The sequence below is a fragment of the Pseudomonas sp. PDM01 genome (assembly GCF_014852325.1).
GTDB lineage: Bacteria > Pseudomonadota > Gammaproteobacteria > Pseudomonadales > Pseudomonadaceae > Aquipseudomonas > Aquipseudomonas migulae.
This window is the reverse complement of record NZ_JACVBK010000001.1, coordinates 399291-456455: the sequence shown is the minus strand read 5'-3', so window position 1 is coordinate 456455 and position 57165 is coordinate 399291. Positions and strand designations below refer to the sequence as shown.

Genomic DNA, 57165 nt, shown 5'->3' with positions numbered 1-57165 from the left:
CAGCATTGAAAAGCAGATCGGTGAAACCCTGCTGCTGCACAAGGGCCTGACCGGCAAAGCTGCGCAGGAGCGGATTCTGGAGCTGCTGCACCTCGTGGGCATCCAGAAGCCCAAAGAGCGGCTCAAGGCGTATCCGCATCAACTCTCGGGCGGCCAGCGGCAACGGGTGATGATCGCCATGGCACTGGCCTGCGAACCGGAGTTGCTGATCGCCGACGAGCCCACCACCGCGCTCGACGTCACGGTGCAGCGCAAGATCCTGATCCTGCTCAAGTCCCTGCAACAGCGGCTCGGCATGTCATTGCTGCTGATCAGCCATGACCTCAATCTGGTGCGCAGCATCGCTCAGCGTGTGTGCGTGATGAAGGCCGGGGAAATCGTCGAACAGGCACCGTGCGAAACGCTGTTCACCGAGCCGAAACATCCCTACAGCTGCGTACTGCTGAACGCCGAACCGGAAGGCCAGGCGCTGCCCCGTGACGAGCGCGAGAACGTTCTGGAAGTGGACAATCTTTGCGTGCGCTTCCCCCTCGGTGGCGGGCTGTTTCAGCGCAAAACGTACTTGCATGCCGTGGACGGCATCAGCCTGAATGTCCAGCGCGGCAAGACATTGGGCATTGTCGGTGAGTCCGGCTCGGGCAAGTCGACACTGGGTCAGGCGATCCTGCGCCTGCTCGACTCCGAAGGCAGCATTCGCTTTCAGGGCGCGGCTCTGGACGGTCTGACGCAAAAGCAACTGCGGCCATGGCGCAAGAAAATGCAGGTGGTGTTCCAGGACCCTTTCGGCAGCCTCAGCCCACGGATGTCCGTGGCACAAATCATCAGTGAAGGCCTGGAAGTGCATAGCCAGTTGACGGCGGACGAATGCAAGGCCGAAGTGATTCGGGCCCTGCAGGAAGTCGGCCTCGACCCGCAAAGCCGTCATCGCTACCCCCACGAGTTTTCCGGAGGCCAACGCCAACGCATCGCCATCGCCAGGGCGCTGGTGCTGAAACCGGCGCTGATCCTGCTGGACGAACCGACCTCGGCGCTGGACCGCACCGTGCAGAAACAAGTGGTCGCACTGCTGCGCCAGCTTCAGGAAAAACACGGCCTGACGTATCTGTTTATCAGCCACGACCTGGCGGTGGTTCGCGCCCTCGCCCACGACATGATCGTGATCAAGGACGGCAAAGTGGTGGAAAGCGGCGCCAGCCACGACGTGTTTGATTCACCGCAGCATCCGTACACCAAAGAGCTGTTGGCGGCGGCGCATCTGCAACAGGCATAAAATCGCGTCGCTGCCTTCGCGGGCAAGCCTCGCTCCTACAGGTGAACGCGATCCCCTGTAGGAGCGAGGCTTGCCCGCGAAGAGGCCGGACCAAGCAATACACAATCAGGATCTGCACTATGAACACCACCGAAAGCCTCAAGGATTACCAGCGCGTTCGTCTGTTGGCGATCCGTTCGCTGTTCGAGATCATCGAGCAGTCCAGTGAAGGCACGGTGATTGTCGATCGCGACGCGAACATCGTCTGGATGAACGAACGTTATGCCCGACGCTTCGGTCTGGATTCGGCGCAAGTGGCCATCGGCAAGGCCTGCGAAAGTGTGATCCCCGGCAGCCTGCTGCGGGAAGTGGTGCGCACCGGCCGACCGATTCTGCTCGACATGCAGGACACCCCCAAGGAACCGTTGGTGGTGATGCGCCTGCCGATCCATGACGACGCCGGCGTGGTGATCGGCGCCATCGGTTTCGCGTTGTTCGATGAGTTGCGCAGCCTGTCACCGATGCTCAAACGCTACATGAGCATGCAGGAAGAACTGGCCTCCACCCGCTCGCTGCTGCGGGCGCGGCAGACCAAGTACAACTTCGCACATTTTATCGGCACCAGCGCGGCCAGCCTCGAAGTCAAACGCCGCGCCCGACGCAGTGCCAGTGCTGATTCCCCGGTTTTGCTGCTCGGCGAAACCGGCACCGGCAAAGAACTGCTGGCGCAGGCGATTCATGGCGCATCACCCCGTGCGCACAAAGCTTTCGTCAGCATCAACAGCGCTGCGATTCCCGAGGCGCTGCTCGAGGCCGAATTCTTCGGCACTGCCCCCGGCGCGTTTACCGGCGCCGATCGCAAGGGTCGCGTCGGCAAGTTGCAGATTGCGCAGGGCGGCACATTGTTTCTCGATGAAATCGGCGACATGCCACTGCCGCTGCAAAGCAAGCTGCTGCGGGTGCTGCAGGAAAAGGAATTCGAACCGGTCGGGTCCAACGAAGTGATTCAGAGCGATGTGCGGGTGATCGCCGCGACCTCCACCGACCTTGAAGCGGCGATCAAACGCGGCGAGTTTCGCGCCGATTTGTATTACCGCCTCAATGTGCTGCCGATCCAGGTGCCGCCGCTGCGTGATCGTCTTGATGATTTGCCGGCACTCAGTGAAGCCATCCTTGAGGAGTTGCGCAGTCAGCACGAGCTGAACCACGAGGCGCTGGAGTTGCTGGCCCGACACGCCTGGCCAGGGAACATTCGCGAGTTGCGCAACGTGCTGGAACGGGCGGCATTGCTCAGTGATGACCTGATGCTGAACGCGACCGATATCCGTGCGGCGATTGGTACGTTTACGCCGGTGGAGCGTGTGGCGCCTTTAAAGGTTGAGTCGGTGGCACACGAGACGTTCAGTGAGGCGCGTGAACGGTTTGACCGGCAGTTGATTGAATCAGCCCTCGCGCAATGCGGTGGAAAAGTGATTGAGGCGGCGGCGCGGCTGGGGCTTGGGCGGTCGACGTTGTACAAGAAGATGGTGGCGTTGGGGATTGCAGAGTCTCTATAACGAGACACAGATCTCTATTTACAGACATATTTTTGGAGCGCTTTGCGCTCATCGCCAGCAAGCCGGCTCCTACAGGGTTTTCGGTGTTGATGCGATCTTCTGTAGGAGCCGGCTTGCTGGCGATGATGGCCTCCAAACCACAAAAAATCTCAAAACAGAGACAAATACGCTAATTCGCCTCTGAAAAAACAATAAATATCCTTATATTTCAACATGTTGCCACCTTGGCACAATTCTCGCTAAAGCCCTCCCTCACACCGTTTCACCCCACAAAAATAACAATCCAGGAGACACACCATGAGTGTGATCATTGCCTTGGCAGCCCTCGCGCTGCTGATGCTCGCGGCCTACCGTGGCTACAGCGTTATCCTTTTTGCCCCGATTGCCGCCCTCGGCGCCGTCCTGCTCACCGACCCTTCCGCCGTCGCCCCTGCTTTCACCGGGGTGTTCATGGAGAAAATGGTCGGCTTCATCAAACTGTATTTCCCGGTGTTCCTGCTTGGCGCCGTGTTCGGCAAGCTGATCGAGTTGTCGGGTTTTTCGCGCTCCATCGTTGCGGCGGCGATTCGCCTGCTCGGCACCCGTCAGGCGATGCTGGTGATCGTGCTGGTTTGCGCCCTGCTCACTTACGGCGGCGTGTCGCTGTTTGTGGTGGTGTTTGCGGTCTACCCGTTCGCGGCCGAGATGTTCCGCCAGAGCAATATTCCCAAGCGCCTGATCCCGGCGACCATCGCCCTCGGCGCCTTCTCGTTCACCATGGACGCCCTGCCCGGCACCCCGCAAATCCAGAACATCATCCCCAGCACCTTCTTCAACACCACCGCGTGGGCGGCGCCGTGGCTGGGTTTGATCGGCGCAATCTTCGTGGTCTGCGCCGGCATGGCGTTTCTGCAGCGCCAGCGCAACAAGGCTCAGATTTCGGGCGAAGGCTACGGCACCGACCTGCGCAACGAACCGGAAACCGCCGCCGACATCAAACTGCCGAATCCGTGGATCGCGCTGTCGCCGCTGTTGGCCGTCGGCATCATGAACCTGTTGTTTACCCAGTGGATTCCCCAGTGGTACGGCAAGACCCACAGCCTCGCTCTGCCAGGCATGGCCGCACCGGTAACCACCGATGTCGCCAAACTCACGGCGATCTGGGCCGTTCAGGCTGCCTTGCTGGTCGGCATCATCATGGTGCTGGTGTTCGGCTTCCAGGCGATTCGCGGCAAGTTGGCTGAAGGCAGCAGAAGTGCAGTCAGCGGTTCATTGCTGGCAGCAATGAACACGGCGTCCGAATACGGTTTTGGTGCGGTAATCGCGTCCTTGCCAGGCTTTCTGGTGCTGGCCGACTGGCTCAAAAGCATTCCCAACCCGCTGGTCAACGAAGCGATCACCGTGACCCTGCTGGCCGGCATCACCGGCTCCGCATCGGGAGGCATGAGCATTGCGCTGGCGGCCATGGCCAATGACTTCATCGCTGCGGCCCATGCGGCCAACATTCCCCTGGAAGTGCTGCACCGCGTCGCCGCGATGGCCAGTGGCGGCATGGACACCCTGCCGCACAACGGCGCGGTCATCACCTTGCTGGCGGTGACCGGCCTGACCCACCGCGAAGCCTACAAAGACATTTTCTGTATTACGCTGATCAAGACCCTGGCGGTTTTTGTGGTGATCGGTACTTTCTACGCCACTGGCATTGTGTGAGGTATTCATGACGACTCTTTCAGGCAAGACCGCACTGGTCACCGGCTCCACCAGCGGCATCGGCCTGGGCATCGCCCTCAGCCTGGCCAAGGCTGGCGCCAACCTGATTCTCAACGGTTTCGGCGATGCCTCCACAGTGATTGCCGAGGTTGAACAGTTCGGCGGCAAGGTCGGTCATCACCCCGCCGATGTCAGCGACCCGGCGCAGATTGCCGACATGATCGCCTACGCCGAGCGCGAGTTCGGCGGCGTGGACATTCTGGTCAACAACGCCGGCATTCAGCACGTGGCGTCGGTGGAAGATTTTCCCGTGGAGCGTTGGGATTCGATCATTGCGATCAACCTGTCGTCGGTGTTTCACAGCACCCGTTTGAGCTTGCCGGGCATGCGCACCAAGGGTTGGGGACGGGTTATCAATATCGCTTCGGTGCATGGCCAGGTCGGTTCGGTGGGCAAGGCGGCTTACGTCGCGGCCAAGCATGGGGTGATCGGTTTGACCAAGGTGGTCGGCCTGGAAACCGCCACGACCAACGTCACCTGCAACGCAATCTGCCCAGGCTGGGTGTTGACGCCGTTGGTGCAGAAGCAGATTGACGACCGCATCGCCAAAGGGGTTGATCCGCAGCAGGCGCAGCACGATTTGCTGGCCGAGAAGCAGCCGTCGCTGGAGTTCGTTACGCCGCCTCAGCTGGGTGAACTGGTGCTGTTTTTGTGCAGTGAGGCCGGTAGCCAAGTGCGGGGCGCGGCGTGGAATATAGATGGTGGGTGGTTGGCGCAGTGATTGGGCGATAGACCGCGTTATCGTTCTTCGCGGGCAAGCCTCGCTCCTACAGGTCGTGCGTCGCTCATGAAAACACCGATAACCTGTAGGAGCCGGCTTGCCGGCGATTGGATCTCGAAATAGAAAAAGAAGAGGCAAAAAATGTCCGACATCCTCTGGCAACCTGACGCCAAACGCATCGCCAAGACCCGCATGGACGCCTTCCGGCGCTCCATCAATCAACGCCACCACCTCGACATTGCCGACTACGCCGCCCTGCACCAATGGTCCATCGATCAACGGGTCGATTTCTGGCAAGCCATCGTCGATTTCTTCGACATCCGTTTCCATACGCAACCGGACGCCGTGCTGATCGAAGGCGATCACATGCCCAGCGCCCAGTGGTTTCCCGGCGCCACCCTGAACTTTGCTGAACACTTGCTGCGCCGTCGTGACGATGCCGTCGCCGTGATAGCGATCGGTGAAAACGGCCAGCGCGAACAACTGACCTGGGCCGAACTGGCCGAGCATGTCGCCGGTTTTCAAAACAGCTTGATCGCCGTCGGTGTCGGTCTTGGCGACCGCGTCGCCGCGTGCATGCCGAACACCTGGCAAACCCTGGTAGCCATGCTCGCCACCACCAGCCTCGGGGCGATCTGGTCCTGTTCGTCGCCGGACTTCGGCACCCAGGGCGTCATCGACCGCTTCGGCCAGATCGAACCGAAAGTGCTGATCACCTGCGCCGGTTACCGTTATGCCGGCAAAGACATCGACCAAAGCGCCAAGGTCAACGAAATCCTTGAACGCCTGCCGTCGCTGCAACAGCTGATCGTGGTGCCTTACGCACGACCCCAGGCGCACATCAAAGACTTCCGCACCCACGCAGGCGTGACGCTTTGGGATGCGTTCTACGAACCGGGCGGCGAGCCGGATTTTGTTGCCGTGCCTTTTGCCCATCCGCTGTACATCCTCTATTCCAGCGGCACCACCGGCGTGCCCAAATGCATCATCCACAGCACCGGCGGCGTGCTGTTGCAGCATGTCAAGGAACACGGCCTGCATTGCGACCTCGGGCCCGGCGACCGTTTGTTTTACTACACCACTTGCGGCTGGATGATGTGGAACTGGCTGGTGTCGGCCCTGGCCGTCGGCAGTGCCGTGGTGCTGTACGACGGCTCGCCATTTCATCCCGGCCCGGAACGCTTGATCGACCTGATCGACGACGAGCGCATCAGCGTGTTCGGCACCAGTCCCAAGTACCTTGCGACCCTGGAAAGCAACGGCGTGAAGCCTCGGCAAAGCCATGATCTCGGCACGCTGAAAACCTTGTTGTGCACCGGTTCTGCGCTATCGCCGCAAAGCTACGACTACGTCTACCGTGACCTCAAGGCCGACCTGTGCCTGGCGTCGATGTCCGGCGGCACCGACATCGTTTCGTGCTTCGTGAACGGCAATCCGCTGCTGGCGGTGCGTCGCGGCGAAATCCAGGGCAAGAGCCTGGGGATGGCGGTCGAAGTCTGGAACGATGCCGGCCGCGCGGTCATTGGCGAAAAAGGTGAACTGGTCTGCACCCGACACTTTCCGGCCATGCCCGTCGGCCTGTGGAACGACCCGACCGGGGAAAAACTGCGCGCGTCTTATTTCAGCCTGTTCCCCGGCGTCTGGGCCCAGGGCGACTACGCCGAACAATTGGCTCACGGCGCGATGATGATTCATGGGCGCTCGGACGCGGTGCTCAACCCCGGCGGCGTGCGCATCGGCACGGCGGAAATTTACCGTCAGGTGGAGAAAGTCCCGCAAGTCACCGACAGCGTGGCCATCGGTCAGCAATGGCAAGACGACGTGCGGGTGGTGCTGTTCGTGCGGCTGGTCGAGGGGGTCGAACTGGACGAGGCGCTGCAGCAGCAGATTCGCCAGGTCATCCGCGCCAACACCACGCCACGTCACGTACCGGCGAAGATTGTCGCGGTGACGGACATTCCGCGCACCATCAGCGGCAAAGTGGTCGAGTTGGCGGTGAGGAACGTGGTGCATGGCCAGCCGGTGAAAAACACCGATGCGCTGGCCAATCCCGAAGCGCTGGAGCAATTTCGGGATCGTCCCGAACTCAACACTTGAAACACACCCCTTTGTAGGAGCCGGCTTGCTGGCGATGGGGCCCTGACAGTTGATGCGAAGCTCCAGGCCGCCATCGCCAGCAAGCCGGCTCCTACAGAGGGGATGTGGGTCAGTCCATCAGACCCCATTCGCCGGGTTGTGCGTTGGGTCCCGGTGATGCGTCGGCATGCAGCTTGAGCCGCAGGCGCAAATTGTTCAGCGAGTCCGCATGCTTCAAGGCCTCTTCTTCGCCGATAGCGCCTTCGATCACCAATGCGTACAGCGCGCAATCGAACGTCTGCATGCCCTGTTCGGTCGACTTCTCCATGATCCCTTTGAGCTCGTCGAATTCATTGCGCCGTATCAGGTCGCCTACGGTCGGCGTGCCCAGCATCACTTCTACCGCCGCCCTGCGCTGACCGTCACGAGTGCGCACCAGGCGCTGGGAAACGAACGCTTTAAGATTGTTGCCCAGGTCATGCAGCAGTTGCATCCGCCGTTCTTGCGGGAAGAAATTGATAATGCGATCCAGCGCCTGATGGGCGTTGTGAGCATGCAAGGTGGAAATCACCAAATGCCCGGTGTCGGCAAACGCCAGCGCATGCTCCATGGTCTCGCGGTCGCGGATCTCACCGATCAGCACCACATCGGGTGCCTGGCGCAGAGTATTTTTCAGCGCGGTATGAAAACTGCGGGTATCGACGCCGACCTCGCGCTGATTGATGATCGATTTTTTGTGCCGGTGGATGTACTCGATAGGGTCTTCGATGGTGACGATATGCCCGCTGCTATGGCGATTGCGGTAATCGACCAACGCCGCCAGCGAGGTCGACTTGCCTGAGTCGGTGGCGCCGACGAACAGCATCAGCCCTTGTTTGAGCATCACCGTTTCCAGCAGCACAGGTGGCAACTTGAGATCTTCGTAACGCGGAATGTCGAGCTTGATGTTGCGCACCACGATCGACACATCGTTGCGTTGCTTGAAAATATTGACCCGAAAGCGCCCGACACCCGCCAACGAGATCGCCAGGTTCATCTCCAGCTCCCGATCGAACTCCAGTCGCTGTTCGGCATCCATAATGGACGCGGCAATCGCGGCGATTTCCCCCGGTTTGAACGGCTGCTCGGCCAAGGGTTTGAGTACACCGTCAAACCGGGCGCAGGGTGGCGCACCGGTGGACAGGTACAAATCGGAACCCTCCTGGCTGGACAGGGTCTTTAACAGCGCATCGATTTCCATGGCAAAAAACACCCGCGAAGCATTCAATGAACAGAAATGACCCGAAAAATCGGTCATTCAGCGTCTACCGCCCTAGGATAGTAGACGCCGTCACCCCGACCGACGTGCAGGACACCTTGATGAACGCAGTACCCACCGGCAGCGATGCCCAGGCCTTGATTGCCAGACTGGACTGGACGTGCACCCCGCTCGGCGCCGCCAGTGACTGGCCGCAGAGCCTGCGCACAGCGGTGGACATCGTGATTCACTCACCGATGCCGATGCTGTTGCTGTGGGGGCCGCAGCTTACGCAGATCTATAACGACGGCTTCGCGCTGCTGGCCGGCAGCAAGCATCCGCACGCTTTCGGACAACCGACGCACCAGATCTGGCCAGAACTCAAAGACTTTACCGACCCGATTTACAGCGCCGTCCTACAAGGCCAGGTGCGGACTTACAGCGAACAACGCTTCACCCTGCAACGCGACGGGAATGATTCCGACTTCTGGCTGGATTTGACCTACAGCCCGATCCGCGATGAACACGCCGACGTCGCCGGGATTCTGGTCACAGCCATCGAAACCAACGAACGCCGACGCATCGCCCTCGAACTGGAGCAGCGCTCGGCCGCCAGTCTGAAGGCACAGCGCGAGACCGAGGAACGCCTGCAACTGGCGCTGGCCGCCACTGACGCCGTCGGCACCTGGGACTGGGACATCGGCGAAGACCGCTTCATTGCCGACGCGCACTTCGCCCAATTGCACGGCATCGACCCGCTACTCGCCAGTCAGTTGCCCATTAGTGATTATCTCGAAGCGGTGCATCCGGAAGACCGCTCGATGGTCACCCGCGGCATCAAGCAGTGCATCACCCAGGGCAGCGAATACGCCGAGGAATATCGCCTGTTGCAACCCGACGGCCAGTTGCGCTGGGTGTTTGCAAGGGGCCGTTGTTACAAGGACCACCATGGCCGGCCGATCCGTTTCCTCGGCGCCGCGCTGGACCTGACCGAACGAAAACACACCGAACAGGCCTTGCGCCAGAGTCAGACCGAGCTGCAACTGATCATCAACGCCATGCCGATCCTGATCAGTTACGTCGACAGCGAGGAACGCTTTCGCCTGAACAACTCGGCGTACCTCGACTGGTACGGCCTGACGCCCCAGGAGCTTTACGGTCGGACTATTCGTGAGGTGCTGGGTGAAGAAGCCTACGCCTTGCGTGCCGAATACATCGCCGAAGCATTGGCGGGCAGGACCTGCTGTTTCAGCATCAGCACGCCGCATCGTGATGGCAGCACCCGACAAGCCTTGATGAATTACCTGCCCCGCCACGGGCCGGATGGCGCGGTGAACGGTTTCTACATTTTCGTGATCGACGAAACCGAGCGCAAACAGACCGAAGAAGCCTTGCGCAACCTCAACGAAACCCTTGAGGAACGTGTCGCCGCCCGTACCCAGCAATTGGCCGAAGCGAACCAGCGCCTGCAAAACGAAATGTTCGAGCGCGAACGTGCCGAAGATGCCCTGCGCCATGCGCAGAAAATGGAAGCGGTCGGCCAGCTCACCGGCGGTATCGCCCATGACTTCAACAACATGCTCACCGGGATCATCGGCAGCCTCGACCTGATGCAGCGCTACATCGCCGATGGGCGTACCGCCGAGATCGGCCGTTTCACCGAAGCGGCGGTGTCGTCAGCCAACCGCGCAGCCGCCCTGACCCACCGCCTGCTCGCTTTCTCCCGGCGCCAGTCGCTGGACCGCAAGCCGCTGAACGCCAACGAACTGATTCATTCTCTGGAAGATTTGCTCAGCCGCACCAAGGGCGACCACATCGAGCTGAAACTGCAACTGGCCGATGAAGCCTGGCCAGTCAGCACCGACGTCAGCCAACTGGAAAACGCCCTGCTCAACCTGGTCATCAATGCGCGGGATGCCATGCCCGATGGCGGCGAGTTGCGTATCGAAACCGCCAATGTCTATCTGGACAGCAGTGACATCAACATTCTGGAACCCGTCAAGGCCGGGGATTACCTGATGATCGCCGTCAGTGACAACGGCACCGGCATGACCCCGAAAGTGTTGGCCAAGGCGTTCGATCCATTCTTCACCACCAAGCCTATCGGCCAGGGCACGGGGCTGGGTTTGTCGATGATCTACGGTTTTGCCCAGCAGTCGGGCGGCCACGTGAGCCTGTTCAGCCTGCCGGGCCAGGGCACCAGCGTGCGCCTGTTCTTGCCGCGCTTGCACGAGATGGAGCCGCAAGATGTGCTGACGCCGGTCATCGGCGAGGCCCCCTCGGCGATAGCCGGGGAAACCGTGGTGTTGGTGGAAGATGATCCGGCGGTGCGCATGCTGGTGTTCGATCTGCTCAAGGAGCTGGGTTATCACGCCCATGAGGCCGAAGATGCGAAGACCGCCCTGCCCCTGCTCGAATCGGGTCTGCGGGTCGATCTGCTGGTGACCGATGTCGGGCTGCCGGGCATGAACGGTCGGCAATTGGCAGAAATCGCCCGTCAGCACCGTCCGGAGCTCAAAGTGCTGTTCATGACCGGTTACGCGGAAATGGCCGCCGAGCGTCAGAGCTTCCTTGAGGAAGGCATGGACATGGTGGCCAAACCGTTTTCGGTTGACCTGCTGGCCAACAAGATTCGCACGATGATCGGCCAACCCGAGTGAGTTGAGGCATAATCGCGCGCCCCGATCCACCCACATAGCCACTACCGTTGCAAGGTACTCGCCCCATGAAAGCTCAAGCCCGCCATATTCTGGTGAAAACCTCGGAAGAAGCCGAGCAGCTCAAACAACGCATCGCCAAGGGCGAAGCCTTCGATGTGCTGGCCAAGAAGTATTCCACCTGCCCGTCCGGCAAGCGCGGCGGTGATCTTGGTGAAGTACGGCCTGGGCAGATGGTCGGTGTGATTGATGCGGTGATTTTCAAGAAGCCGTTGCGGGTGGTGCATGGCCCGATCAAGAGCAAGTTTGGCTATCACCTGGTGCAGGTGTTTTATCGGGATTGATGGGTTGGTTTGAGGGCCCCATCGTCGGAACGCCGCCCGGAGCCGGCTCGCTCCCACATTGGATTTGCGGCGTACACAGATCCATTGTGGGAGCGAGCCTGCTCGCGATCCGACTGCGCAGCAGCCGGCCATTCACCACCTACCGCGGAATCAACGCCCCCGGCACCTGAATCACCCGACTCGCCAACCGATGCCCGGCCTCGGCCGCCTCCACCGGGCTCCCCCCCTTGAGCCGACTGGCCAGGTACGCCGCACTGAACGAATCCCCCGCCGCCGTCGTGTCCACCACGCGTTCGACCTTCTGCGCCTGCACCTCGAACGACTCACCCTCACAGCGAATCAGGCACGCTTCGGCACCACGCTTGAGCACCACTTCCGGCGTACCCACCTGCTCGTAAGCGGCGAACACCGCCTCGCAATCGGAAAAATGAAACAACGCCTGTTCGTCGTCGACAGTCAGCAACGCCAGATCGACATACGGCAACACGCTGCGATACGCCGCCCGAGCGTCCTCGATCGACGCCCACAAACGTGGCCGGTAGTTGTTGTCGAACACAATCCGCGCATCCCGCTGCCGTGCTTCGATCAGGGTTTCCAGCAATTTCTCCCGACCTTGCACACCGAGCACCGCCAGGGTGATGCCGCTGAAATACAGCACGTCGTAATCCGGCAGCGCCGCGAGGATCGGCGCGGCGGCTGGCGTGGTAAAGCAATCGCGGACGGCGGCTTCGTTACGCCAGTACAAAAAGCGACGTTCGCCGGCGGCGTCGGTCTGGATGCAGTACAAACCGGGCAAGCGACCGGGCAGGCGCTGGACCATGTCCAGGCCGATGTTTTCGGCGGCCCAGCTTTGGCACATGGCATCGCTGAAACTGTCATCGCCCAGGGCGGTGACGTAATCAACGCTGCCGCCTTCGCCCAGTTCGCGGGACAGATAGACCGCCGTGTTCAAGGTATCGCCGCCGAAGCTCTGTTGCAGACTGCCGTCGGCGCGGTGTTGCAACTCGATCATGCATTCGCCGATCAAGGCGATGCGCGGGATGTTGGGGCCGAGTGTGTTGATGGTGTTCATTGTTGTGGTGTCTCTGGTGGTTCGGTGGTGTCTCGGCGGGCGCCATCGCCGGCAAGCCGGCTCCTACAGGGGGAACGCATTCCATTGTAGGAGCCGGCTTGCTGGCGATGGCCGCGCCTCGGTCTGGAACCCTAGAAACAGGTTTCCATGGTTTCGATGACATTCAACTGCTCATCCACCAGACACCCCGTGCGCCACTTGTCGAACGTCAGGCACGGGTGCGAAGTGCCGAACGAAATGATATCGCCCACCCGCAGCTCAATCCCCGGCGCCACCGTCATGAACGCGTGCTGATCCATCACCGCCGTCACCTTGCAGGCGCTGACGTCGTCGCCCGTTGCCGGCACCACACCGGCCTTGTAACGCAGCAACGGCACCGGCAGCCCGGCGTCGTAGGCCACGTCGCGCTTGCCCAGGGCGATCACTGCAAAACCCGGTTCCGGCAACGACTGCACATGGGCCCAGACTTCCAGCGCCGGGCGCAGGCCTTCGTGCAGATCGCTACGACGGTCGAGCACGCAGCATTGCGCTTCTTTATAGATGCCATGGTCGTGGGCCACGTAGCTGCCAGGGCGCAATACGCTGAGGAAACGCCCGCCAGCGTTCTGCGCTTCGAAGGATTCGGCGATCAAGTCGTACCATGCCGAACCCGACGCGGTGATGATCGGCTTGGCAATGGCGAACGCGCCGCTGTCCTGCAACTGCACCGCCAGACGCACCAGCGACGCGGCGAACGCACGAATGCCGGTGACCGCATGATCACCGTGAATCACGCCTTCATAACCTTCGATACCGGTCAGTGCCAACGCGGGTTGTGCGCTGATGGCCTTGGCCAGCGCGATCACTTCCTCCTCGGTCCGGCAACCGCAACGGCCACCCACCACGCCGTACTCGATCATCACGTTCAGGCGCACACCGCGCGAGGCGAAATACGCACCGAGGTCAGCGACGTTGTCCGGGTGATCGACCATGCAATGGAAATCGAACGTCGGGTCCGCCAGCAGATCGGCGATCAGCGCCATGTTCGGCGTCCCCACCAGTTGGTTGGCCATCAGCACCCGACGCACACCGTGCGCGTACGCCGCGCGGGTTTGCGTAGCGCTGGCCAGGGTGATGGCCCAGGCGCCGGCGTCCAGTTGGCGGCGAAACAAGGCCGGGGTCATGCTGGTTTTGCCGTGAGGCGCGAGTTCGGCGCCGCTGTTGCTGACGAACGCCTGCATCCAGCGAATGTTGTGTTCCAGCGCCTCGCGATGCAGCACCAGCGCCGGCAGGCTGACGTCGCGCACCAGATGGGCACCGGTCTGGGCAAAGCCCTTTTCCACGGCAGCAGTATTTTGGGCAGAAGACATGGTCGAACTCCTCACATTTTCGCGGCCGCGAACAGCCGCTGTTATTCGTTAATGCGACGGGCCAGGCGGTTGGCGTTGTCGATCAACACCCGGCGATAGTCGTTGTAATGCGTCTTGGCATCGGCCCGAGGGGCAACGATGCACAGGGTCGCAATAGCCACGCCGTTCGGGTCTTTGACCGGGGCGGCGAAGCAATGGGTAAAGGTGTCGGCGACACTGTCGAAGGAGAAAAAACCGTCGATGCCGGCCTGACGGATTTCGCCGAGAAACTGCTCCAGCGGCAGGCGTTCACCGTTAGGCAGGATGAAGTCGTTGTGATCGATCAGGTCGATGATTTCCTGGTCGCTCAGGTGCGCCAGCAACAGGCGCCCGGACGCGGTCCAGGGGATCGGCGCGTTTTCGCCGATGTCCGAGGAAATGCGGAAATGCCGCTCTCCCTCTTTCATCAATGCCACCGTGTATTTGCGCCCGTTGAGCAGGCACATCTGCGCGGTTTCATGGGTCTGGCTGACGATCTCCTGCAAGGCGTGATCGGCCTCGCGGGTCAGGTCGAAATGACGCAAATGCGCCTGCCCGAGGAAGTACAGCTGACGGCCGAGGTAAACGTGACCGTCCTTGCCCACGGGTTCCAGAATCCGCCGTTCGAGCAAGGACGCCACCAGTTCGTAGACCGTGGATTTCGGGCTGCCGATGCCACTGGCAATTTCATTCGGACGCAGGGGCTGGCCGATTTCCTTGAGGAAATCGAGGATATCGAACGCCCGGTCCAGACCGCGAGCCCGGCGCTTGATGGTGTCTTCGGTCATGTTTCAAATTCCCATTCAAAGTGCCGGGAGTTTACCTAGAGTGCTGTGCTGACCGTTAGGCCGCCTTCGCGGGCAAGCCTCGCTCCTACAGGTCGAGGTGATCTGTAGGAGCGAGGCTTGCCCGCGAAGAATTCACCGCAAATCTCAGGCCTTTTTCTTGTACGCGATGCAGTCGATCTCAACCTTGCAATCAACCATCATGTTCGCCTGCACGCAGGCCCGGGCCGGTGCGTGTTCGGGTTTGAAGTACTCGGAGAAGACCTTGTTGAAACTGGTGAAATCCCGCGGATCTTCCAGCCACACCCCGGCGCGCACCACGTCTTCGAGGCCATAACCGGCCTCTTCGAGAATCGCGATCAGGTTCTTCATGGTCTGGTGAGTCTGCTCGACGATGCCGCCAACAATGATCTCGCCATCCAACGCCGGCACCTGGCCAGAAACGTGCAGCCAGCCGTCGGCTTCAACGGCGCGGGCGAAAGGACGAGGCGTACCGCCAGCGGCGCTGCTGCCGGTGCCGTAACGAGTAATGCTCATGAGTGTTTCTCCTGATTGAAAAGCTAGAAGTTAAAACCGCGTGTTTTTGAGGAACTCAGCCAGACGCGGTGATTGCGGGCGTTCGAACAGCTCCTTGGGAGGCCCCTGCTCTTCGATACGCCCCTGATTCATGAAAACGATCTTGTCCGAGACCTCGAAAGCGAAGCGCATTTCATGGGTCACCAACAACATGGTCATGCCATCCTCGGCCAGGCCCTTGATCACGCTCAGCACTTCGCCCACCAGTTCCGGGTCGAGGGCCGAGGTGACTTCGTCAAACAGCATCAGGCTTGGGTTCATTGCAATCGCCCGGGCAATCGCGACGCGCTGTTGCTGACCACCCGACAATTGCCCCGGATAGTGATCGCGGCGCTCCAGCAAACCGACCCGCTCGAGCCATTTTTCGGCGAGCGCGACAGCCTCGTCCTTGTGCAGCTTTTTGACCTTGAGCAACCCCAGGGTGACGTTCTGCAGCGCGGTCAGGTGCGGGAACAGGTTGAACTGCTGGAACGCCATGCCGGTCATGGCGCGATGGCGGGCGATGACTTTTTCCGGGTGGCGTATGCGTTTGCCGTTGACCTCGTCATAGCCGATGGATTCGCCATCGAGCATGATCTGTCCGCCCTGGAATTCTTCGAGCATGTTCACGCAACGCAGCAGCGTGGTCTTGCCCGAACCGCTGGAGCCGATCAGCGTGACCACGTTGCCGCGCTGCATGGTCAGGTCGACGCCCTTGAGCACTTCGAGCTGGCCATATTTTTTGTGCAGTCCGCGAATGTCCAGCAGGGGCTGCTCATTTGGAACGTTCGAAACTTGAGGTTGAGTCATGGCAAGGCCACCCGCTTTTCAATGTGCCGGCCGAGTAATTCGATGGCGTAGTTGATGACGAAAAACAGAAATCCGGCGAACAGGTAAAACTCCAGCGTCATGAAGGTCCGGGCGATGATCTGCTGGGTGCTGAGCAGCAACTCAGCCACGCCGATCACCGACAGCAGCGTCGAAGCCTTGACGATCTCGGTGGACGAGTTGACCCAGGTCGGCAAGATCTGCCGCAGCGCCTGAGGCAACAGCACGTAACCGAGGGCTTGATAAAACGTCAGGCCAATCGCCTTGCTCGCTTCCATCTGCCCGCTCGGCAACGCTTGCAGCGCGCCGCGCACAATCTCGGCGACGTGGGAACCGCAGAACAGCGTCAACCCCAAGGCTCCGGCCTGGAATGCACTGATCTGCCAACCCAATGCGGGCGCCATGTAGAAGCAAGCGAGTACCAACACAAACACCGGTGTGCCGCGAATAATGTCCACGTAAAAACGGAACGGCGCACGCATCCAGAACTTGCCGTAGGTCAGCACCAGACCGGCGACTATGCCGACCATCGTGCCCAGCAAAATCGCCAGCGCCGAGACCTGCACACTGGTCAGGAAGCCTTGCCACAACACTTCGCGGGCAACCCATAACTCATGCAACCAACTGGGTGATTCGTACATGAGGGCCTCCTATCGGCGGATCGCCAGACGCTGCTCGAGGTAACGCAGCATCATGGCAATGAGGTAACAGGCCGCAACATAGAGCGCTGTGGTCACCAGCCAGGTTTCAATCACCCGGTAGCTCTCGACATTGATCTTGCGCGCGTAATAGGTCAGCTCGGGCACGGCAATCGCCGCCGCCAGCGAGGTGTCCTTGAACAGCGAAATGAAGTTGTTCGACAAGGCCGGCAGCACGTTGCGCAACATCACCGGCACAGTGACGTAGGCCTTGACCTGCCACTCGCCCAGGCCGATGGCCAACCCGGCTTCGCGCTGGCCCTTGGGAATGCTCAACAACCCGCCACGGAACACTTCGGTCAGGTACGCACCGGCATACAGCGACAGGGTGATGATGAACGACGGGATCTTGTCCAGACGAATCCCCAGGCTCGGCAACGCGAAGTAGATCAACAGAATCAACACCAGAATCGGCGTATTACGGATCACCGTCACATACACCGACGCCATCACCCGCAATGCGCGGTGCTTTGAAAGCAAAGCAAACGCCATCATCAGGCCGATCACGCAACCGATGGCGATCGACACCAGCGCCAGCTCCAGGCCCAGTCCGAGCCCCGCCAGCAAGGTGTCGAAATCGCGCCACACGGCGGCAAAGTTCAACTGATAGTTCATGGTCAGCAGTACCTTGAACGGGGCGCGTTATGCGCGCCCCACTCTCACGGGGTCATTTGAATTCGACGGGAAAACCGATGGCCGGGGTAGGCAGATCCACACCGAACCACTGCTTGAAGGACGCCGCGTAGGTCGGGAATTCAACGCCGGTCATGGCTTCATGCAACGTGGTGTTGACGAAGTTCAGCCAGTCCTGATCGCCGCGTTTAACTGCGCACGCGTACGTTTGCGGGCTCCAGGCGTAGGTCGGGCTGCGATAGCGACCGGGGTTCTGCACCATCAGGTATTTGACCGAAGACTGGTCGGTGGCAGCGGCGTCGGCACGGCCTGAGTTCACGGCCTGGTACATCAAATCCACGCTGTCGTACTGATCGACCTTGGCCTTGGGCAGCGCCTGGTGCACCAGTTCTTCGGCGTAAACGTTCTGCAGCACCGCCACGGTCACGCTGTCATTGGCCGCCTTGAGGTCTTCGATTTCCTTGTACTTGCTGTTGGCCGGCAACAGCAGGCCGACACCTTCGCGGTAGTACGGCAGCGTGAACGCCACTTGCTGCGCACGGCTGGCGGTCACGGTAATGAACTGGCAACTCATGTCGACCTTGTCGGTCAGCAGGTTGGGAATCCGCGCATCGGACGACTGCACCACGAACTCGACCTTGCTCGGATCGTTGAACAACCCTTTGGCGACCATTCGCGCGATATCGATATCGAACCCCTGCAACTTGCCGTCCGCTCCCTGGAAATGCCACGGCGCATTGGTACTGCCCGTGCCCACGATCAGTTTCCCACGGGCCAGCACGCTATCGAGTTTGCTGTCCGCCGCCTGGGCAACGCCCATGGCAGCAGCCGAAGCTGCAAAAAGAAAAACACACGCTTTAAACAAGGAAGGTCGGCGATGCATGGCAAGCACTCCAGGATGATGTGTATTCCGCTATACCGGAACCAAGTATGTAACAACGGAATAGACAGCAGAAAGTGTGCCACAGGTTGTGGGGCCATTTCTCGGAAAATTACAAATCGAGTGAAATCAACGGGATGCGCTGCAACAGGAAAAAACGGTAGCGCTCGTGCAAACGACTGGGCGCTACCGTTCGCCACAACGGGCGGGTAAAAGCATCTCAATTGGGCGAAGGCTGACCCTGTCAGGTGCGCTCACCTTGCCGGCACACTTACATTTCAACCCGGAACAAACCGCTTGATCCTCCTTTTTTATAGGAAAAGCCATCGAGCCGTTCGCAACCGAGTGCAATAAAGCCGCGGCCGATGCCCCTGTCCGCTGTCCATTCTGACAGGAGGCGATGCCTGCGCACGGGCATCCTCGTTGGCGCTTTGCGACAAGACCATGCTCAATAACGGTGTGGAGAACGCATCACGTATACTCGATACCCGAAAATTGCCTTCAATCCGAATCAGCCAGGCTGATCGAATAAGTACGGGCCCCAAACCGGCTGGCTGCGACCTTTTTTGCACTGAATTGAACGTTTAAGGAAAGTGCCATCTAATAGCCATAATCGGCTGAGCATTTGCTGCAATTTATTGACATCAATCAAGCCTCAAACCGAATTGGACAAGCTCCAATCCGACTGCTTTTATTTACATCTCAGTAAGCGGCAAAGCATTGCTGGCCTTGAGCCAGAGCCTTGCCACATTCCCAGGAGGGGTCAATGTCTTTCAACATCATGATGGTTTTCGGTACGCGTCCGGAGGCCATCAAGATGGCGCCACTCGCCAGAGTGTTGCGTCAATTGTCCGGGGGCAGACTGAGCCTCTGCTCCACCGGCCAACTGGATGACGAGGTCCACTTCGAACGCATGAGCCGCGTTCACACCCCCTTCGGCGACGGCCACGCCAGCGAACGCATCGGCACTCGATTGTTCGAGCGTCTGAGCGTGCGCTCGGCGGCGGTCAAAGCACGATGACTTTCGGTTTTGTCGATTTTTTTGCCTACGTCCTGTTCGGTCTCAAATACCTCGCGATCACCCTGGCGTTTTTGATGTTCCTCCTCGGGCTCGATGACCTGTTCATCGACCTCGTGTACTGGGGCCGCAAGTTGGTCCGGCGCTGGCGGATCTACGAAAAATTCAAGCGCGCGGATGAAGAGCGCCTGTACGCCATCGCCGAAAAACCCCTGGCAATCATGGTTCCGGCGTGGAACGAAGTCGGAGTGGTCGGTGAAATGGCGCGCCTTGCGGCGTCGACCATCGATTACGAGAACTATCAGATTTTCGTCGGTACGTACCCCAACGATGCCGAGACGCAGGCCGACGTCGATGCGGTCTGCCAGCACTACCCCAACGTGCACAAAGTGGTCTGCGCCCGCCCCGGCCCCACCAGTAAGGCCGACTGCCTGAACAACATCATCGACGCGATCCTGCGCTTTGAAAGCGAGGCGAAAATCCAGTTTTCCGGGTTCATTCTGCACGATGCCGAAGACGTGATTTCGCCGATGGAATTGCGCCTCTTCAACTACCTGCTGCCGGCCAAGGACCTGATCCAGATTCCGGTCTACCCCTATGCGCCGGAGTGGCGAGGCTTCACCGCCGGGCATTACGTCGACGAGTTCGCCGAGAACCATGGCAAGGATGTAATCGTCCGCGAAGCCATGACTGGCCAGGTGCCCAGCGCCGGGGTCGGCACCTGCTTCAGCCGTAAAGCCATCAGCGCCCTGCTCGAAGACGGTGACGGCATCGCCTTCGACGTGCAGAGCCTGACCGAAGACTACGACATCGGTTTCCGCCTCAAGCAAAAGGGTATGAAGTGCATCTTTGCCCGCTACTCGGTGACCGACCCGAAACTGGCGCTCGAACAGCCCTGGGCGTTCGGCATGGACCGCGTGTTTTCCCAGGTCATCTGCGTTCGCGAGCATTTCCCCCGGGACTTTCAGCATGCCATCCGCCAGAAATCGCGCTGGATCGTCGGCATCGTCTTTCAAGGCACCAAGAACCTCGGCTGGAGCCCCACGGGCGTGCTCAACTATTTCCTCTGGCGCGACCGTCGCGGCATGATCGCTTACCTGCTGAGTTTCCTGGTGAACCTGTTGTGCCTCGTGCTGCTGGCGATGTGGCTGATGACAGTGATTGCACCGACCGCCTGGCGCTATCCGTCGATCCTGTCCAACAGCCCGGTGCTCGCTACGCTCTTGTGGCTCAACGGTTTGATGCTGATCAATCGGCTGTTCCAGCGTGGCTGGTTCGTCACCCGTTACTACGGGCTCGTCGAAGGCCTGTTGTCGGCACCGCGCATGATATGGAGCAACTTCATCAACTTCTTCGCCAACGTGCGGGCGCTGCGCCAGGTCATGGAAATGGGGGATTCGCGCCGTGTGGCGTGGGACAAGACCACCCACGAATTCCCGGCCCTGACCAAAGCCCAGCGCACGCCGCTGGGTCATCGCCTGGTGGAAAAAGGCCTGCTCACCGAAGAGCAACTGGAAGCGGCGATCACCAACCCGATACGCCGGCGTCTGGGCCACGAACTGCTGCTGCGTGAACACATCGACAGCACGCAACTGGTAGAAACCCTCGCCGAGCAACTGGATCTCGAATGGGCGCCACTGAACCCGTTCAAACTCGACAAACGCCTGATCGACGCCGTGCCGCGCAAGATCGCCTCCCACTACGGCGTGCTGCCGGTGGCCGAGGAAGGCAACACCCTGGTGCTGGCCTCCGAAGGGCCGGTGAGCCAGGTCTCCCTCGGTGCCATCAGCCGTCAATTGAAACGCCCGGTGCGCTGCCGTCTCGCGCCTCAGGGCCGGGTCACGCTGGGTATCCGCTACTGGTACGCCAGCCCCCGCCAGAATAAGGAAGTGCACCACATGCTCGAAGTGCTTGAGCGTCATCAGGACGATGAAGCCTTGCTCGAACGCGTCAGCCATCACCAAGTGCTGCTGGGCAATCTGCTGCAAGTGCGCGGCATGGTCCCGCCGAGCCTGTTCAATCAGGCTTTGATCGACTTCGATGCCGAGCACATGTCCTTGGGTGAACACCTCATCTCGCGCGGCATGATCACGCAGGAAGTGCTCGAACAGGCCCTGGCCGACCAGGCCAGTGAACAGCAAGCGGCCTTCCGCATTGTCCGGGAGGTTGCATGAAGCCTGATCGCCATGCCCTCCTCATTGGCAGTCTGTTGCTGAGCCTGGCCACCAGCTCATGGGTACAGGCTGAACCGCTGACCGAGTTCGAACAATTTCGCAGTTTCCCCTACATGGATCGCAGCTACCGCGAAGCGAAAAAGGGCAACTGGGCCGAGGTCGAACGGCTGATGCGCCACCTGCTGGTCAAGGTGCCGACAAACGATGAAGCCCGCGCCCTGCTGGTGGAAGCGCTGGCCAAGCAACGACGGTACAAGGATGCCGTGCAGGCGCTGCCGGACAACCCGGACAACAACGACGCCCTGCTCAACCTGCGCCTGACCTGGATCGAACAGGATCCTCCGGGCAGCGAGCAAGTAGAACAATGGATTGCCAACAGCAACCTCAGCCAGCGGGTACGCCTGTGGCAGGCCTATAGCTTGAGCCTCGCGAAGTTTGGTGGCGCCGGCAGGGCTCACGACTGGCTGGCACAACTGACGCCCAAGGGTGACGACAACATCCTGCAACTGGCCCGCTCCAATTGGTCCGAGCAATTGCGCGACTGGAACGGCACCATCGAGCAACTGGCGCCACTGGCCGCCAGCGATCAACTGGACGCCGAAGGCTGGCAGCGACTGGCCAATGCCTATGTGCAGCGGCTCGACGAACAGCCTTTGCAGCAATTGCTGCAGCAAGCCCCGTCACCCGAAGCCGCGCGCAAGGCACGCCTCGCGATGATCGATCGGGCGATCGCCATGGGCCAAGTGCAACTGGCTCAACGCTGGATTCAATCATTGCCCGCCAGCGAACTGGCGGATCCGGCGCAACGCCAGCGCCTGTGGGAACTGGCTCGACAAAGCGGCGATGTACCGACCGTGCAACGCTTGAGTGGCGAATTGCAGCGCCCGTGCCTGGAGACGGCCGAATGGTTGTCCGGTCGCGATCCGCAAGCCGCACGCACGCAGCTGCGTGGCTGCCAGCCGAACGATGACCCGCAAAAATGGTTGATTCTGGCCCAGCGCCTGCAAGACACCGAGCTGCTGCAAGGCACGCGCCTGCCCGAACCCTGGGACAGTCGCCGCCAGGCACGGCTGCTGGACATCTGGCAGGACCAGGGCGAGAGCGACAAAGTCATGGCCTGGCTCGCCGGCCAGCCACAGACGGCTGACGTGGTCAAACGCCGGGCCGAACTGGTGCAAGCCCTGGGTCGCAATACAGAAGCCGCGACGCTCTGGGAGCGACACTACCAGCAGACCGGCAACCTCGGTTCGCTCAATCAGGCAACGTATCTGGCGCTGAATGCTGGCCAGCGCGAACACGCGCAACAGTGGCTCGAAAACGCCTATGACCGTCATGGCGGCAAGTTGCCCGTTGCCCTGCTGCAGCGGCTGGCGGGGCTCTATGCCTCGTCGACGCCGACCCCGGCGCAGCAGAAACGCATGGTGTCGCTGCTCAATCGCGTCGATCCCGCCACACGCGGCCAACTGCTGGCGCAACTGGCCGAGAAAGGTCAGTGCGACGCGGTGCAACAAGCCATTGGCGACCACCCGCAGGTCGCAGGCGACTATCGAGCCCTGGGCCGTTGCGCCATGCCGAATCGGCCGGGTGAAGCCGTCGTCTACTACCAGACCGCGGAAAAACTCGGCGACCGTGGCAGTCGTCTGCCACTGGCGTATGCGCTGGAAGCGTCCGGTGATTCGGCGGGTGCCCTGGCCATCTGGCGCAGCCTGCCGGAGGCTGAGTTGAGCGATAACGCCAAGCTGACGGCCAGCCGCAGCGCCCTCACCGCAGGCGACACGCAGCTCGCAGAACGTTACTGGCAACACAGTCGCGCCCGGGGGGCCAATGAATGGGCACTGGGCGCAGCGATCGCCGACGCGCGCGGCGATCATCACGAAGCATTGCAACGTCAGCGCTCAGCCTTGCAGCAGGCGCCGGATGCCGGGCATTTCTACGCAGCGTCGGTTACCGCGCAAAAGGCCGGCGAACTGGAACAAAGCACCGCGTGGCTCGCCGAAGCCGTGCGTCGCGAGCCGGACAACCCGCGTTATCGCGCCGATTACGGCATGCGTCTGGCGGGGGCCGACACCCGGGAACAGCGCGCCCACGCCATCCCTTATCTGCAAAGCGCCACCCGTGATTTTCCGGAAGACTATCGCCTCGGCGAAACCCTGGCGCTGCGTTATGACGAAGTGAAGGACAGCGCGGCGGCGCGCAAGGAATTGCGCCGGGTCATTGACCTGGAACAGCACCCGGTAGCCGCCGACGATGAGGACGGCAGCATGGAAGCCAGGCGTTATCGCCAGCGCCGTGCTCACGAAACCCTGTCCCGTCGCGACAGCCGCACGCTGGCCAGCACCTGGTCACCGGCCGGCGTCTCGACCAACGACAGCTTCCGCCCCAACGGCACCTTGCGCGACAGCTCACGACGCGCCACCTCACAGAACGTACAAGTGGCGATCTGGGACCATGCGCTCGGCGAAGAGCCGAGTCGCGCCGGCAGCACGTTGTCGGTTTATGGCCGCGTACTGCTTGGCGGTCAGGGTCGATCGAGTTACGGCGAATCCCTCGGCACCGGCGTGGGTCTGCGCTACAAGCCCTGGGGCACGGCGAACATCAACTTCTACGGCGAGCTCTACAAACAGAGTTCGTTCGATGACAACGACAATCAGCGCCTGAGCCTGGGTCAATTGCTGATTCCTGAAAAACTCGCCGACCAGTTCAACGATCACCGCCAGGACGGTCACACCAGCACCGATTACCTGTTGCGCGCCACGGCTTCGTTTCTTGATCAGGGACGGTTCCGCAACGACTGGCGCATTGATGAAAACGATTGGGAGGAACGTTTCCTCTACCTCGACGCCGCGTGGTGGACCAAGGCCGGTGATCACCAATGGCTGTCGCGCTTCCAGCAAGGTCACACCTGGAAACTGCCGTTCAACGGTGCGCAAACCGTCATGCCGTACGGCTTTCTCGAGTTCGCCAGCCAGGACCCGAACAATGACTGGCGCCAGGACCTGCGCACCGGTATCGGCTTGCGCTGGCAATGGTGGTTCGACGACGACATCTACAATGCTTACCGCGCGCACCTGACGGTTCGCACCGAGTATCAGCAATCCCTGAGCGGCAACCTGTATGAAGGCGGCAACGGTGTGTTGCTGGGTGTGGAGTTGAATTTCTGATGACGCGTTTTCTCCTGGTTCTTTGCCTGTTAATGAGCAGCACAATGGCCCGCGCCGATGAGCGGATTTTTTACCAACCCCTGAACGTCGACGCCAGTCTGAGCCAGGCGCAATGGCAACGGATCTGGCAGGACACCGCCCAACACGGCGTGCAGACCGTCATCGTGCAATGGACGGCGTACGGTGATTCAAACTTCGGTGGCGTCGATGGCTGGCTCGCCAACAGTTTGAAACTGGCCCACGAGCAAGGCCTGAAACTGGTACTGGGCCTGAACATGGACCCGGCCTATTACCAGCGTATCGATGAGCTGGACAGCGCCGGGCTCGCGGCTTATTGGCAGGTGCAACTCGGGCAATCGCTCGCCCAGCAACAGCGGCTGCGCCAGGACTGGAAGTTGCCGGTCAGCGGTTGGTACCTGCCGATGGAGCTCGATGACTTTCACTTCCTGGCGGTCGAGCGACGGCAAACCCTACAGCGCCAACTCAAGGATTTCGCCGGCAAACTGGACGCACCGCTGCACGTCAGCGCCTTCACGGCCGGCAAACTTGCGCCACAGGTCAATGGCCAGTGGCTCGATGGGCTGACGAGCGTGGGCGTTCAAGTGTGGTGGCAGGACGGCGCGGGCACCGGGCGTTTACCACCACTGGTGCACAACGGCTACGCCAGCGCGCTGCCCTGCCCGGTCGGCATCGTGCGCGAAGCGTTCCGGCAGGTCAGCGCCGAAGGCCAACCGTTCCGCGCAGAGCCGGCCGCCCCGGACGCTTCCTCGGCAGGTTGCCATCCGACGGCGGTGTTTTCCCTGCGTTATCGACCGTGGGGCAAGGTGATTCTCGACAACCAGCGCAAGCAATAGGTCGGCGATGTACAAAACCATTGAAGATGAAGTCCTGAAAAAAGCCGCGCCGGCGGCACTCAAGGCTGAATTCATCCAGCATGAATTCGAGCGGCTGCATAAATTCTGCCTGCTGATTTATGTCGCCAGCATCGTTATCTGGGTGCTCTTCGATCTGATTGTCAGCTTCATCGGTGACCAGGGTTTTACCTGGCTGTCGATGCTGTTTCTCGGGGTATTCACGATCCTGGCGATTGTGCTGCTGTTCACCCGCAAGGCTCGGCATTTCCACGTATTGAACCTGATGTTCGTCTTCGCCATGACCTTGGGCATTCGCCTGGTGATCGAAGGCTTGCCCGCCGATTTTCAGCCCGCCTGGCTGGTACTGGCCGCTGCGAGCACGCTGTACAGCGCGTCGGTTTTGCCGCTGAGTCGCTGGTCCTTCTACGGTGCGCAAATCATCACCTGGCTGCTGCTCAATCCGTTCTACGACACCCACTTTCACGTGCTTGAGCTGCGGGGAATGATGACGGTCTGCTACGCCGGTTTTCTTTGTGCGATGACCGTCTACAGCTTCCTGAAATTGCGCGAGGCCAAACTCTACAATTTCATCATGTCCCGGTTGCTGCTGGATCAGGCCTACATCGACACGCTGACCGAGATCCCCAACCGTCGCTCGTTCATGGCACGCGCCGACAAACAGTTGCAAGCCGCGCCACGGGAATCCGACCATTACCTGGCAATGATCGATATCGACAACTTCAAGAAGGTCAACGACGTGTTCGGCCACGACATTGGCGACGAGGTGCTCAAGCGCGTTGCCGCGGACATCAAAGCGGTGATGGCCAACTTTGAATACGCGCGACTGGGTGGTGAAGAGTTTGCGATTTACCTCGCCGGTGTGCGCCGTGAAGACGTCGCCGCCCTGGCCGGCGATCTGTGCCGGGTGGTCCGCGAACGAACCACCCTGCACCCGGTGACCATCAGCATTGGCCTTGCGCGGGTCGCGGAGAGCGACACGCTGAATCAGGCGCTGGTGAAAGCGGATGAGGCGTTGTATGAGTCAAAACATTCGGGGAAGGATCGGTATACGTTTCATCAGTGATGAGCGTATTCGCGAGCAAGCTCGCCTGGATAACGCGGTGTACCTGGATAAATAACGATTTCAAAGGAATCGACAATGGCCGTTGACCAACCCGCCCCCGCCCTGAAGGAAATCTTCAACGCCGAGCGCCTCAAACACATCGCCACCGAGATGACCGCGGTCTACCCCGACTTCAACGCCAAAGCCTTCCTAAAACTGGCCAACGACGGGCTGGCCGAGCTGTCGATCATGCAGCGCATGGCCCGTGTCAGCGAATCACTGCACGCCGTACTGCCGCTGGGTTTTGATGAGTCGCTGGAGGTATTGCGCGCCCTCGCCCCGCGCCTGAACAGCGGCTTCGTCAGCATCTCGCTGCCGCATTACGTCGCGACTTACGGCGCCCATGCTTTCGAACCGTCCATGGCTGCGCTCAAATACTTCACCACATTCGGCTCTGCTGAATTCGCGATCCGCTATTTCCTGCGCAGTGACCTCAAGCGCGCGTTGGCCGTGATGCACGATTGGTCGCTGGATGAAAACGAACATGTCCGGCGCCTGGCCAGCGAAGGCTGTCGCCCGCGCCTGCCATGGTCGTTTCGCCTGGAACAGATCCAGGCCGACCCGAGCCTCGCTGCCGCGATCCTCGACAACCTCAAGGCGGACGCCAGCCTTTATGTGCGCAAGTCGGTGGCCAACCACCTCAACGACATCACCAAGGACCATCCCGAGTGGGTGCTGGACCTGATCGAAGGCTGGTCGCTGGAGAACAGGCACACCGCATGGATCGCCAGACATGCACTACGCAGCCTGATCAAACAGGGCAACCAGCGGGCGCTGGCGATCATCGGCGCGGGCGGCAAGCCCGAGGTCGAAATCATTGATGTGAACGTTGAACCGGCCGTGATTGGCCTGGGGGAGAAAATCACCTTGTCCTTCAGCGTTAAATCCACGGTCGAGGACAGTCAGCGCCTGGTGATCGACTACGCCATTGATTACGTCAAAGCCAATGGCAGCACCTCGGCGAAGGTGTTCAAGCTCAAGGCATTGACGCTGCCGGGCCATGCGACCGCCCTCCTCAGCCGTAGTCAGCACATCAAGGAACTCACCACGCGCAAGCACTACGCCGGCCGACACGCGGTGCACGTCCTGGTGAACGGCAAACGCCTCGCCAGCACTGCCTTCGAAATCCTCCCCTAAACACGCGATCCACTGTAGGAGCGAGGCTTGCCCGCGAAGAGGCCCTTGAGTCTGGTATCAATTTCAAAACCGCCTTCGCGGGCAAGCCTCGCTCCTACAAGGTGTCGGGGCCTCGCAGTAGATCCTGTTCTCGCTCACACAACTCCACCACGTAATCCCACAACACCCGCAACCGCACGGACTTGTGCAGCTCGCGACGGGTACTGATCCAGTAGCTGCGCTGGATGCTTTCGTCCGGCAACAGCGGCACCAGCTGCGGATCGGCGCTGGCCATGTAGCACGGCAGCACCGCAATCCCCAACCCCGAGCGCGCCGCCTGTTGCTGGGCGATCACGCTGGTGCTGTGGAACACCACCTGCGGATTGCGGCAGAAGCTGTTGAGGAACATCAACTCCTGACTGAACAGCAAGTCGTCGACATAGCCGATCCAAGCGTGGCGCCCGAGGTCTTCGCGGCTTCGCAACGGTGGCGCCCTGTCGAGGTAAGCCTGGCTGGCATACAGCGCCAGGCGATAGTCAGTGAGTTTGCGCGTGACCAGCATGTCGGCAGCCGGGCGTTCGAGGTGGATGCTGATTTCCGCTTCGCGGTTGAGGATGCTGACAAATCGCGGCACCGCCACCAGCTCCACTTCCAGCCCCGGATAGCGCTCGAACAAACCGTTCATGCGACTGGCGAGGAACATGATGCCCAGGCCCTCGGTCACCCCCACGCGAATCTTGCCCAGCGGCGCCGTCGATTGGGTGATCTCTTCCTGGGCCAGCAAGGCGACGTTTTCCATCGCTTCAGCGTGCTTGAGCAGCGCTTCACCCGCCGGCGTCAATTCATAACCCTGGGCGTGCTGGACGAACAGCGCCGTGCCGAGGCTTTTTTCGATGGCCTCGATGTGCCGGGCCACGGTGGCATGGGTGGTGTTCAAACGGCGGGCAGCGGTGAGCAAACGCCCGCTGCGCTGCAATTCGAGAAAAAAACGCAGGTCATTCCAATCGAACATGAACCGTCCTTAGGGATACGCTGTTTAAAAACGCACAGCGGCTGCGCAAAAACTAACATTCTTTTGACGAAAGCTAACAACTAGGATGATCGACAACAAGAACAACAATACGAGGTCAGGGATGCAGACTTCCCTTGATGAATACGATTACATCGTGGTCGGGGCCGGGCCGGCGGGATGTTTGCTGGCCAATCGATTGTCGGCCAACCCGCAACACCGGGTGCTGCTGCTCGAAGCCGGCGGCCGCGATAACTACGCATGGATTCACATCCCCGTGGGTTACCTGTTCTGCATCGGCAACCCGCGCACCGACTGGTGCTTCAAGACCGAAGCGCAAGCAGGCCTGCAAGGTCGCGCCCTGAGTTACCCGCGCGGCAAGGTGCTCGGCGGTTGCTCCTCAATCAACGGCATGATCTACATGCGCGGCCAGGCCGGCGACTACGACGGTTGGGCGGCCGATGGCAATCCCGGCTGGCGTTGGGACGATGTGCTGCCGCTGTTCAAGAAAAGCGAAAATCATTTTGCCGGCGACTCGCAATTTCACGGTGCCGCCGGGGAATGGCGGATCGAGCGTCAGCGACTGTCCTGGCCGATTCTCGATGCGTTCCGCAGCGCGGCCGAACAAAGCGGCATCGCCAGCATCGATGACTTCAATCAGGGCGACAACGAAGGCTGCGGCTACTTTCAGGTCAACCAGAAGGCCGGGATTCGCTGGAACGCGGCCAAGGCATTTCTCAAACCGGTCCGCCATCGTCCCAATCTCACCGTGCTGACCGACGTTGAAGTCGACCGTGTGCTCCTGGAAAACGGCCGCGCAGCAGCGGTAAGTACACGCTGGCAGGGTCAGGCGAAAACCTTCAAGGCGCGCAAGGAAATCGTCCTTTGCGCGGGTGCCGTCGGTTCGCCGAGCATCCTGCAACGCTCCGGCATCGGCCCTCGCCCGCTCCTGGAAAAACTGGGTATCGGTGTGGCCCATGAGCTGCCCGGTGTGGGCGGCAACCTGCAGGATCACCTGCAACTGCGGCTGATCTACAAACTGCAAAACGCGCGCACCCTGAACCAGATCGCCGGCAGTGTGTGGGGCAAGATCGGCATGGGGCTGCGTTATCTGTATGACCGCAGTGGCCCGCTGTCCATGGCGCCGAGTCAGCTCGGTGCGTTTGCCCGCTCGGGGCCGGAGCAGACTTCGGCGAATCTCGAATACCACGTGCAGCCACTGTCGCTGGAGCGTTTCGGCGAGCCGCTGCATGCCTTCCCGGCCTTCACGGCGTCGGTCTGCGATCTGCGTCCGCAAAGCCGTGGGCGAATCGATATTCGCTCGGTCAACCCGCAGGACGCGCCGCTGATTCAACCCAATTACCTGAGCCATCCGGAAGATTTGCGCGTCGCTGCCGATGCGATCCGCCTGACCCGACGCATCGTTTCCGCGCCAGCCCTGCAAGCGTTCAAACCGGTGGAATACCTGCCCGGCGACAGTTTGCAAAGCGAAGAACAACTGCACGAAGCCGCCGCGCGAATCGGTACGACGATTTTCCATCCGGTCGGTACGTGCCGCATGGGCAACGACGGGGACGCTGTGGTCGATGCCGAATTGAAAGTCCACGGCATTCCCGGCCTGCGTATCGCCGACGCCTCGATCATGCCGCGCATCACCTCGGGCAACACCTGTTCGCCGACGCTGATGATTGCCGAAAAGGCCGCACAACTCATCCTCAACCCCGCCACAAGGAGCCTGACAGCGCCAATGGAACTGGCGACCAATGCCTGACCTCCAAACACGAACATTGTAGGAGCCGGCTTGCTGGCGAAGGCTGTGTGTCAGGCGCCATCAGTATTGACTGACACATCGTTTTCGCCGGCAAGCCGGCTCCTACAGGGTTGTAGGTGGGGCACAAGAAATATGAACGACAAAGATCAACTGTAGGAGCTGGCTTGCCAGCGATAGCGGCGGATCAATCAACATCGATGTCACCCGATGCACGGACAGTAGCGGCACCCGCCCACAAAGCATGTGCCGACAGTGGAACAACAAAAACAATCACTGTGAGGGATACCGATATGTCAGAACACGTTCAATCTCTGGAAATCACGCGCAGCGCCGATGCCAGCCGTGACACCCGCAAAGTCATCTTCGCTTCGTCACTGGGAACAGTGTTCGAGTGGTACGACTTTTTCCTCTACGGCGCCCTCGCGGCGGTGATCAGCAAACAGTTTTTCGCCGGGGTCAACGACACCACCGCGTTCATTTTTGCACTGATGGCATTCGCCGCCGGCTTTATCGTGCGGCCCTTCGGTGCGCTGGTGTTCGGGCGGCTGGGGGACATGATCGGGCGCAAATACACCTTCCTCGCCACCATCGTCCTCATGGGCGTCGCGACGTTTTGCGTCGGGTTGCTGCCGACTTACGCGAGCATCGGCATCGCCGCGCCGATCATCCTCGTGGTGCTGCGCATGCTTCAGGGCCTGGCCCTGGGCGGTGAGTACGGCGGCGCTGCGACCTATGTCGCCGAACACGCGCCCATCGGCAAACGCGGTTTCCACACCAGTTGGATTCAGTCCACCGCGACCCTCGGCCTGCTGCTGTCGTTGCTCGTGGTGCTGGGTTGCCGCTACTTCACCGGTGACCAGTTTGAAGTCTGGGGCTGGCGGATTCCGTTTCTGTTTTCCATCGTGCTGCTGGGCATCTCGACCTGGATTCGCCTGAGCCTGCACGAATCGCCTGCGTTCGTGAAAATGAAAGAGGAAGGCAAACTCTGCAAATCGCCACTGCGCGATTCCTTCGGCAAATGGGAAAACCTCAAGGTCGTGCTAATCGCGCTGTTCAGCATCAACGCCGGGCAAGCGGTGACGTTTTACGCGGCGCAGTTCTACGTGCTGTTCTTCCTCACCCAGTTCCTGAAAATGGACCCGGCCCTGGCCAACAGCCTGCTGATCGTCAGCGTGATCATCGGCGCGCCGTTCTTCATTTTCTTCGGTTGGCTGTCGGACAAGGTCGGGCGCAAACCGGTGCTGATGATCGGCCTGTTGCTGGCCACCGCGCTGTACTTCCCGATCTTCAAGACCCTGGCTCATTACGCCAACCCGGCGATCGACCAGGCCAGCCGTCAGGCACCGATTACCGTACTGGCCGACCCGGCGACGTGCACCTTCCAGTTTGATCCGGTGGGCAAGGCGAAATTTGACAGCCCGTGCGACAAGGTCAAAACCTTCCTGGTGAAACAGGGCCTGCCCTACAGCAGCGAAGCGGCCCCGGCCGGCAGCGGCGTGCAGGTCAGCGTCGGCGACGTGAGGCTTGAAGGCTTTGACGAAGCGGCCCTGCGGGGAGCGGTGACCCTGGCCGGGTATCCGTCAAAAGCCGACGTCCAGTTGATCAACAAACCGATGATCGTGGCGCTGATCGTCGCGCTGATCATCATCTCGGCCATGTGCTACGGGCCGCTGGCGGCGTTGATGGTCGAGCTGTTTCCGACGCGCATTCGCTATACCTCGATGTCCCTGCCGTATCACATTGGCAACGGGTGGTTTGGTGGGTTCTTGCCGACGGTGTCGTTTGCGTTGGTGGTGTACACCGGGGACATCTTTTATGGGCTTTGGTACCCGGTGGTGATTACTGCGGTGAGCCTGGTGGTGGGGATGATCTGTTTGCGTGAGACCAAGAACGTGGATCTGGATACTAACTGAGGGTTGGTGTTTGGGTGGTTGGGGGCATGTCCGTTATTTCGGTGATGGCTGCTGGCGGTTTCGCCCTTACGGCGAGTCACTTGGAAGAGCCCCAAGTAACCAAGGGCTCTTGCCCCTTTCGTTCGGTGGCTCGCTAATGCTCGCCATGCCCTCGCTCCGGTCCTGCTCCGTGGGCCCGCCGCCATCGGCCATCCATGGCCGGGGGCGGCTAACCCGGCATCCATGCCGGGTTGCCCACTGCGCAGAACCTCCACTCGGCCTCTCGAGGGGGCGCTCAGATCAAAAGCGGAAGGCGAGCTAACGCTCGGCCTGATGAGTGGTGAAGATCAAAAGCTTATGGGATTCCCTGTAGGAGCGAGGCTTGCCCGCGAAAAACGACCGGACAACACGTTCATTCAGACAGCCCGCGTTATCGTTGACGTCCATCGCCAGCAGGCTGGCTCCTACAAGGGAATGTGCAAACATCCAAAATTAGCGGTGCCACCACAATGCGGGAGCGCGCACACGACTGAAGAGCCAGGTCGGCTTTCAGGCCGCCTCGGCGGCTGTGGCGGTCGTCGCCCCCTCGAGAGGCCGAGCGCAGGTTCTGCGTAGTGGGCAACCCGGCATGGATGCCGGGTTAGCCGCGCACGGCCAAGGATGGCCGATCGCGGCGGGCCCACGGAGCAGGACCGGAGCGAGGGCATGCCGAGCATTAGCGAGGCACCGAACGAAAGGGGCAAAAGCGCTTGGTTACTTGGCGCTTCTCCAAGTGACTCGCCGTAAGGGCGAAACCAATAGCCGCCGTTACCCCAATAACGGATATATCCCCCCCAAAAAACCCAAACACCCAACACCGCGAAAAACAGAATTACCGCAAACACGAGCCGTTTTCGCTACTCTGGCTCAAAGCACCCATCGCCCCGCCACTCACCCGACCGAGGCACCATGATCATTTCATCCGCATCCGACTATCGCGAGGCAGCCCGCCGCAAACTCCCCCGGTTTTTGTTCGATTACATCGATGGAGGCGCTTATGCGGAGCACACACTGAGGGCCAACAGCGCCGACCTGACAGGCATCAGCCTGCGTCAGCGCATTCTGAAAAACGTCGAAACCCTGAGCCTGCAAACCACCCTCTTCGACCAGCCCCTCGCAATGCCGATCATCCTGGCACCGGTAGGCCTGACAGGCATGTTCGCCCGTCGAGGCGAAGTACAAGCCGTGAAAGCGGCGCAAAACAAAGGCATTCCCCTATGCCTGTCGACAGTTTCGGTGTGTTCGATCGAGGAAGTCGTGGCGCAAAGCCAACAATCCATCTGGTTCCAGCTGTACGTGCTGAAAGACCGGGGCTTCATGAAAAACGCCCTGGAACGGGCCAAGGCTGCCGGGGTGAAGAACCTGGTGTTTACCGTCGACATGCCCACGCCCGGCGCCCGATACCGGGATGCGCACTCGGGCATGTCCGGGCCGTTTGCGTCATCGCGGCGAATACTTCAGGCGATGACCCGACCCGACTGGGCCTTCAACGTCGGCGTCATGGGACGCCCGCACGATCTGGGCAACATCTCGAAGTACCTTGGCAAAGCCGTCACGCTCGAAGACTACATGGGCTGGCTGGCGAACAACTTCGACCCGTCGATCAGCTGGAGCGATCTGGAGTGGATTCGTGACTTCTGGAAAGGCCCGATGATCATCAAGGGCATTCTCGATCCTCAGGACGCGCGAGACGCCGTCAGCTTTGGCGCGGACGGCATTGTGGTGTCGAACCACGGCGGACGACAGCTGGACGGCGTGCTTTCCACCGCCAAGGCATTGCCGCCCATCGTACAAGCGGTGGGGAATGATCTGACGGTGCTGGTCGACTCGGGGATCCGCTCGGGGCTCGATGTCGTGCGGATGCTGGCGCTGGGCGCGAAAGGTGTATTGCTGGGGCGATCGATGGCCTATGCCCTGGCCGCCGACGGTCAACGCGGGGTGGAAAACATGCTGGATATTTTCGCCAAAGAGATGCGCGTGGCCATGACGTTGACCGGAGTGACCTCGATTGCTCAGATCGATGAGTCGACGCTGGTGCAGGCGGTTCGTGAACTGAACGCTTGATCGTAAAAACGCCCTGTCGATGCAGGGCGTTTTCAATCACTCGACGTCTTTGAGAATCTCGAACTTCACCTGATCGGGATAGAACGCAATGTAGCCCCGAATCTGTTCTACCGACACTTTGGGATCTTCATAGCTCCACGCCGCATTCGCGCCCTCATGCCCCGGGACCTGCAGGCTGAAATAGCTCGCATCACCCTTGTAGGGGCAGTAACTCGTGTGGTCGGTGCGGGCAAAATACTTCTCGTCGATATCCTCCCGGGGCACGTAGTACACCGGAGGGTAATTGGCCTCCAGCAGCACCAGCGCGCGCGCCGACGCAGCCACCTGAATGCCGTGAAACTTCACCAACAGACAGCCGGGCTGCTCGGCGATGGTAATGACAGGGCTAGGACCGGAGCTTTTCATGAAATGCGTTCCTCGGGACGGTGAAAAACCTGTGGGAGCGTGCGATGCGGCAATCCGACTTGCCCGCAATGGGTCGCACAGTGCCCCAAAACTTGAGAACACAGCTTTGTCAGGTATAACCCAGATTTCATCAGCGCGACGGCTTCACAGCCGAACGGGGCGCTGGAGCTATCCGTCGGTGGACCGGCACAAGCGCAGAGGCGGATAACGTCAAATGTAGAAGCGAGATGCCGTTCGTTGCAATGACTCGAAACGCACGAGCTGTACATCCATACAGATAAAGATTGCTCCATCGCTCATCAGCGGCCATTCTGTGCACCTCCCGGCAGTTGATGAACGATGGTGGTTATGCGGTTGTACCTCTGTGAAAAACCTTCCCAGGCCAAAGACATTGCGACCGTGCTCGGCGCCCGGCGTCGCGGTGACGGCTGCTGGTTGGGAACGGACGTCACGGTGACCTGGTGCATCGGCCATCTGCTGGAAACCGCGCCACCGGATGCCTACGACGCACGCTACAAGCGCTGGGTGCTGGCGGATCTGCCGATCATTCCGGACAAATGGAAAATGACCGTCAAACCGCGCACCGCCAGTCAGTACAAGGCGGTCAAACGCTTGCTCGGCGAGGCCGATGAGTTGGTGATCGCCACCGACGCCGACCGTGAGGGCGAAATGATCGCCCGGGAACTGGTGGAGCATTGCCGTTATCGCGGGCCAATCCAGCGGTTGTGGCTGTCGGCGCTGGACGATGCGTCAATCCGCAAGGCATTGGCTGCGCTGAAGCCGGGGGCGGAGACCTTCAGCCTTTATCATTCGGCATTGGGCCGTTCACGGGCCGACTGGCTGATCGGCATGAACATGAGCCGGTTGTTCACGCTGCTGGGGCGCCAGTCCGGTTATCAGGGCGTATTGCCGGTCGGTCGGGTGCAAACGCCGACCCTGCGCCTGGTGGTGGACCGCGACCGCAGCATCGCCGATTTCGTCCCCGTGGCTTACTGGGCCATCGACGTGCAGCTGCTGCACGATGGCACCGCGTTCACCGCACAGTGGCGTGCGCCGTCCGACGTTTGCGACGATCAGGATCGCTGCCTCAATCAGGCACTCGCACAACAAGCTGCGTCGGCGATTGGCAACGCGGCGAGCGCCCGGGTGATCAAACTGCGTACCGAGCGCATGCGCGAAGTGGCGCCGTTGCCGTTCGATCTGGGCACCTTGCAGGAAGTCTGTTCGAAGAAACTCGGGCTTGGCGCTCAGGAAACCCTCGACATCGCCCAGGCACTCTACGAAACCCATAAAGTCATCACCTACCCTCGCAGCGACTGCGGTTACCTGCCGGTGAGTCAACACAGTGAAGCGCCCGGTATTCTCGCCGCCCTGCGGCAAGCAGATCCGACGCTGAACGCCTTGCAGGACTACCTTGAACCGCAACGGCGCTCACGGGCCTGGAATGACGCCAAGGTCAGCGCTCACCACGGCATCATCCCCACGGCTGCGGCAAAGAACCTGGATCGACTGGTGGGCAAGCAGCGAGCGGTCTACACGCTGATCCGCGCGCGTTATCTGGCGCAGTTTCTGCCCAACCATGAATACGACCGGACCCAGGCCGACTTCGACTGTGCCGGTGAAGCCTTGCGCGCGGTCGGCAAGCAGATCGTCGAACCCGGCTGGAAACGCGCCCTGCCCGAGGCCCTTGCTCCGGCCAAGGGCCGCGAAGTACCGGCGCCGCAAACACTGCCGACATTGAGCGAAGGCCGTGATTGCGCGGTAGCCGAAGTGAAGCTCAAGGACCTTTGGACGCAGCCGCCCAAACCGTTTACCGAAGGTGATTTGATCAAGGCGATGAAGAACGTCGCCAAGCTGGTCGAGGATCCACTGCTGAAACAGAAACTCAAGGACACCACCGGGATCGGCACCGAGGCCACCCGCGCCTCGATCATTCAGGGCCTGCTCGACCGTGGTTATCTGGTCAAGAACGGCAAGGCCCTGGGCGCCACCCCGGCGGCGTTCAGCCTGATCGACGCCGTGCCGCGCGCGATTGCCGACCCTGGCACCACAGCGATCTGGGAGCAGGCGCTGGACATGGTGCAGAACGGCGAAATGAGCCTGGAAGAATTCGTCACCAAACAAGCGGCGTGGATGAGCAAGCAGGTTGCCCGCTGTTCCGGCCTGAGCCTGACCATCAGCGGGCCCGCAAGCCCTGCCGGGCGAGGTGCCACACCCTGGAAAAACAAACGCAAGCCGGCCAAACGCAAGCCATCGACCGGCGTCAAACGTGCAGCAAAAACGCCGGGTAAAGCTTGATGGCACTTCGACTGGCCAGCGATGGTCTAGTGTTCTTCAAGCCCGGCTACAGCCCTGTTTCCTGAAAAGGCATCGACCATGATTATCGTGCACCACCTGAACAACTCCCGCTCCCAGCGCATTCTGTGGCTACTGGAAGAACTGGCCATCCCTTACGAACTGAAGCTCTATCAGCGCGATCCGAAAACCAACCTCGCCCCGCCGGAACTGAAAGCGATCAACGCCCTGGGCAAATCGCCGGTCATCGAAGACGGCACACAGAAACTGATTGAGTCCGCCGCAATCATCGACTACCTGATTCGTCGCCATGGCGAGGGGCGCCTGCAACCCGATCCGTCCACCCCGGCCTACGATGAATACGTGCAGTGGCTGCATTTCGCCGAAGGCTCGGCCATGTTGCCGCTGATGTTGAACCTGTATGTCGGACGTCTCGGTGAAGCCGGCGCACCGCTGCATCCACGGATCAACTCGGAAGTGGCCAACTACCTCGGTTATCTGAACACGGCACTGAGCCAGTCCGATTACCTGCTGGGCAAGGAATTCAGTGCAGCCGATATCCAGATGAGTTTTATAGGTGAAATCGCCCGCGCCCAACGCAAGCTCGGCGACTACCCTCATGTAGCGGCCTGGATCGAGCGCTTCCAGGCACGCCCGGCCTATCAAGCCGCACTGAAGAAAGGCGGAAAATACGACTTCGCGCCTCACTGATTGATTCCGCTCTGAACAGGAGCCAGCCCGCATGCCCTCGATAGAACTGCACGCCGCTCAGCGCGACGAACTGGAAACGCTCGAAAACCTGATGCAGTTCTATATGTACGACCTCAGTGAGTGGCTGCCGCTCAAACTCGGCGGGCATGGCTTCTTCCGCATCCAGCCGCAACAGGACTACTGGCGCAACCCCGCAACCCGCCCGTTCCTGATCAAGGTCGACGGGGAGCTGGCCGGTTTTGTGACCGTGGATGACAACACCCATCTGCCTGGCGCCCAGTACAACATCGGCTACCTTTTTGTCAGCCGACGCTTTCGTGGCCAAGGAGTCGCGACGTTTGTCGTTTCTACCCTCTTGAGCCAGCTGCCCGGGCAATGGCAGATTTTCCACATCGACGCCAACCCGCCTGCACGGCAGTACTGGGCCCGAGTGATACCGGGCCTCACGGGTGACGCGTTCTCCCGGCATCAGCAGCCAGCGGACGGTTATCCCTGCACCTTTTACCGCTTCCAAAGCGCGCCGCCCTCGTCCTGAGGGGCGCTTTCACCCTGCTGCTTTCTAATTCCAAACAGCTTTGTCCGACAATATGTAGTGACTGAAAATAATCACTACAAAACCGTTGACGCCTCCGATTTGCCCTTGCATGATGCAGACATCTCCCCGATCGGGAGTACAGCAACATGTTTGAGCAAGCTCGTCTGACCGCCGAGCTGTTTTTCCCGGATACACGCTGCCCACAAGGCAGATTGAAGAAGCTGACCTGGCCCGAACGTCCAGTACAAGGACGAGAAGCGCTGGCGATCAATCCTCATGAAGCTTGTGGCCGACCCTGAAAACGTCGGCGGTGGCCTGAAGGTATTCGCTGCTTCTCTTCGTTGTGACGCTATTGCGTAGCAGTTATTCAACACGACTACATGCAACAGACGCGGAACCCCGTCACTCTCGACGGCCGAACGCTGACGTCCTGGTTTCGGTGCCAGGGATCAACTAACCGATGGGCTACTTGTATTAGCGAATCAACTTTGAAAGATCACCAAATGGTCAAGGGGCATATTATGAATCTGAACAATCAACCTACTATCGATGAACTGGCTCGTATGTTCGCTGCGCAAAAAGACAGCCACGACAGCCACATTCTGTGGATCAGCAAATCGGGCCAGGTTCATATCGATTGCCTGTCGCCGCATGCCCATGAAGCCGAGTTCGACCAGAACAACCAGAACCTGTTGGCCCGACTGAAAATGTACCGTCGCGGCCAGGGTTATGTCGGCAAGAAAGCTGCAGCCGACAAAGACTTCATCGGCAATGTCCTGCAAACGCTGAAGCAGGCCTGGGACTCGATGCAGAACCAGAATGAAGTTCGGGTGATTGATCGGTTCTACTGATAAACCCAATGATGTAGGAGCCGGCTTGCCGGCGATGGACTCAACGACACCGTGGTGAAACAGTCAGTACGCGTTATCGTTAACGACCATCGCCGGCAAGCCGGCTCCTACAATGATCTGAATGGGTGTTCAAACCAATGAAGGCCCCATAAAAAAGGCCCCGTTCGAATAAACGAGCGGGGCCTTTTTGTTTGTCTCCGGTTTGCCAAACAAAGCTATTGTTAAGCGTATCCGCTGTTGGTCACTGGAGACTTGCGATGAAAAACAAGCTGATATTCCCGCTGTTGCTGGTTCTGACAAGTGTTGCTCAGGCAAACAGCGTCGACGGTGTCCCGTCATTCGCGGTGGAGTGCCCCGGCAAGTTTCTCGTCCAGGCGGATCAGGATGGGCCGGTCATGATCAACGGCAAGGAAGCCGACACCAAAATCATCAGTGAGCGCCGCTTCGAAGCCAAGGGCTCCGGCATCACCTTGTCAATTGTCCTCGCCGATGACGATTCGGTCGCCGTGACCTCCTCCGGCAAGGCCTCCAACGGCGTGTGTCAGTCAGTGGATGACTGACGTCGCCTCAACGGTTCCCAGCAACAGTTCCATGAAGGCCACCGACGCCGCGCTGTGGTAGTTGTTTTTACGCCGCAGCAGCGCGGCCCCGCGCTTGGGCGCCTCCCCCAGCAACGGGATCCTGCGTAACGCGCGGTCCTGAGTGGCGATGGGTTCCGGAAGGATGGTGGCAATCGCCGTGTGGCGGATGACTTCCAGCAAGGTGCTGACCGAGTTCACCTCGATGGCCACTTTTGGCGTGATCTGCTGCTCAGCGAAATACTCATCGATTCGGGTTCGGGTGACGAAGTCCGTGGCCAACAGGGCAAATTCCAGCTGGGCCACCGCTTCAGCGGATAACGCGACCCGGCTTTCGTACAACGGATGATCCCGCCCGACCATCACGCCCAGCGTCTCGGTAAACGCCGGGATCGACTCGATGTCGGCATTCCTGACCTGATCAAATGCAATGGCGATGTCCAGTGAGTCATCCAGCAGTCCGGCCTCGATGTCGTCCATCGACAACTCGAAAATCTCCAAGTGAATGTTCGGATAGCGCGCCACGTAGTCGCGCACCAATGGCCCGACCAGATACGCCATGAACGTCGGCGTCATCGCCAATCGCAACGTCCCCCGGGACAAGTCCTTCACGTCATGCAAAGCCCGTTTACCCGCCTCCAGTTCCACCAGCACCCGCCGAGCGCACTCGATGTAGGCCTCACCCGCATCGGTCGGCTTGACCGTGCGCGAGGTGCGGTCGAACAGGCTCACGCCGAGGGTTTCCTCCAATTGGCGGATCTGTTGCGACAAGGTCGGTTGGGACACGTGCAATGCCTCGGCAGCACGGGTGAAGCCGCCGTGGTCGGCGACCGCCAGCAAGTAGCGCAAATGTCGGAGCAACATCGGGATCAACCTATAGGCAGGGCTTATGCAATGCATTGTATATCGGTCTTGGACGCTATGAATCAATCGGCAGAAGATTGCTTCACACCCAAGCAGTACTCAACCCGATAGGAGATTCACCATGCAACAGTCCCACGCTTACAACGACCCGAGCCTGGCCCTGACCACCTCGATCCTCGATGCCAAGGCGCGTAAAAACCTGTCGTGGCAGGACCTGACCGACGGCACCGGCCTCGGCCTGGCCTACGTCACCGCCGCCCTGCTCGGTCAGCACCCACTGCCGGAAAGCGCCGCCAAAGTGATTGGCGAGAAGCTCGACCTGGACGCCGACACCGTGGCCCGCCTGCAAATCATTCCACTGCGCGGCAGCCTCTCTGGCGTGCCGACCGACCCGACCATCTACCGTTTCTACGAAATGATCCAGATCTACGGCACCACGCTCAAAGCCCTGGTTCATGAACAGTTCGGCGACGGCATCATCAGCGCGATCAACTTCAAGCTCGACATGAAAAAAGTCGAAGACCCGGAAGGCGGCTCCCGCGCAGTGATCACCCTCGACGGCAAGTTCCTGCCACTGCGTCCTTTCTGACTTGATCCCGGCCCGCACTCAAGTGCGGGCCAGTTCCAGAACCCCGCTTGTTTCTTTGTTCACCACATTGGCCTGGAGGATGCCCCATGAAAAAAATTCTGTTGGTGCTGTCGTTGTTAGCGGGCATGTCTGCCCAGGCTCACGCAGAAGAAACGGCCGTCGCGTACGAGTACGGCATGAAACTGGACATCGCGCATGTCGTGAGCATCACGCCGATTGCCGATGAATGCGGGGTCGTCCCCGTGGAAATGACGTACCAGGACTCCACAGGCGCCACCCACATTCTGGACTACAGCGTGTTTGGCACCGGCTGCTCGAACTGATCCCCCATCATTTGAAAGGAAATTCCCCATGAAAGCGCTCATCGACGGTTTTTTGAAGTTCCAGACAGAAGCCTTCCCACAACGGACCGACCTGTTCAAACACCTGGCCACCACGCAACACCCCGGCACGCTGTTCATCACCTGTTCCGACAGCCGTGTCGTACCGGAACTGCTGACCCAGCAAGAACCCGGCGAACTGTTCGTGATCCGTAACGCCGGCAATATCGTGCCCTCCTACAGCCCGCATCCGGGCGGTGTATCGGCCACGGTCGAATACGCGGTGGCCGTGCTGGGCGTCACCGACATCGTGATTTGCGGCCATTCGGATTGTGGTGCGATGACAGCCGTCGCCAGCTGCAAATGCATGGATCACCTGCCCGCCGTCAGCGGCTGGTTGCAACATGCGGAATCGGCGAAGGTCATCAACGAATCCCGGCCTCATGCCAGCGACGCGGCGAAAGTGAGTTCGATGGTGCGGGAAAACGTGATCGCGCAACTGGCGAACATTCAGACGCACCCGAGCGTGCGACTGGCTCAGGAAAAAGGCCTGCTGAACCTGCATGGCTGGGTCTACGACATCGAAACCGGGTCGATCGATGCACTGGATGCCAACAGCCGCACGTTTGTGTCGCTGGCCGAACGCCCGAGCACGTGCGCCGTTCACGGCAAAGCGGTTGAAGCGGCTTGATCCGTGTATCAGAGGGCCATCGCCCTCAGCTGGCACCTTGCAGCCAATCAGCATCCGCGCTCAATAACCGCGAAGTGAAAATGCAGCGCGCCCGATTCACGGAAGCGCTGCACCCCGCTTTATTTGTCTTCCGGTTTGGCTGACGAGGATGGCCGGATCTCCGGGTTTTCCTCGGCGTTGGGCGGTGTTGGAAAGCTTCCAGGCGTGAACACGTGAGTCAGCAATTCCCTGGCATCGATTTCATTGACACCACTGACCGTGCGAGCCAGCGCAACAGCCTGCTCACATTGCTTATGCGTGTTGACGCGACCACTCAACATCACCATTCCCGCGAGGGTTTTGACATGGACTTGCAGGCCAAGGGTCGGATCGGCCAACGCCAAGGCCGACTTCACCCGGGCTGTCAGCCACGCGTCATGCGCGGCCAATTCCAGCTTATGAGAGTAATGATCGAAGGATTGAAGTTTCATGGCGGACCCCTGTCTCAAGACGCAGTCGCAGACACCCTTAATTATAGTGCGGTCTGCGCTTGAGGTCGGGTTGTCAGCGTTTGACCGACAGATCGATCTGCGTCATGCGACTACGGATCGTGAACACACCGTCGCCCGAGAGAATCGCGCTGCGAGCGAACAGGCGACCACTCTCCCAGTTCGAAAGCCCCAGTTCCGGCTTGTTCAGCGCGTACTGCCCGTCAACCCAACGGGTAATCCCGTTGCCGACAAAAGGCGCGTTGACCGCGTTGTAGAAGCGCTCATGCGCCTCGGCACTTTCACTGATCAACGACACGGTGAATTGCGGGCTGTAGCGATTGAACAAGGCGATGGCCTGGCCCAGGTCGTCGACGATCTTCAGGCTGACTTCCGGGGTTTCTTCCCACTCCCACTCGCGGCCCAACTGGTCTTCGGGCAGTGGTTCGGCCAACGCTTCGGTCTGGTAGCCGTCGGGGCGGTAGACCTCGACGGTTGCAGTCCGCCAACGGCCCGGCAAATACGTTTCGCTGCCCTCGACGATGTGCAACTTGCAGCCCTCTTCCCGGGCGCTGCCGGCTTTTTCCAAGGCGTCCAGAAACAGCGGCACCAGTTCGGCGGCGCGATCGCGGTGGATCAGGCAGACGTTCAGGGTGTTGCAGACTTTACGGTCCAGGGAATTGCGCACGACGGCGGCGAAACGCTTGGCGTCGGCGTCCTTGTCGGCGACCAGCCAGGCGCCACCGGTGCCATGCAGGCTGACGGCAGTGCCGACCTGTTGCGCGATGCTGCCCAACTGACTGACCGCACGCCCCGAACCACGGGCCACCGCCAACGACAGACGACGGTCGGCGAACATGGCCCAACCGGCGGCGTGATTGACGCTTTCCACCAGCGACACTGCGCCCACCGGCAAACCGGCCTCACTCAATGCCGGATTCAACGCGTGGGTGACAATGGCTTGCGCCGTGCCCAAGGCATCGCTGCCAATGCGCAGCACCGCGGTGTTGCCGGTGCGCAACACGCCGGCGGCGTCGGCGAAGACATTCGGCCGGCCCTCGAAGACGAAGGCGACGATGCCCAACGGCGAAACCACCTGCTCGACTTTCCAGCCGTCATGCTCGACGCAACTGATCACTTTGCCGCGCGTGGCTGACGCATCGCGCCAGGCCCTGAGGCCCGCGATCATGTCACGACGCATGCGCTCATCGGCCAGCAACCGTGTGGTGGAGCGTCCACGCGACTTGGCCCATTCGATGTCGGCCCGGTTGGCCGCTTCGATCAAGTCCCAGCAGTCCTGGTTTTCCAGGCGTTGGGCAAAAAGGTCGAAAAACGCACTGATCGCCTGATCGGAAACGGCGGACATCGCCGTAAACGCCGCTTCAGCCCGCTCAATCGCGACCGCCGCCGCTTTCTGGTCCGCAACGGGAATCAGCAACAACTCGCCGCTGACCTGCTCCACCAACAGGTGGTCCCCGGGCTGAAAGCGCAAGGCCAGTTCGGGGCTGACCACAGTGACGCGGTTACCAGCGAAAGGGATTGGCGTGCCAGCGACTAGACGTTCGAGCGCAAGAGACATGAAGCGGTTTCACCATGCAATGGGCGGTCAGAAAATGTATAGCAAAATTTCTGGAGCGTCATTAACCGGTGGCCATCCGGCGCATTTCGTTCGATTGCGAAACCGTACGCAGATCCCCTGTAGGAGCCGGCTTGCCGGCGATGGACGTCAACGATAACTCGGGCTGTCTGAGTAAACGCGTTGCCCCGACGTTTTTCGCCGGCAAGCCGGTTCCTACAGGGGAATGCGTACGAACAAAGAGACAGCTCGCCTCGGCGGCTGTGGCGGTAGTCGCGCCGGCCACAACCCCGCGCTATCAGAACACCGACCAGCCAATTCGCTGGCTCAACAACTCCAGCGCGGCCATGCCCGCCAGTGAGTTACCGGCGGCGTTGAGTTCCGGCGACCAGACGCACACCGTGAACTGCCCCGGCACCACCGCGACGATCCCGCCGCCCACGCCGCTCTTGCCGGGCAAACCGACGCGATAGGCGAAGTTGCCCGCCTCGTCGTAGAGGCCGCTGGTGGCCATGATGGAATTGACTTGCTGGGTCTGGCGGCCGCTGAGGATCTGTTCGCCGCTGTGCTTGCAGAAGCCGTCGTTGGCCAGGAAGCAGAACGCCCGCGCCAGGTCCACGCAGCTCATGCGCAGGGCGCAATGGCTGAAGTAGCTGCGCAGCACCGCCTCGACATCATTGTGAAAATTGCCGAAGGATTGCATCAGGTATGCCATGGCGGCGTTGCGCGCCCGGTGCTGGTATTCGGACTCGGCGACCTTGCCGTCCACCATGACTTGCGGATTGCCCGACAGGCGCCGGACGAAATCGCGCATCGACAAGGCCGGTGCGGCAAAGCGCGACTGATTGATGTCGCAAATCACCAGTGCGCCGGCATTGATGAACGGATTGCGCGGGCGCCCGCGTTCGAATTCCAGCTGCACCAGCGAGTTGAACGGCTGGCCGGAAGGCTCGTGGCCCAGGCGCTGCCAGATGGCTTCGCCGGAATGTTCGATGGCCTGCACCAGGCTGAACACCTTGGAAATACTCTGCACCGAGAACGGCGTGTGGGCGTCACCGGCGCAAAACAGCTCGCCGTCGTTGCCATACACGGCGATGCCCAGTTGATTGGCCGGCACGGTGCCGAGGGCAGGAATGTAGTCAGCCACCTTGCCCTGACCGATCAGGGGCCGAACTGCGTCAAGGATCTCGTTCAACAGCGCTTGCATGCCGGGTTCCGAAGTCTCGCCCCAAGGGATTGCGGGGACACTGACGCTAGACGCTGGTGGCAACGAATGGATCACAGTGGAGGCGTGGAATACCCCCTGTAGGAGCCGGCTTGCTGGCGATAGCGGTGGTTCAGTCGACACATTTATCGCCTGAACGGACGCCATCGCCGGCAAGCCGGCTCCTACAGTGATTTGTGCGGGGGCCAAGGAAATTTAGGGGGTTACGTATCAGAGTGTGTACAGCCCCGTCCTTGACACACCCCGTCCATAAAACCCCACCCCAACGACACATCGCAGATACACCCGATTGATGAAATGTGCCTGTCGATTGGCTCAGCCGATCAAAGCGCTCAACTCACTCAATGCTACGGAGTATCACCATGTTCAAGCTCTCGACTTCTTCCCTGACCCTCGGCCTGATCATCGCCGGCGGCCTGGCCCTGTCCAACGTTGCGTCGGCCTCCGAGTCCGAAGCGTTCAGCATGAAACAACTGGCCCACGGCTACAGCCAGGCCCACGCCGACACCGCGGAAAAACCGGCTGAAGGCAAATGCGGCGAAGGCAAGTGCGGCGCCGGCGAGTAACCCTTGCGCGGGGCCGCGAGCCCCGCATCCCTGACTGAACGGAGACCACGTCCATGAACTCTGCAATCTCGTCGGCCGTGAAAGGCCTGCACCTGAACCTTGACCGTGCCGGTAGCTGGCTCGCCCCATTGACCCTGCGGTTGTTCATTGCCTGGGAATTTTTCGAGTCAGGCCTGGAAAAATGGAATGGCGAAAACTGGTTCGCCGACATTCAGGATCGCTTTCCGTTTCCCTTCGACCAGATACCGGCGACGCTGAACTGGGAACTGTCGATGTGGGCCGAACTGCTTTGCGCCCTCGCCATCCTCGTCGGCCTTGGCACGCGGATTTCGGCCATCGCGTTGATCGTGGTCACCCTTGTTGCGACGGCCGCCGTCCACTGGCCGGCCGATTGGTCTACATTGAGTGAGCTTGCTCAGGGTTACGCCATCAGCAACAAGGGCCACGGCAACTTCAAACTGCCGCTGATTTACCTCGCCGCCCTGATGCCGCTGTTGCTCTCGGGTGCCGGCAAGCTCAGTCTCGATACGTTGTTGGCTCGCTTCTTCTGGCGTCGCAACCACCGCTGAGGCGCCGGCGTTTCGATAACGTACCTGCCACTCCCAATAGAACAGGAGCAATCGCCATGAGTCTCACTCTCTACGGTTTTGACGGCAGTACTTATGTGCGCACAGTGAAGATGTTGCTGGTGGAAAAAGACGCGGACTTCGAGCAGGTGCAGGTCAACGTGATCAAAGGGGAACCGCACCTGCCGGAGCATCTGGTGCGCCACCCGTTCGGCAAGGTGCCCGTCGTCGACCACGACGGCTTTCGGGTGATCGAAACCGGCGCGATCATTGCCTACCTGGACGAAGTCCTGCCCGGCCCGTCAATCACCCCGGACAACGCCCACGACCGTGCGCGCACCCACATGGCCCAGGGCATTTATGATTCCTACGGTTATGGCGCGCTGGTCTCGGTGTTCGGCTACCATCTGTTTCCCGACTTCATTGGCGGGCAGAATGAAGATTCGCGCCGCCAAGGCATCGAGAACTCGAAACGAGTGCTGCGCGAGTTGATGAAGATTAAAGGCACCGATCCGTATATCGCCGGCCTTGAACCGAGCATCGGCGACTTCTACCTGGCACCGGGTTGCGCCTACATCGCGATGACCCCGGATGCGCCGCAGGTATTTGCCGTGGACGGCTTCAACAGCTGGTGGAAACGGATGCAGGGGCTGACGAGCTTCAAAGCCACACAGCCGCATTAAGCTACGCCCCAACTCACTTGCGAAGACAGGAGCCACCATGAGCGTGACCACCCAATGGATCGAGATCGACAGCGCTGAAGGTAAATTCGGCGCTTACCTGGCGATTCCGCATACCCGTAAAGGCCCGGGGATTGTGCTGATCCAGGAGATCTTCGGTGTGAATGAACACATCCGCTCGGTCGCCGAGCAATATGCCGCCGACGGCTACCTGGTAATCGTGCCGGACCTGTTCTGGCGCAACGGCCCGCGCATTGAACTGACCTACGACGAAGCCGGCTGGAAACGCGCCGTCGAATTGATGAACGCCACCGACGTCGGCAAGGCGCAGAAAGACATCGAGCTGGCCATCGACGCCCTGAAAGCACAACCGGGTCTGGATGGCGGCATTGCCTCCATCGGCTACTGCTTTGGTGGCTTGCTCTCCTACCACACCGCTGCCAATGGGCTGGTGGACGTGGCGATCGCCTACTACGGCGGCGGCATCCAGAACCAACTGGACCGCGCCGACGAAATCGAAGTGCCGCTGCTGATGCACTTCGGCGAACAGGACAGCCACATCCCGCTGGAAGCCGTGGAAAAAATCGCCGAGCGTTTCGACAACAACGATAACGTTGAAATCGTGGTTTACCCGGAAGCCGAGCATGGCTTCAACTGCTCGCATCGCGACAGCTACAACCAGCGTGCCGCGGCTGAAGCCCATGGCAATACGCTGATCTTCCTGGGCATGGAACTCTAAGACCGACACGCTTTTGGCAGGAGCCCGGCTTGCTGGTGATGGCAATTTCACTGACGCCATCGCCAGCAAGCCGGCTCCTACGGATCACAGGTGTGTTCGGGGTCGCGGGTTCACGCAAAACCTGTAGGAGCCAGCTTGCTGGCGATGGCGATTTCACAGACGCCTTCGCCGGCAAGCCGTGCTCCTACAAATCTCGGGTGTGTTCGGGGTCGCGGGTTCACGCAAAACCTGTAGGAGCCAGCTTGCTGGCGATGGCGATTTCACTGACGCCTTCGCCGGCAAGCCGTGCTCCTACAGATCTCGGGTGTGTTCGGGGTCGCGGGTTGACGCAAAACCTGTAGGAGCCAGCTTGCTGGCGATGGCGATTTCACTGACGCCTTCGCCGGCAAGCCTGGCTCCTACAGGTTTGGCGTTTATTGATTGATCGTCATGACTTCCATAATCACAACTCTTCCGCTTGCGCAGTGTCGGCCAGCTTCGGCTGCACGTTGCGCTCGTGCACATGGCGATGCGGTGTGCGGTCGATGTTCAGGCTGAGGATTTCCGGACGGCTGTAGTGGCCGCGCCCATCCATCTGACGCTTGCGCACTTCGATCTGGAACAAGTCGATGTCGGCAATGACTTCACCTTCACCTTCGGTCAATGCGCCGACGACTTCACCTTGCGGATCGATGATCGCGGTGTAGCAACCACCGGAGATCGGACCAATGCCGCAACCGGTGTCAGCCATGATTTGCGCCTGCTGTTCCGGGTACAACCAGGCCGTCGAGTTGACCACGAAACACGCCGATTCCAGCGCGTGCATGCGGATACTGACTTCCATCTGGCGGGTAAACCGCTCACCGGCGAACGAACCGGGGTACATCGAGGCGTGGATCTGTTCGCCATCTTCGATCAGGGCATAACGCGCCAGCGGATTGTAGTGTTCCCAGCAAGCCAGTTGACCAATGCGGCCAACAGCGCTGTCGATTGCGCGCAGGCCGGAACCATCGCCCATGCCCCAGATCATCCGCTCATGATAGGTCGGCGAAATCTTGCGACGGGCCTGAATCAGGGTGCCGTCCGCATCGAACAGCAATTGCGTGTTGTACAGGGTACTGCCATCGCGCTCGTTGACGCCGATGGACACCACCATGTTGGCGTCCTTGGCGGCTTTGCCAATGGCATCGGTGGTCGCGGAAGGCACGACGACCGCCTGATCGAGCAATTTGTAGTGCTCGGAACCCATTTCGAACGGCGCCTGCACAAAGGAAAAGTACGGGTAGTACGGCACGATGGTTTCCGGAAAAACGGCGAACTGCACGCCTTTCTCGCCGAGTTCATGGATCTTGTTGACGACCTTTTCTACAGTGCCTTCACGGCTGTAGAGCACAGGTGCGATCTGGACGGCAGCGGCTTTGACGATGGTCATGGCGGTGATCTCAGTGGGGAATGGGCTTCAACGAGACCGAGATTACGCCAATAATATTTTGGCTCAAATGTCGAATACACCACCTTTTAAGCCACACAGATAGCGATTTCAAATACGCCATCGCCAGCAAGCCGGCTCCTACAGATCGAGGGGATGTCCAGAATCGAGGATTCACACAAAACCTGTAGGAGCCGGCTTGCTGGCGATGGCGATTTCGAGAACGCCGCCCGCAGCAAACCGACTCCTACAACGTCAACCTCGATTCGCACGCTGGATGACCTGCGGCGGTTGACCAAAGGCGCGAATAAACGCCCGGCGCATCCGCTCGCGATCACCAAAACCGGTCTCTGTCGCCACCACATCGATGGCGTGCCGGCCGGTTTCCATCATCAGGCGCGCGGCCTCCACCCGCAGGTTTTCAATGGCCTTGGCAGGAGACTGACCGGTTTCAGCATGGAAGACGCGACTGAACTGTCGCGGGCTGAGGTTGGCGGCGCTGGCCAGTTCCTCGACCGACAACTCGGACTTCAAATGCTGCTTGGCATAGGTCAACGCGGCTTGAATGCGGTCAGTCTTGGGCTCGAGTTCAAGCATCACCGAAAACTGCGACTGCCCGCCCGCGCGCCGGTGGTAGACCACCAATTGCCGGGCCACCCGCCGCGCCACTTCTGCACCGAGGTCACTTTCCACCAGGGCCAATGCAAGATCGACACAGGCACTCATGCCCGCAGCGGTCCAGACGTTGCCGTCGTTGATGAAGATCCGGTCCTCCTCCACCTTCACCTTCGGGTAAGCCCGTTGCAACGCAGGCGCATGGCACCAGTGCGTGGTCGCTCGCCGACCATCGAGTAGACCGGCCTCGGCCAGCGCGATGGCACCGGTGCAGATCGATCCGACCCGGCGAGAGCTCTGACTGGCGCTGCGCAGAAACGCCACCATGCCCGATGAAACCGGACGGATCAGGTTGTCGCCCATTACCAGCAGCGTGTCGAACGAGCGCTGATCGAACGCGGTGGTTTCCACGCCGAAGCCGGCGGAGGTCTGCACCGTCCCGCCGTGTTCCGACAACAAGGTGAGGCTGTATACCGGCTCGTCGGCGGCGCCGTTGGCCATTTCAAACGCCGCACACATGGCCAGGCCCAGCACCTGAAATTCGGGGTAAACGATGAGGCCGATCTCGTGCATGACGCCAATTCCTGATGACCGCAAAGGAGGCTTGATAGCTTTTAAGGCCATCTAGCCTGCACTGTACGCCCTGATCAGGTCTACACCTAACAGAAAGGCGTTAGCCGGCAACACGAGGCTCGGCCGTGGTCGATGCGTTGAACTATGCGAAGTTATGAAGGGATCGCGGCTGGCACTCAGTGCCGGGACATCAACCCATGCAGCACACCGAACCGCAAACCGGGCTCGGAGGGAGTCATGTGCGAGACGCCGAAAACCTTAAACGCTGCCAGCATCAGCACCAGCCCACCGGGCAGGATGCTCAGGCGATGACTTTGCAGGCCCGCGAGCCTGAGTTGATTGACGTGCCCCACTTCCAGCAGGCGCAGCGACAGGCGCAACAGGCCGCTGTAGGTAATGCCGCTCTGGCCTTCGTCGTTCAAACCGTTGGCCTTGAGCACTTTGGCGAGCATTCGTGCGGTGCCTGATGAGCCGATCACCTGCTGCCAGCCCAGCGAGCGATAACGGCGCGCCACGCGCTCGAATTGCAAGGTGGCGACACGCTCGGCTTCCAGCAGCGCCGGGGCCGTGATGCGACCACCTTGAAAATAACGCGCACCAAAGGTGCCGCTGCCGATGGCAATGCTCTCGGTCAACAACGGCTGCGCACCCTGCCCGAGGATCAATTCCGTGGAGCCGCCACCGACGTCGATCACCAGCCGTTTGCGTTCCGTACCGGGAACCGTGTGAGCCACACCGGCGTAAACCAGCCGCGCTTCTTCATGCCCGGAGATCACGTCGATGCGAAAACCCAGATGCCGCTCTGCGCTGGCCAGGAACAATTGGGCATTGTCGGCTTCACGCACGGCGCTGGTCGCCACCGCCCGCACACGACCGGGCTCAAAGCCGCGTAACTTTTTTCCGAATCGCGCGAGTGCCTGCCATCCGCGATCCAGTGCCATTTCGTCCAGCGCACCGCCCTGAAAACCCTCAGCCAGCCGCACCGGCTCGCGCAGGGTTTTCACTTCCTGGATCACCAGTTGCTGGTTCCGCTTGACCGACTGACCGATCATCATACGAAACGCATTGGAACCCAGGTCGATGGCCGCAAACAGGGAGGCATCTCCTTTCATTGAGGTATTCCTTGCAAATTCATCTGTCAGCAGACCCAGGCCCGCTGTACGTTCAAGACGGTTTGCAAGAATTTTTACATGGGTTCGATGACATCCAGATGACATCGCTAATGGGCCTCTCCGCCCTTGGGCTTATAGAAGAGAAACATGCTGGTCTCGGTGGTCTTGATGTATTTGCTGGCCCAATCGGGGTTCACGTTGCGGTCGTGAAAATACGTTGCGCCGTGGGTGCGGTCGTTGAGCTGCTTGTTGAGTGCCTTGCGCGCGATTTCCTTGGCGATCGTGTATTGGGTTTCTTCCTGGACCTGGTCGGAACGCCCGTCACACCACCAGGAAAACTGGCAATTCTTGGTTTCAGAACCTTGTTTGACCACCGCGCACACCGTGTCCGGAAAGCCCTCATGGCCCAGGCGATTCATCACCACGCTGGCCACGGCTTCCATGTCGGCGGAGGATTTGCCCTTGGCTTCCCAATAAATGGAGCGCGCCAGGCAGGTGATTGCATCGTCCAGCGGCGACGCACCTGCCGGGTCGACTGCCTGCACTTCGGAGGTGGTAATCGCTTCGGACTTGGGCACCGGCACATCGGCCCCCTTCTCCGCCGCTTTCTGTTCCAGCACTTCGGCCTTGTTTTCGGCCGCTTCCTTTTTTTGTTCCTGTTCAGTCGCCGCTGCCTGGCCGCTGAGTAGCGTGATTGCAAAGCAGGTCGCTATCCAAATCAAGCGCATGATCGCCCCTTCTGAGTGGACTGGATTCAAGCAACAAAATGTCGACGCTGAGCGCCCCTGGCCGGCGACATCGCTTGATTGTAGTTGCCCGTTTTCATTTCGACAGACGGCCGACAACCTGTATTTCGATGTGAAAAGGCATTGCGCTCACGGGGGTGAAATCGCGCATCATGGGCGCAGTCCGAACAAGGGAGATTTCCATGCGTGTCCTGCCACCCGTTTTGCGTCTTGCCACGTTGTCGCTGGGGCTGTTGTTCGCCATGAATGCACTGGCGGCCGACGAGAAACAACTGATCGACTCAATCAACGATTACCGCAGCCAGAACCAGCGGTGCGCAGGTCAGGTCTCGTCAGAACTGCCACCGCTGGCGGGTGATCCACGGCTGGCGTTGTCCGCCTCCAGCATCGGCAATCTGCAACAGGCCATGGTTGCCGCGAATTATCCGATGAAGAACGTGCAGGCGATCAGCCTGTCCGGGCCGCGCGATGCGGCGGCGGCGATGAAAGCGATCCAGGAGAGCTTTTGCCAGATCGTGCTCGATCCGCAATTCGTCGACATCGGCGTGAGCCGCCAGGACCGTGAATGGCGCATCGTGGTGGCCCGTCCATTGTTGAGCGCGCGCCTGGGCGACTGGCAGGCGGAAGGCCAGAAGCTGCTGGCCGAACTCAACGTCGCCCGCAGCCGTGCACGTCAGTGCGGCACGCAATCCTTTGCCGCCGCCACGCCGTTGACCTGGAACGCCACACTGGCGACAGCCGCCGAGACGCATGCGCGGTCCATGGCCAACAACAATTACTTCGATCACAAGGACCGCGACGGTCGCACGCCGGGTGACCGGGCAGAACTGGCGGGTTACAGCGGCCAGCAGATCGGCGAGAACATCGCCGCCGGGCAAGACAGTGTGCGCAAGGTCGTCGATGGCTGGGTCGCCAGCCCCGGCCACTGCGCGAACCTGATGAACCCGCAGTATCACGAGCTGGGCGCTGCGTATGCGGTGGACCCGAAGAGCGATTCGGGGATTTACTGGACAGTGATGTTTGGTACGCCGTAAACCGCATCTCCTGTAGGAGCGAGCCTGCTCGCGATGGACTTCAGGGCGCCGCGTTCATTCAGGACAACGCGTTATCGTTAACGTCCATCGCGAGCAGGCTCGCTCCTACAGATACAGGTCGGCGTTTGGCGATGTCATAGACTCTGTCAATCAACTGGTCATCTAAAGTGATTGGACGCCCCGGCCCGTTGCTTCTAGCCTGCGCGCACTCATTTCGTGAACAGCGCCCTCCGACACAGGCAAAGCACCATGATCGTCCGCCCCAAACCCAATCTGATCAACATCCTCACTTCGCTCAAGGGCTCGATTGCCAGGAAAATTGCGCTGCGTTGTCTGATGGTGACGCTGCTGGCTTCCATCATCGTGCTCGTGGAAACCCTGCATCCCAACTATTTTGCCAAAGTGAACGCGACGCCGTTCACCTTGCTCGGCCTGTCGCTCTCGATTTTCATGAGCTTTCGCAACAACGCCTGTTACGACCGCTGGTACGAAGCCCGTAAAGCCTGGGGCGAAATGATCGTCGCGATCCGTTCGATGATCCGCGAAACCCAAGTGATCAAGGACGCGCACGCGCGGCAGACCATCCTGCGCAACCTTTGCGGGTTCGCCCACGCGTTGAACGCAAAATTGCACGGCAAGCGCGAACTGGACGCCGCTGGTGAGTGGCTTGAGCCGAGGCCGGACGACAACGCGCCGGACATCAGCGGACGTATTCTCAACCATGTCGGTGAGCAATGTTCAGCACTCGGCGAGTCCGAAGCCATCAGTGAGTTTCGCTACACGATCATGGCCAACCACCTGACGAGCCTGAGCCGGTCGCAAGCGGCTTGCGAACGGATCAAGCACACGCCTCTACCCTTCGCCTACACACTGCTGCTGCACCGCACGACCTACCTTTTCTGCCTCTTGCTGCCCTTCGCCATGGCAGAGTCGCTGGGCTGGCTGACACCGGTTTTCACCGCCATCGTCAGCTACACGTTCTTCGGCCTGGATGCGATTGGCGATGAATTGGAGGACCCGTTCGGGCGTGACGAAAACGATCTGCCGACCCATGCGATGGTGCGCAACATCGAGCGCGAAATCCTCGCGGCACTGGGTGAAACACAACTTCCCCCGGCCCTTGAACCCGTCGATTTCGTGTTGAGCTGAAACGCCAGCGGGACAGGTTCAGGCCTACGCCTGAACCACCTCGATCCCCAGTTTCCGATAATCCCCGACATCGCCCGACGCCACATGGCGCTCGGTGATCAGCGTATGAATGCGGTTGCACGGCGCGACCACAAACGGCTCGACCGCGCCCAGTTTGTCCGCCGTGGTGACGGCGATCACCTGCGAAGCACTGTCGAGCAGCGCCTGTTTCACCGGCACCTCATCGAAGTGCAACGAGCTGATGCCAACTTGCGGATGAATCGCGCAAACCCCGGTGAACAGCACATCCGCCTTGATACCCTGCAACAAGCGCAGGGTCTCGTGTCCGCTGACCGACATCGTCGCGAGGTTGAGTTGCCCGCCTGCCAGAATCACCTTGATGCCTTTGTATTCGGCCAGGGTGATGGCGGTCATCGGCGAGGTCGTGATGGCGGTGATGGAAATGTCCGAAGGCAACGAACGCGCGATCTGCAGCGTGGTGGTGCCGGAATCGAACATCACGATCTGGCCATTCTCCACGCGACTGGCGGCGAGCTGCGCGAGGTGGGTTTTCACCTCATCGGTTTCGCTGACCCGCGTGAAGTAATCCTTGCCCGTGTCCTTGGGCCGAGGCAGCGCGCCGCCGTGCACGCGTTGCACCAGACCGGCCGTGGCCAACTCCGACAGGTCGCGGCGGATGGTGTCTTCCGAGACGGCGAAATGCTGACTCAACTCGGAGGCCATGACCTTGCCGTCACGTTCGAGGATCAGCAGGATTTTCTGCCGGCGCAGATGAGGGAGTTCGGCGGCCGAGTGATGGTCGTGCATGTTTATGCCTGAGTTTGCGGGTTTGTGCGAGATTAGCCAAACCTTTGTGCAAACACAATCGATGTAGGGCTCAGGGGCCCCATCGCCGGCAAGCCGGCTCCTACAGGATTGCGGTGAAGCGTCAGTTGATCGCGACCTGGGCCACATGGCCTGAGGTCACCAGCGCCTTCAGCGAGGTGTCGAACTGTTTCAGTGCATTCACTTGCAATGCGGTTTGCTGATCGATCTGCGCGGCGATCTCCGGTGCGGCTTTGCCATGCACCCAGACCGAAGGCATTTGTTGTGTGCGCGAGCCCTCGGCCTTGCCGATGTATTGCAGGTTCGAGTCGTAGAATTTGGCCATGAACCGCGCTTCAACCTGGTTGTTGCGCTTGGACACCAGACGGCTGTAAGTGTCGAGCATCACCACCACGTCCGGGTGCGCCTGCACCAGCGCATCGAGGTTGTCGTAGACCGTCACCGAGGCAAACTCTTTCTGCAACGACCCCATCAGCCAGTTGATCGCCCGTTTCGGATCGGAGCTGTCGACGAAGGCGCTGCTGATGCGTGAATCCAGTTCCGGGTTCTTTGCGCCGTTCAGTGCAACCGAGTGGTATTGCTCAAGGTATTCGAGGGTGCTGACGGTGTTTTCGCTGTAGAGCACGCCCACTGATTGCGCGTGCTGCAAGCTCGCGGCGCTGTCGGCGACCGGCGGGAAGTGGCAGGACTGTTCGGCGGCGTATGCCGGCACGGTGGCGGCAATGCTGCCGGTCAGGACAGCGACAAGGGCCAGCAGGGTAGAGATTCTCATCGCGCAGGTTCCTTCGGTGGCGAATTCGGTATGTGGCTATCCTCCTCCCTTGGCGAAAAAACAGAACTTGCGATTCTTGATGATGGTTATTGATCAAACGAATGGTTGCGGCAAAAGGGATCGTTACCCCCTAGCCTCATGCCCCCGGCCGATCAGCAACCGGCGCATGCTGCGCCATCAACTCGACCACCCAATCAATAAACACGCGCAGCTTCAGGCTGATGTGCCGGTTCGGCGGGAAGGCCACATACAAGGGCATCGTCTCTAGACTCCAGTCCTCGAACAGCGGTACCAATTCACCGCGAGCCTCGTAGTCCCGGGACATGTATTTGGGCAGCCAAAGCACACCGAGCCCGGCGAGGCCCGCCGCAAGAAATGCGTTGCCATCATCGACGGCCAGCACATAACGTCCTTTGACCTGCACACGCTCACGTTCGTTGTACATCGCGTAGGGCACCGGTTTGCCGGTGCGCGCCCACAAAAAGCCGACGACTCGATGATCCGAATCCTCCAGCTCTTGCGGATGCAAAGGCACGCCGACGCGAGCCAGATAGCTCGGTGCTGCAAACACCCCAAGCGGCAGGTCAGCGACACGCCGGGCCATCAGCGACTGGTCCATCAGCTCGCCGCCGCGCACCACGCAAT

51 protein-coding genes and 1 pseudogene (2 of these 52 running past the window's edge) are annotated in these 57165 nt (G+C 60.4%); 30 read left to right on the top strand and 22 right to left on the bottom strand.

From position 1 onward, the window contains the following. The 5 genes from IB246_RS02140 to IB246_RS02120 all read left to right on the top strand — a co-directional run. Positions 1–1270: the 3' portion of an ABC transporter ATP-binding protein gene (locus tag IB246_RS02140; protein ID WP_008037112.1), read on the top strand. Its footprint begins 311 nt before the window's first position; the window shows 1270 of its 1581 coding nt (coding positions 312–1581); the start codon falls outside the window, past its left edge; the stop codon is at positions 1268–1270. A gap of 119 nt (positions 1271–1389) precedes the next feature. Further along, on the top strand, positions 1390–2805 hold the full coding sequence (locus IB246_RS02135; protein ID WP_008037114.1) for a sigma-54 interaction domain-containing protein: 1416 nt from the start codon (positions 1390–1392) through the stop codon (positions 2803–2805). Between the two features lie 297 nt (positions 2806–3102). Continuing rightward, positions 3103–4494, top strand: coding sequence for a GntP family permease (locus IB246_RS02130; protein ID WP_008037115.1), 1392 nt, complete (start codon positions 3103–3105; stop codon positions 4492–4494). Positions 4495–4501: 7 nt separating this feature from the next. Further along, positions 4502–5275 carry a 3-hydroxybutyrate dehydrogenase gene (hbdH, locus tag IB246_RS02125; RefSeq protein ID WP_008037117.1) on the top strand — a complete coding sequence of 258 codons (774 nt, stop codon included), beginning with the start codon at positions 4502–4504 and terminating at the stop codon, positions 5273–5275. A 141-nt stretch (positions 5276–5416) separates the two neighbouring features. Further along, positions 5417–7372 (top strand): acetoacetate--CoA ligase, encoded by a 1956-nt coding sequence (locus tag IB246_RS02120; protein ID WP_008037118.1) that lies wholly within the window; start codon positions 5417–5419, stop codon positions 7370–7372. 109 nt (positions 7373–7481) lie between these two features. Here IB246_RS02120 and IB246_RS02115 read toward each other — a convergent pair whose 3' ends face one another. Further along, positions 7482–8591 (bottom strand): PilT/PilU family type 4a pilus ATPase, encoded by a 1110-nt coding sequence (locus IB246_RS02115; RefSeq protein WP_008037120.1) that lies wholly within the window; start codon positions 8589–8591, stop codon positions 7482–7484. 119 nt (positions 8592–8710) lie between these two features. On the opposite strand from IB246_RS02115, the gene IB246_RS02110 reads away from it, so the two are divergent. Together IB246_RS02110 and IB246_RS02105 are read left to right on the top strand one after the other, a co-directional pair. Further along, a complete protein-coding gene (locus IB246_RS02110) occupies positions 8711–11248 on the top strand; it encodes a PAS domain-containing protein (protein WP_032832326.1) in 2538 nt (845 codons plus the stop codon). 65 nt (positions 11249–11313) lie between these two features. Continuing rightward, positions 11314–11589 (top strand): peptidylprolyl isomerase, encoded by a 276-nt coding sequence (locus IB246_RS02105; RefSeq protein WP_007898282.1) that lies wholly within the window; start codon positions 11314–11316, stop codon positions 11587–11589. Between the two features lie 139 nt (positions 11590–11728). On the opposite strand, the gene IB246_RS02100 is transcribed toward IB246_RS02105, so the two are convergent. The 8 genes from IB246_RS02100 to IB246_RS02065 form a co-directional block, all read right to left on the bottom strand. Next, positions 11729–12661, bottom strand: a complete 933-nt coding sequence (locus tag IB246_RS02100; protein ID WP_008037123.1) for a sugar kinase — start codon at positions 12659–12661, stop codon at positions 11729–11731. A gap of 131 nt (positions 12662–12792) precedes the next feature. Beyond that, positions 12793–14010 (bottom strand): amino acid deaminase, encoded by a 1218-nt coding sequence (locus IB246_RS02095; RefSeq protein ID WP_008037125.1) that lies wholly within the window; start codon positions 14008–14010, stop codon positions 12793–12795. 41 nt (positions 14011–14051) lie between these two features. Beyond that, positions 14052–14816, bottom strand: coding sequence for an IclR family transcriptional regulator (locus IB246_RS02090; protein WP_008037126.1), 765 nt, complete (start codon positions 14814–14816; stop codon positions 14052–14054). A 144-nt stretch (positions 14817–14960) separates the two neighbouring features. Further along, on the bottom strand, positions 14961–15350 hold the full coding sequence (locus tag IB246_RS02085; protein WP_008033044.1) for a RidA family protein: 390 nt from the start codon (positions 15348–15350) through the stop codon (positions 14961–14963). 30 nt (positions 15351–15380) lie between these two features. Continuing rightward, positions 15381–16178, bottom strand: a complete 798-nt coding sequence (locus tag IB246_RS02080; protein ID WP_008033043.1) for an amino acid ABC transporter ATP-binding protein — start codon at positions 16176–16178, stop codon at positions 15381–15383. Beyond that, positions 16175–16837: an amino acid ABC transporter permease gene (locus IB246_RS02075; protein WP_008033040.1), complete on the bottom strand. Its 663-nt coding sequence runs from the start codon at positions 16835–16837 to the stop codon at positions 16175–16177. The genes IB246_RS02080 and IB246_RS02075 overlap by 4 nt, the downstream gene beginning before the upstream one ends. 9 nt (positions 16838–16846) lie before the next feature. Continuing rightward, complete coding sequence (locus IB246_RS02070) at positions 16847–17509, bottom strand: amino acid ABC transporter permease (RefSeq protein ID WP_008033038.1); 663 nt, start codon at positions 17507–17509, stop codon at positions 16847–16849. A 52-nt stretch (positions 17510–17561) separates the two neighbouring features. Further along, complete coding sequence (locus IB246_RS02065; RefSeq protein WP_008033036.1) at positions 17562–18410, bottom strand: transporter substrate-binding domain-containing protein; 849 nt, start codon at positions 18408–18410, stop codon at positions 17562–17564. Between the two features lie 763 nt (positions 18411–19173). Between IB246_RS02065 and IB246_RS02060 the strand changes: the two are divergent. The 6 genes and pseudogenes from IB246_RS02060 to IB246_RS02035 all read left to right on the top strand — a co-directional run. Beyond that, positions 19174–19344: pseudogene (locus IB246_RS02060) on the top strand (UDP-N-acetylglucosamine 2-epimerase (non-hydrolyzing)); the annotation flags it as partial. Between the two features lie 80 nt (positions 19345–19424). After that, a complete protein-coding gene (gene nrfB, locus IB246_RS02055) occupies positions 19425–21599 on the top strand; it encodes a cyclic di-3',5'-guanylate-activated glycosyltransferase NrfB (RefSeq protein ID WP_008037135.1) in 2175 nt (724 codons plus the stop codon). Beyond that, positions 21596–24760 (top strand): NfrA family protein, encoded by a 3165-nt coding sequence (locus IB246_RS02050; protein WP_008037142.1) that lies wholly within the window; start codon positions 21596–21598, stop codon positions 24758–24760. Before nrfB ends, IB246_RS02050 begins: the two co-directional genes overlap by 4 nt. Further along, entirely contained in the window at positions 24760–25614 is an 855-nt protein-coding gene (locus IB246_RS02045; RefSeq protein WP_008037143.1) for a DUF4434 family protein, read from the top strand. The genes IB246_RS02050 and IB246_RS02045 overlap by 1 nt, the downstream gene beginning before the upstream one ends. A 7-nt stretch (positions 25615–25621) precedes the next feature. Further along, positions 25622–26698 carry a sensor domain-containing diguanylate cyclase gene (locus IB246_RS02040; protein WP_008037145.1) on the top strand — a complete coding sequence of 359 codons (1077 nt, stop codon included), beginning with the start codon at positions 25622–25624 and terminating at the stop codon, positions 26696–26698. A gap of 75 nt (positions 26699–26773) precedes the next feature. After that, complete coding sequence (locus IB246_RS02035; RefSeq protein ID WP_008037147.1) at positions 26774–27874, top strand: DNA alkylation repair protein; 1101 nt, start codon at positions 26774–26776, stop codon at positions 27872–27874. A 94-nt stretch (positions 27875–27968) separates the two neighbouring features. Here the strand turns inward: IB246_RS02035 and IB246_RS02030 are convergent, their stop codons facing one another. Next, entirely contained in the window at positions 27969–28865 is an 897-nt protein-coding gene (locus tag IB246_RS02030; protein WP_008037153.1) for a LysR family transcriptional regulator, read from the bottom strand. A 121-nt stretch (positions 28866–28986) separates the two neighbouring features. Here IB246_RS02030 and IB246_RS02025 point away from each other — a divergent pair, with 121 nt between their 5' ends. The 3 genes from IB246_RS02025 to lldD all read left to right on the top strand — a co-directional run bounded on the left by IB246_RS02025 (position 28987) and on the right by lldD (position 34628). Further along, positions 28987–30633: a GMC family oxidoreductase gene (locus tag IB246_RS02025; protein ID WP_008037156.1), complete on the top strand. Its 1647-nt coding sequence runs from the start codon at positions 28987–28989 to the stop codon at positions 30631–30633. A gap of 290 nt (positions 30634–30923) precedes the next feature. Next, complete coding sequence (locus tag IB246_RS02020; RefSeq protein WP_008037160.1) at positions 30924–32546, top strand: MFS transporter; 1623 nt, start codon at positions 30924–30926, stop codon at positions 32544–32546. Between the two features lie 927 nt (positions 32547–33473). Then, the gene (gene lldD, locus IB246_RS02015) at positions 33474–34628 is read left to right on the top strand and encodes an FMN-dependent L-lactate dehydrogenase LldD (protein ID WP_008028170.1); all 1155 of its coding nucleotides are present in this window, start codon (positions 33474–33476) and stop codon (positions 34626–34628) included. Between the two features lie 36 nt (positions 34629–34664). Here the strand turns inward: lldD and IB246_RS02010 are convergent, their stop codons facing one another. After that, positions 34665–35033, bottom strand: a complete 369-nt coding sequence (locus tag IB246_RS02010; RefSeq protein WP_008028168.1) for a DUF427 domain-containing protein — start codon at positions 35031–35033, stop codon at positions 34665–34667. A 348-nt stretch (positions 35034–35381) separates the two neighbouring features. Between IB246_RS02010 and IB246_RS02005 the strand changes: the two genes are divergently transcribed. The 5 genes from IB246_RS02005 to IB246_RS01985 all read left to right on the top strand — a co-directional run bounded on the left by IB246_RS02005 (position 35382) and on the right by IB246_RS01985 (position 39985). Then, positions 35382–37331, top strand: coding sequence for a DNA topoisomerase III (locus IB246_RS02005; RefSeq protein WP_032832845.1), 1950 nt, complete (start codon positions 35382–35384; stop codon positions 37329–37331). A gap of 78 nt (positions 37332–37409) precedes the next feature. Beyond that, positions 37410–38039, top strand: a complete 630-nt coding sequence (locus tag IB246_RS02000) for a glutathione S-transferase family protein (protein ID WP_008043976.1) — start codon at positions 37410–37412, stop codon at positions 38037–38039. A gap of 31 nt (positions 38040–38070) precedes the next feature. Next, the gene (locus IB246_RS01995) at positions 38071–38574 is read left to right on the top strand and encodes a GNAT family N-acetyltransferase (RefSeq protein ID WP_008043974.1); all 504 of its coding nucleotides are present in this window, start codon (positions 38071–38073) and stop codon (positions 38572–38574) included. A 521-nt stretch (positions 38575–39095) separates the two neighbouring features. Then, complete coding sequence (locus tag IB246_RS01990) at positions 39096–39425, top strand: hypothetical protein (RefSeq protein ID WP_008028159.1); 330 nt, start codon at positions 39096–39098, stop codon at positions 39423–39425. 257 nt (positions 39426–39682) lie between these two features. Further along, positions 39683–39985, top strand: a complete 303-nt coding sequence (locus IB246_RS01985; RefSeq protein WP_008043969.1) for a hypothetical protein — start codon at positions 39683–39685, stop codon at positions 39983–39985. On the opposite strand, the gene cynR is transcribed toward IB246_RS01985, so the two are convergent. After that, entirely contained in the window at positions 39971–40867 is an 897-nt protein-coding gene (gene cynR, locus IB246_RS01980) for a transcriptional regulator CynR (RefSeq protein WP_008043965.1), read from the bottom strand. The genes IB246_RS01985 and cynR overlap by 15 nt on opposite strands. 121 nt (positions 40868–40988) lie before the next feature. On the opposite strand from cynR, the gene cynS reads away from it, so the two are divergent. The 3 genes from cynS (at position 40989) to IB246_RS01965 (ending at position 42467) form a co-directional block, all read left to right on the top strand. Then, entirely contained in the window at positions 40989–41456 is a 468-nt protein-coding gene (gene cynS, locus IB246_RS01975; RefSeq protein WP_008043963.1) for a cyanase, read from the top strand. An 86-nt stretch (positions 41457–41542) separates the two neighbouring features. Then, complete coding sequence (locus IB246_RS01970; RefSeq protein WP_008043958.1) at positions 41543–41779, top strand: DUF2790 domain-containing protein; 237 nt, start codon at positions 41543–41545, stop codon at positions 41777–41779. 28 nt (positions 41780–41807) lie between these two features. Further along, entirely contained in the window at positions 41808–42467 is a 660-nt protein-coding gene (locus tag IB246_RS01965; RefSeq protein WP_008043956.1) for a carbonic anhydrase, read from the top strand. A gap of 119 nt (positions 42468–42586) precedes the next feature. On the opposite strand, the gene IB246_RS01960 is transcribed toward IB246_RS01965, so the two are convergent. The 3 genes from IB246_RS01960 to glsB all read right to left on the bottom strand — a co-directional run bounded on the left by IB246_RS01960 (position 42587) and on the right by glsB (position 45717). Next, positions 42587–42937 carry a BON domain-containing protein gene (locus IB246_RS01960; protein WP_008043954.1) on the bottom strand — a complete coding sequence of 117 codons (351 nt, stop codon included), beginning with the start codon at positions 42935–42937 and terminating at the stop codon, positions 42587–42589. 73 nt (positions 42938–43010) lie between these two features. Beyond that, entirely contained in the window at positions 43011–44513 is a 1503-nt protein-coding gene (locus tag IB246_RS01955) for an aldehyde dehydrogenase family protein (protein ID WP_008043952.1), read from the bottom strand. Positions 44514–44808: 295 nt separating this feature from the next. Next, positions 44809–45717, bottom strand: a complete 909-nt coding sequence (gene glsB / locus IB246_RS01950; protein WP_008028142.1) for a glutaminase B — start codon at positions 45715–45717, stop codon at positions 44809–44811. 380 nt (positions 45718–46097) lie between these two features. On the opposite strand from glsB, the gene IB246_RS01945 reads away from it, so the two are divergent. Genes IB246_RS01945 through IB246_RS01930 form a run of 4 tightly spaced genes read left to right on the top strand, consistent with a single transcriptional unit; the run spans position 46098 to position 48286 of the window. Continuing rightward, positions 46098–46301 (top strand): hypothetical protein, encoded by a 204-nt coding sequence (locus IB246_RS01945; RefSeq protein ID WP_008043946.1) that lies wholly within the window; start codon positions 46098–46100, stop codon positions 46299–46301. 53 nt (positions 46302–46354) lie between these two features. Further along, on the top strand, positions 46355–46870 hold the full coding sequence (locus IB246_RS01940; protein WP_008043945.1) for a DoxX family protein: 516 nt from the start codon (positions 46355–46357) through the stop codon (positions 46868–46870). 56 nt (positions 46871–46926) lie between these two features. Further along, entirely contained in the window at positions 46927–47550 is a 624-nt protein-coding gene (locus IB246_RS01935) for a glutathione S-transferase family protein (protein ID WP_008043943.1), read from the top strand. A gap of 37 nt (positions 47551–47587) precedes the next feature. Continuing rightward, positions 47588–48286 carry a dienelactone hydrolase family protein gene (locus IB246_RS01930; protein WP_008028132.1) on the top strand — a complete coding sequence of 233 codons (699 nt, stop codon included), beginning with the start codon at positions 47588–47590 and terminating at the stop codon, positions 48284–48286. A 442-nt stretch (positions 48287–48728) separates the two neighbouring features. Here the strand turns inward: IB246_RS01930 and IB246_RS01925 are convergent, their stop codons facing one another. The 4 genes from IB246_RS01925 to IB246_RS01910 all read right to left on the bottom strand — a co-directional run bounded on the left by IB246_RS01925 (position 48729) and on the right by IB246_RS01910 (position 52722). Next, a complete protein-coding gene (locus tag IB246_RS01925; protein WP_008044217.1) occupies positions 48729–49697 on the bottom strand; it encodes a nitrilase-related carbon-nitrogen hydrolase in 969 nt (322 codons plus the stop codon). Between the two features lie 252 nt (positions 49698–49949). Next, positions 49950–50882, bottom strand: coding sequence for a GlxA family transcriptional regulator (locus IB246_RS01920; RefSeq protein ID WP_008044201.1), 933 nt, complete (start codon positions 50880–50882; stop codon positions 49950–49952). 176 nt (positions 50883–51058) lie between these two features. Further along, complete coding sequence (locus IB246_RS01915; RefSeq protein WP_008024127.1) at positions 51059–51994, bottom strand: phosphatase; 936 nt, start codon at positions 51992–51994, stop codon at positions 51059–51061. A 107-nt stretch (positions 51995–52101) separates the two neighbouring features. After that, on the bottom strand, positions 52102–52722 hold the full coding sequence (locus IB246_RS01910; protein WP_008044199.1) for a cell wall hydrolase: 621 nt from the start codon (positions 52720–52722) through the stop codon (positions 52102–52104). A gap of 200 nt (positions 52723–52922) precedes the next feature. Here IB246_RS01910 and IB246_RS01905 point away from each other — a divergent pair, with 200 nt between their 5' ends. Both IB246_RS01905 and IB246_RS01900 read left to right on the top strand, forming a co-directional pair. Next, positions 52923–53774 (top strand): CAP domain-containing protein, encoded by an 852-nt coding sequence (locus IB246_RS01905; RefSeq protein ID WP_008044196.1) that lies wholly within the window; start codon positions 52923–52925, stop codon positions 53772–53774. Between the two features lie 249 nt (positions 53775–54023). Further along, on the top strand, positions 54024–54923 hold the full coding sequence (locus IB246_RS01900) for a bestrophin family protein (protein ID WP_008044194.1): 900 nt from the start codon (positions 54024–54026) through the stop codon (positions 54921–54923). Positions 54924–54947: 24 nt separating this feature from the next. Here the strand turns inward: IB246_RS01900 and IB246_RS01895 are convergent, their stop codons facing one another. The 3 genes from IB246_RS01895 to IB246_RS01885 form a co-directional block, all read right to left on the bottom strand. After that, complete coding sequence (locus tag IB246_RS01895) at positions 54948–55730, bottom strand: DeoR/GlpR family DNA-binding transcription regulator (protein ID WP_008044193.1); 783 nt, start codon at positions 55728–55730, stop codon at positions 54948–54950. A gap of 121 nt (positions 55731–55851) precedes the next feature. Continuing rightward, positions 55852–56520, bottom strand: coding sequence for a hypothetical protein (locus tag IB246_RS01890; RefSeq protein WP_008044191.1), 669 nt, complete (start codon positions 56518–56520; stop codon positions 55852–55854). A 136-nt stretch (positions 56521–56656) separates the two neighbouring features. Then, positions 56657–57165, bottom strand: the 3' portion of a protein-coding gene (locus tag IB246_RS01885; RefSeq protein ID WP_008024114.1) for a LysR family transcriptional regulator. It continues 418 nt past the right edge of the window; the window shows 509 of its 927 coding nt (coding positions 419–927); its start codon lies off the right edge, out of view; it ends in the stop codon at positions 56657–56659.

Excerpts from the sequence above, each read along its gene's own strand:
- IB246_RS02135 (WP_008037114.1), top strand. The coding sequence starts at position 1,390 with ATGAACACCACCGAAAGCCTCAAGGATTACCAGCGCGTTCGTCTGTTG.
- IB246_RS02130 (WP_008037115.1), top strand. The coding sequence starts at position 3,103 with ATGAGTGTGATCATTGCCTTGGCAGCCCTCGCGCTGCTGATGCTCGCG.
- hbdH (WP_008037117.1), top strand. The coding sequence starts at position 4,502 with ATGACGACTCTTTCAGGCAAGACCGCACTGGTCACCGGCTCCACCAGC.
- IB246_RS02120 (WP_008037118.1), top strand. The coding sequence starts at position 5,417 with ATGTCCGACATCCTCTGGCAACCTGACGCCAAACGCATCGCCAAGACC.
- IB246_RS02115 (WP_008037120.1), bottom strand. The coding sequence starts at position 8,591 with ATGGAAATCGATGCGCTGTTAAAGACCCTGTCCAGCCAGGAGGGTTCC.
- IB246_RS02110 (WP_032832326.1), top strand. The coding sequence starts at position 8,711 with ATGAACGCAGTACCCACCGGCAGCGATGCCCAGGCCTTGATTGCCAGA.
- IB246_RS02105 (WP_007898282.1), top strand. The coding sequence starts at position 11,314 with ATGAAAGCTCAAGCCCGCCATATTCTGGTGAAAACCTCGGAAGAAGCC.
- IB246_RS02100 (WP_008037123.1), bottom strand. The coding sequence starts at position 12,661 with ATGAACACCATCAACACACTCGGCCCCAACATCCCGCGCATCGCCTTG.
- IB246_RS02095 (WP_008037125.1), bottom strand. The coding sequence starts at position 14,010 with ATGTCTTCTGCCCAAAATACTGCTGCCGTGGAAAAGGGCTTTGCCCAG.
- IB246_RS02090 (WP_008037126.1), bottom strand. The coding sequence starts at position 14,816 with ATGACCGAAGACACCATCAAGCGCCGGGCTCGCGGTCTGGACCGGGCG.
- IB246_RS02085 (WP_008033044.1), bottom strand. The coding sequence starts at position 15,350 with ATGAGCATTACTCGTTACGGCACCGGCAGCAGCGCCGCTGGCGGTACG.
- IB246_RS02080 (WP_008033043.1), bottom strand. The coding sequence starts at position 16,178 with ATGACTCAACCTCAAGTTTCGAACGTTCCAAATGAGCAGCCCCTGCTG.
- IB246_RS02075 (WP_008033040.1), bottom strand. The coding sequence starts at position 16,837 with ATGTACGAATCACCCAGTTGGTTGCATGAGTTATGGGTTGCCCGCGAA.
- IB246_RS02070 (WP_008033038.1), bottom strand. The coding sequence starts at position 17,509 with ATGAACTATCAGTTGAACTTTGCCGCCGTGTGGCGCGATTTCGACACC.
- IB246_RS02065 (WP_008033036.1), bottom strand. The coding sequence starts at position 18,410 with ATGCATCGCCGACCTTCCTTGTTTAAAGCGTGTGTTTTTCTTTTTGCA.
- nrfB (WP_008037135.1), top strand. The coding sequence starts at position 19,425 with ATGACTTTCGGTTTTGTCGATTTTTTTGCCTACGTCCTGTTCGGTCTC.
- IB246_RS02050 (WP_008037142.1), top strand. The coding sequence starts at position 21,596 with ATGAAGCCTGATCGCCATGCCCTCCTCATTGGCAGTCTGTTGCTGAGC.
- IB246_RS02045 (WP_008037143.1), top strand. The coding sequence starts at position 24,760 with ATGACGCGTTTTCTCCTGGTTCTTTGCCTGTTAATGAGCAGCACAATG.
- IB246_RS02040 (WP_008037145.1), top strand. The coding sequence starts at position 25,622 with ATGTACAAAACCATTGAAGATGAAGTCCTGAAAAAAGCCGCGCCGGCG.
- IB246_RS02035 (WP_008037147.1), top strand. The coding sequence starts at position 26,774 with ATGGCCGTTGACCAACCCGCCCCCGCCCTGAAGGAAATCTTCAACGCC.
- IB246_RS02030 (WP_008037153.1), bottom strand. The coding sequence starts at position 28,865 with ATGTTCGATTGGAATGACCTGCGTTTTTTTCTCGAATTGCAGCGCAGC.
- IB246_RS02025 (WP_008037156.1), top strand. The coding sequence starts at position 28,987 with ATGCAGACTTCCCTTGATGAATACGATTACATCGTGGTCGGGGCCGGG.
- IB246_RS02020 (WP_008037160.1), top strand. The coding sequence starts at position 30,924 with ATGTCAGAACACGTTCAATCTCTGGAAATCACGCGCAGCGCCGATGCC.
- lldD (WP_008028170.1), top strand. The coding sequence starts at position 33,474 with ATGATCATTTCATCCGCATCCGACTATCGCGAGGCAGCCCGCCGCAAA.
- IB246_RS02010 (WP_008028168.1), bottom strand. The coding sequence starts at position 35,033 with ATGAAAAGCTCCGGTCCTAGCCCTGTCATTACCATCGCCGAGCAGCCC.
- IB246_RS02005 (WP_032832845.1), top strand. The coding sequence starts at position 35,382 with ATGCGGTTGTACCTCTGTGAAAAACCTTCCCAGGCCAAAGACATTGCG.
- IB246_RS02000 (WP_008043976.1), top strand. The coding sequence starts at position 37,410 with ATGATTATCGTGCACCACCTGAACAACTCCCGCTCCCAGCGCATTCTG.
- IB246_RS01995 (WP_008043974.1), top strand. The coding sequence starts at position 38,071 with ATGCCCTCGATAGAACTGCACGCCGCTCAGCGCGACGAACTGGAAACG.
- IB246_RS01990 (WP_008028159.1), top strand. The coding sequence starts at position 39,096 with ATGAATCTGAACAATCAACCTACTATCGATGAACTGGCTCGTATGTTC.
- IB246_RS01985 (WP_008043969.1), top strand. The coding sequence starts at position 39,683 with ATGAAAAACAAGCTGATATTCCCGCTGTTGCTGGTTCTGACAAGTGTT.
- cynR (WP_008043965.1), bottom strand. The coding sequence starts at position 40,867 with ATGTTGCTCCGACATTTGCGCTACTTGCTGGCGGTCGCCGACCACGGC.
- cynS (WP_008043963.1), top strand. The coding sequence starts at position 40,989 with ATGCAACAGTCCCACGCTTACAACGACCCGAGCCTGGCCCTGACCACC.
- IB246_RS01970 (WP_008043958.1), top strand. The coding sequence starts at position 41,543 with ATGAAAAAAATTCTGTTGGTGCTGTCGTTGTTAGCGGGCATGTCTGCC.
- IB246_RS01965 (WP_008043956.1), top strand. The coding sequence starts at position 41,808 with ATGAAAGCGCTCATCGACGGTTTTTTGAAGTTCCAGACAGAAGCCTTC.
- IB246_RS01960 (WP_008043954.1), bottom strand. The coding sequence starts at position 42,937 with ATGAAACTTCAATCCTTCGATCATTACTCTCATAAGCTGGAATTGGCC.
- IB246_RS01955 (WP_008043952.1), bottom strand. The coding sequence starts at position 44,513 with ATGTCTCTTGCGCTCGAACGTCTAGTCGCTGGCACGCCAATCCCTTTC.
- glsB (WP_008028142.1), bottom strand. The coding sequence starts at position 45,717 with ATGCAAGCGCTGTTGAACGAGATCCTTGACGCAGTTCGGCCCCTGATC.
- IB246_RS01945 (WP_008043946.1), top strand. The coding sequence starts at position 46,098 with ATGTTCAAGCTCTCGACTTCTTCCCTGACCCTCGGCCTGATCATCGCC.
- IB246_RS01940 (WP_008043945.1), top strand. The coding sequence starts at position 46,355 with ATGAACTCTGCAATCTCGTCGGCCGTGAAAGGCCTGCACCTGAACCTT.
- IB246_RS01935 (WP_008043943.1), top strand. The coding sequence starts at position 46,927 with ATGAGTCTCACTCTCTACGGTTTTGACGGCAGTACTTATGTGCGCACA.
- IB246_RS01930 (WP_008028132.1), top strand. The coding sequence starts at position 47,588 with ATGAGCGTGACCACCCAATGGATCGAGATCGACAGCGCTGAAGGTAAA.
- IB246_RS01925 (WP_008044217.1), bottom strand. The coding sequence starts at position 49,697 with ATGACCATCGTCAAAGCCGCTGCCGTCCAGATCGCACCTGTGCTCTAC.
- IB246_RS01920 (WP_008044201.1), bottom strand. The coding sequence starts at position 50,882 with ATGCACGAGATCGGCCTCATCGTTTACCCCGAATTTCAGGTGCTGGGC.
- IB246_RS01915 (WP_008024127.1), bottom strand. The coding sequence starts at position 51,994 with ATGAAAGGAGATGCCTCCCTGTTTGCGGCCATCGACCTGGGTTCCAAT.
- IB246_RS01910 (WP_008044199.1), bottom strand. The coding sequence starts at position 52,722 with ATGCGCTTGATTTGGATAGCGACCTGCTTTGCAATCACGCTACTCAGC.
- IB246_RS01905 (WP_008044196.1), top strand. The coding sequence starts at position 52,923 with ATGCGTGTCCTGCCACCCGTTTTGCGTCTTGCCACGTTGTCGCTGGGG.
- IB246_RS01900 (WP_008044194.1), top strand. The coding sequence starts at position 54,024 with ATGATCGTCCGCCCCAAACCCAATCTGATCAACATCCTCACTTCGCTC.
- IB246_RS01895 (WP_008044193.1), bottom strand. The coding sequence starts at position 55,730 with ATGCACGACCATCACTCGGCCGCCGAACTCCCTCATCTGCGCCGGCAG.
- IB246_RS01890 (WP_008044191.1), bottom strand. The coding sequence starts at position 56,520 with ATGAGAATCTCTACCCTGCTGGCCCTTGTCGCTGTCCTGACCGGCAGC.